We start from the raw sequence: 57,671 nt of genomic DNA on the forward strand, positions 1-57,671 counted from the left end.
ATTTTCCTATTTTTGGGGACCTTCCGTGCGGTGATCATTCCTGTAGTGACGATTCCGTTATCACTGTTAGGTACTGCAGCCTTGATGCTGGCATTTGGTTTCTCTTTAAACCTATTGACCCTGCTGGCCATGGTATTAGCCATCGGGTTGGTGGTGGACGATGCCATCGTGGTGGTGGAAAACATTCACCGTCATATTGAAGAAGGCTTAGAACCAATCAAAGCCGCCTTAGTCGGTGCTCGTGAGATCATAGGTCCTGTTATCTCCATGACCATCACCCTTGCAGCGGTATATGCGCCAATCGGTTTAATGGGAGGTTTAACCGGTGCCCTATTCCGTGAGTTTGCTTTTACTCTAGCGGGCTCAGTGATTGTTTCTGGTGTGATCGCTTTAACACTTTCGCCGATGATGAGTGGCAAACTATTAAGCTCCAAGCAGTCTGAGTCAAAAATGGCAAAAACGGTTGAGCACTACATGGAAGGCCTGACCAATGCCTACAGCCGTTTGCTGGATAAAACCTTGCGTGCTCGCGGTGCGGTATTGTTCGCCGGTGCCGCCATTTTGGCAGGTATTGTGATGCTGTTCTTAGGCTCTGAGAAAGAGCTCGCGCCACCAGAAGACATGGGCTATGTGTTTGCGCAAACCAAAGCACCACAATACGCCAACGTGGATTACACCCGTCGCTACAGTGCCGAGGTGGATCAGATCTTCGCAGAAATCCCAGAGTTTACCGGTAGCTTCTTTGCCATTGGTGGGGAAAACGCCAATATCGGTTTTGGCGGTATTATCTTAGAAGAATGGTCTCAACGTGAACGTACAGCGGATCAAATCCAAGGTGAATTGGCTGGTCGTACAGGTGCAGTAACAGGCGTGTACACTTCCTTATTCCAAGACAGCCCGCTACCAGCTGGTAGTGGCGGTTTACCGGTACAAATGGTGATTCGCTCTACGGATGATTTCACCAGTTTGTACGGTACGCTAATGGGCTTAGTGGGCGCCTCTTGGGGCAGTGGCTTGTTTGCCTTTGTCGACTTTGACTTGGCGTTTGATAGCGCCGAAGCACACATTTCGATTGATCGTGCCAAAGCCGGTGATATGGGGGTTTCCATGTCTGAGATTGCCAATACCTTGGCGATCTTAGTGGGTGAAAATTACATTAACCGCTTTAACTGGTTTGACCGTTCTTACGATGTGATCACACAAACTCCGCAAGATCAGCGTTTAACGCCAGATAATCTAGGCGAGTTCTATGTGCGCACCTCGGCAGGCAAACTGATCCCGCTATCTACGGTCGTAAACGTAGAAGTAAAGCCACAGCCAAACATGTTGCCACAGTTTAACCAAATGAACTCGGCGACCCTGTCTGCGGTCTTAATGCCGGGTGTGACCATGGGTCAAGCGGTCGACTTCTTGAAGTCGCAGCCGCTGCCTGATGGCACCACCGTAGATTGGTTATCCAACAGTCGTCAATTCGTACAAGAAGGCAATCAGCTAACCGTCTCGTTCGCCTTTGCCTTGATCGTGATTTTCCTAGTGCTCGCGGCGCAGTTTGAAAGCTTCCGTGATCCACTAGTGATCCTGATTACCGTACCTTTGGCAATTTGTGGTGCCTTAGCGCCAATCTACCTTGGTTACACCACGCTGAACATCTACACCCAGATCGGCTTGGTAACCTTGATTGGTTTGATCTCGAAACACGGTATCTTGATGGTGTCCTTTGCTAACGATATGCAAATTCATCAACAAATGTCGAAGCTCGAAGCAATCCGACACTCCGCTGCGGTGCGTATGAGACCGGTATTGATGACCACAGCGGCCATGGTGGCAGGTCTTGTACCGCTACTGTTTGCTGCCGGCGCGGGTGCATCCAGCCGCTTTGCGATTGGTATTGTAGTGGTGATGGGGATGCTGATCGGCACCTTGTTCACCCTATTTGTACTACCGACTTTCTACTGCTTGCTCGCCGGTGATCACCGACACCGCGGCAAAGTAGAGAACGAGGCCTAACCGGCCTCACCAAGGAAGGCGCCGTTAAGAGCGTCACCTCCAGTGCTTTGTCACATGGAACAAAAAAGCCCCTGCTGTCTCTCTCTTCAGCAGGGGCTTTTTAAATTTATTTAGAAAAAGCTTAACTACCGGACTAGACACTCTTTACACTTTCTTGATATTTTCCGCGCAAGGATTTTTATACATGTTCATGGATGAATAATGTGCTTGCGCAAAGCAGTAAGAATGATTCTCTGTGGACATAAGTTTATTTACAGGGAGTCAGGAAATTGATTACTCAAGAGCAACGTGATGAGTTATTAACGCTTATCGTCGGCACCTTCGGAGCCGCCCCCACCGCAGATATTATGCAGCAGCTTGAAAATGGATTAGATCAAGGTGCGACAATTGAGCAATACGCCCAATCCTTTATCAACTCAGAAGAATTTGCCAGCCTTTATGATTCCCCTGAAGCATTTGCTCGCCAGCTTTTAGGCAATTCCATTTCTGAAGAGGCCTTAGCTGAAGCAAGTAACTTTATCACTAGCTCTATCTCTAATGGCGTTAACCTTGGTGAACTACTACTAACATCAATCAACACCGTCAAGAACTTTAGCGAGGAAGACCCAGTTTGGTCGGGTGCAACGAAGCAATTAGCCAACAAAAAAGCAGTTGCGGAAATTTTTATTGAGCAAACAGCTAGCACAACGACTGATGATGCATTAGCTGAAAACCCCAGCGATGCTTCTCAAAATCAAGAGGCATTACCTGTAATGGATCTGAACGCTATGAGATCAGTGCTTCGTTCTGTCACAGAGGATGAAACAACCGTTGCGATTGTTCGTGAAGTCATTAAGTCAGGAAGCCAGCAACTCTTTAACCCTAATATAGAAGTGATGGACATTGTTGAAGAGTTAGAGCTGGAAGTACCAGAACTTGCTAGCATCGAAGATGCAGTTGAGTCTGAAGAAGAACCTGTGACAGTCACTCCCCCAGTCGTATCTACACCAATAACATCTGCTCCGAGTATACAGCCACAGCCTGAACCCGAGCCAACCGAACCAACGATCCATGATTTCATTGCTGATTTTGCTAACTTCTCAGCCAATCGTAAATTGGCAATAATCTCCGAAGCCGCCGCCGCAGATTTTCAAAACAATTTGGATGGAGAGCAAGCTCTTGATCCAAACTCTGAAGCGTATGATTTAGCAATTGGCCAGTATAGTTTGGACGATTTTGATGCCGAAGTGGCTTTATCCCGTGAAATATATAATAGCTTTTCCGATTCTGAGAGCCACCTTTCAAGTAGCCGAGAGCTTGAACATTCACTCTACGTCCCGTCCGCTTTCACTTCAAATCGAATGTATTATTCAGGCAGTTCAGACAGTGCACTAAATAGACTTGTTTCATTCTCTGAAGAGAATATTAGAAACTCAGAAAAACTATATTTAATTGACGAACATTATTTTCTTTACTGGAACGGTTGGAACGGAGGTAGCAACTATAATGGTCTACTACCACAGCTACATACAGAAGACTATATTCCTGTTTATATCTTTAATGAAGAATATACTACTGATGAGACAAGCTCTCAAAATATAGGCTATATCCACAAGCCTACAACATTATCAAACACCTACTTAGGTGAAATAACCCTTTATAATCAGGTTAAATATTCGCCTGGAAGAGAAGACATAGATATATCATACACTGACAGCTGGAAATTTAAGCTTTCAACATCTCTCGAAGGTACGCTATCAATAAATGAGATCGATTTTAAATTATCGAAAGGTGCTATTTACGATGGCATAACGAATATTGAGTCTAATATTACTTCATTTGATCATGAAAAAATACCTGGTGTTTCAGGCTTTACTTATAATTTAAATACGCTTGAGTATAACATCACAGGAGATATAATAACTAAAGGAAATGATAACTATATAGAAGACCTATCAAATTTAAAAATAGTTTTCACCCCTTCCCTTATTGAAGACAACATAATAAATAAAAAAAAGGTAGCTACGCCAGAAGATATAAAAAACATCTATATCGAAAAAATAAATAATTTAGAGAAAGATACTGAAATAAATGGGACAAACAATTTTCTAATTGAAACCCTTCTTTCTTCAATGATAAATGAAGCTATACCTATCAGATTAGAAGGAATAGGGTTTTATCGAGGAGATGACAGCATTGAATATATAGAAACTCAGATATCCCTAGAGAACTCTCGCTATTACTTTAGCTCTGATTATGACTATTTCATCGATCCAAAATTTAACTCTTTGATAAGCGAACTAAGCAATATAGATTACAGTGAAAGTTCATCACTACCTGAAAGTTTAAAAACCACTTTATCTCTAATTGACAATAGGAATTCATTAATAAACTCAAGCAAATACTATGGCTCTTTATTAAACGCAACTGAAGAAGGTGATGTCTACCTCTGGGCCAACTATCTAATAGATCGAAGAAACCAGCTAATCGAAAATTACGAAGAATCGAAGTTAGCCTATTTTTCTGAGCAAGAGCATATCGACAAATTATTAGCTTGGAACCAAGAGTTTATTGATGCCACATCGAACTTAAAATCCGACTACAAAGATATTATTTATCTAAATTTGGATACAGAGGTTAACTTAGAAGCGAACGATGAGTTTCTATTCAGAGTGCCTGCTGACTTATTGGTCTATAGCTCAGATCAAAGCCTATCAACAGTGAACAATTTCGGTATTAAAGACGATTTATATGTGGGCATCAATACTGCTTTCCACGTCTTATCTAGTGAGGATTATGAGCCCACAATCACTGAAAACATCAATTTATCAACAGAGGATGCTGTATTGAACTGGATCCAAAGCAATGCGGACTCCTTTAGTACTTCTGAAGTAGATGTATTTGCCTTTAATGATGATGGTGTCACCTCCATTTTTCTTGAAAAAGAACCGGATTCAGCCACCTCTAGTGAACTAGGCCCTGATAACTTTAATATTATTAAACTAACGGGCGTTAATGCTGAGTCATTGTTGATGTCAGATGGCTTTATTCAGCTAGAGTATGTGGATTAGGGCGATTTCCCGGAAGCATACTGAAAACTGATACTTAGCAATAAGTAACAAGTAGCCTCGTTATCGAAACCTTACTTTCGATAACGAGGCCTGCCTTACCAATAGCAATTAAGCATCTTTCATATCGATCACGTAGCGGTAACGAACCTCTTTGTTCATCACCCCGCTGTAGACTTTTTTGATTTGCTCAGGCTTAATCATCTCTACATCGGCAAGGATGTTACGCGCGGCGCAGTAATCCACCACTTCTTGTGTTTCGGCAATACCGCCGATCATAGAACCGGCGAAGCTCTTACGACCAAAACCAATAAACATGCCGTTTAAACCAGAAATATCATTCAATGCACCCACATTGACCATGGTGGCATCCAATTTCAGTAGGTTCATAAACTGCTGGAAGTTGTAGCTTTCTGGCACCGTCGTGATGGCAAGATCGAAGTAGTTCATCAGCTTCGCTTGAGCGTCGCTGTCACTCCAAAGGATCGCTTGTTTCGCGCCCATCTTCATAGCATCGTGAATTTTGCTTGGCGTGGTAGTGAACACTGTCACTTCTGCACCACGGGCAACAGCTAATTTCACCGCCATATGGCCAAGGCCACCCATACCAATGATCGCCACTTTTTGGTCTCGTTTAAGATTCCAGTGCTGCATTGGAGAGAATGTCGTGATACCCGCACAAAGAAGTGGCGCTGCACGAGACAGGTCCATACCAGGTGGAATACGAATCGCGAAGTGCTCTGTGACAACGATATCTTTTGAGTAGCCACCGTAGGTCACGCCACCCGACACTTTATCTGCTGAATCATAAGTGAAGGTGGCACCTTTCAAACAGTTTTGCTCACGGTCATCTTCACAGTTCACACATTCGCCACAAGAATCGACCATACAGCCAACACCAGCAAAGTCACCCACTTTGAACTTGGTAACTTTATCGCCCACCGCCACAACTTTACCGACCATTTCATGGCCAGGTACTACTGGGTAGTTTGGCTTACCCCAGTCACCTTTTACGGTGTGGATGTCTGAGTGACAGATACTGGCGTACATGATTTCGATGTGCACATCATTTGGCTCTAGAGCACGACGCGTCACTTCCAATGCCTTAAAGTTGAAGTCAGCGTCGGTTGCCGCCCAAGCTTTGGTTTTAAAGGCTTCTTTAGAAACCGCTTTTTCACCTTCTGCAGTCGTAGCAGACGCTGCCGCTGCTGAACCTGAGAAGCCAGCGGCCAGTGCTGTTGCGCCCGCCACACCGGCAGCACCCAATAACATACTGCGACGCTCTGGTGCTTCTAACTCACGAACGTGATTGTCATCCCCACACTTTTTACACATGCTCTATCTCCTTATGGATTCACTATTAATGAGAACTGCTACTCATTGTTTGTATGACTACAAATCTTTTCATGCCTTGAAAGGCTTGTTATGGCTGTGAACGCTCAATGATGACGTTCATTTCTGGTAAATTTTTCAGCATTTCAATATCGTTTGCGTCGATTTCACCCAGTTTCACCAGCCCTCTGGAATAACCAAAGTCCTTATAAAACAGCGCGATATTTCCCCAAGGGGCAAAGTAGGTAAAATCCCCTACGTCTGGGTCCATCGCCTTGGGCATACCCGAGGTTGAAAGGGCTTTTGGTAAATAAGAAATCTTTTCTGTCCGGTGATAATCACTAAGCTCTAACGACAATGGTAATTGCGCTAACAAGTCTTGTGTCGCAGCACTGTCTGCCAGCGTTGCATGTATCACCTGATCGCCTGCGACAATACGAATCTCAGTAGTTTGTGCGAAGACAGTCCCCGCGGCACAAAACAGTCCGACTAAGCTCAATCGAGCAGCGACCTTGAGCTTCTTCAGATTAAAAAGCGATTGAATCAGCGATGGCTTCATTAATTCGTCACCTAAAATTTGCGTTTATTAACGTAAAAAGGTGCCAGCCAAACCAAATTGACTGACACCCTTTGTACGTCGCTTGTAGACGATGCTACCTAGTAAAGTTAAGCCTAAGCTTAATAGCTTATTTGCCTAGGTATTGGGCATCCGTCACAGGTTCCATCCAATCTACAACAGAACCTTCTTCATTTTTTGCCTGAATGGCGTAGTGTGTCATGGCCGTTGTATCCGTCGCACCGTGCCAGTGTTTCACACCTGGTGGACACCAAACTACGTCGCCGGCATGAATCGTTTGACGCTCTTTACCTTCTTGTTGAGTCCAGCCCGTACCTTTGGTCACAACCAGTGTTTGACCTTCTGGATGGGTGTGCCAGTTAGAGCGTGCGCCTGGATGGAAAGTCACCTCACCCGCACTAAAATCACGGTGTTCATTCGGTGCGAACACAGGTGTGATGATCGAAGTACCCGTGAATACTTTTTCTGAACCAACGATGGTCTTTTGGGTTTCAGAACGGGTGATCTCAACATCGGCAGCCAACGCAGAGCCGGCCATTAGTGTTACTAGAGCCGTTGTAATAATCTTTTTCATGTCATGTCCTTAGCTATTCAAGTTAAAAAATGCTTTAAAAGTCGCCGATAAAATACGGGGTATTACTTACGACCATCGAAAACTTTTTGGAAAATAGGCATGGCTGTGAAGATATTTGGCCAGTTCACGTAGAACGCCATTTGCGTCAGTGCTTCAGACGCTTCCGCTTGGGTTAGACCATTGTCTAGGGCGCGGTTTAGATGGAAAGGCACCTGTTCAGCTTGGCCGTTAGCCACTAGAGAGCTGACCGTTACCAAGCTGCGATCACGTGGTGCTAGGTCTGGGCGCAACCACACTTCACGGAACAAAGGTTCACGGGTAAAGTCGGCCACCCCTTGAGAGGTCATGGCATAGTTGTCTTGTACTGACTTTTCACGCATCGCTTCGAATTTTTCATCCAATGGCAGAAGTTCAACATCTGCACCTGGTAGGTCTTTGGCGTCGATATCACGATCTTCGTATACATCGGCTAGCTCATCTGCCGCTGCCACGGCATTGTTCCAGCCGGCGTAGAATGCTAGATGCGTCACAATTTCAGACAGTTCAGCTGGTTTCACACCGTTATCCAAAGCACGTGCAAATTCTTGTGGCAGCATTTCTGTTTTGCCGGCCGCAACCAGAGTTGCTACCGCCACCACACTGCGATCACGTGGGGACAGACCATCACGTTTCCATAGGTCTTTTTCCAAAACATTTTCGTTGTAATGGGCTAATGCTGGCGCAGCACGTTTCAGGTTTTCCTGAATGGTATCCGCTTGGCCTGCAGACGCTGCTAGTGAAAACGCCAACCCGATTAATGTCTTCTTGTTCATAACGATCCTCCTAAGATTTAGTACAAGCTATCTGATCTGTTTACATTCTGAAACGAAAAGCATCCTGATAAGACTTATGAATCTTACTAATTAATCATTTGCAGATTTCTGCTGTCCAAAACGAGCTCTGCTCTAGCTCTTAATAATGAGATTTTTTTCAAAGTCTCGTGCGATGATTCAGATTGCACACTGGCTAGCGTCTCCTTGCTATGCTGCAGCAGTCTTCTTACATGAAGCGGTACAATTACTCTGTGATCACTTTGGACTGATTAGGATAGTAGCCAGCCTGGCTCTCAAAGCGTTAGCCTATTTATAGGCCTTTCTTGCCTAATCGTATTTAGAGCAAGGCTTTAGTTATTCAATAGGAGGGTAAAGCACTTTTTTTACACAAAACAAAAGCTATATAAGCAATTGTTTTAATTACATATAACCTAGAGAATAAGCAAATCACCTCGCTAAATTGGATAACTATTGCGCAAATTCATCATCCACAAGAAAACTTCACTATTGCCTAATAGAATTGAAATATAAAGACTACACAGAGTACTATTGCCATATTTGAACGCAGTTTTGAGAGGGTTATCTATGTCTCACACAAGCCAACCTATGCAGGACATGGCGTCTGGGCTGAGCTACCTTGCCGACAAGGCACTTCAGTTAGCAGGCGACGTTAACCAAATACAAACGCCAGTCAAAGGGCTGGTGGTCAACAAGTGGCCCCATGCCACAGACCCGACCAGCTATTCCATGAAACCCAGCATTTGCCTCATTGCCCAAGGGGTAAAACGGGTGATTTTGGGTGAAGAAACTTATGTTTACGACGCCAGTCAGTTTTTGATTTCATCGGTAGATTTACCGATCGTGGCGAATATTGTTGAGGCCAATGCGGACAAACCTTACATCGGCATAGTCTTAGAATTGGATCTAAAAGAGATTTCACAGCTCATCGTGGAAAGCGGTATGCGTTTTCATCAATCAAAGCAGTCACAACCTGGGATTGCTTTAGGAGAGTTGAACCTACCCATTTTAAATGCTTTCCAACGCTTACTGGATCTTTGCGACGATGAAGAAAGCATCGCGATTCTAGCCCCTAGCATTAAGCGCGAAATTTTTTATCGCTTATTGAAAACGCACCAAGGACAGCTGCTGTATCAAATCGCGACCGCAGGCAGTCACAGCAACCAGATTTCTAGAGCCATTGATTGGCTATACGCCAATTATTCCGAGCCTTTGAGCATTGGTGAGTTGGCGGATTACTCTGGCATGAGTAAGTCGGCGTTTCATAACCATTTCCGTGCGATTACTTCGATGACGCCACTACAGTTTCAGAAAAAACTCCGTCTCAACGAAGCACGTCGCCTAATGCTAACTGAGAATCTCGATGCGTCTGCCACCACCTATAAAGTAGGCTACGAAAGTCCATCCCAGTTCTCACGAGAATACGCCCGTTACTTTGGCTTGCCACCGCGAAAAGACATTGAGTCGCTACGCAATCAACAGCTAGCCTCTTAATCCCATATTCCAAAAACCAAAAGCCAAAAACCAAAAGCCAAAAACCAAAAAGGCGATCCGTAGATCGCCTTTTTAAGTTAATTAGGTTAGGCCTTTTGCATGACCACACCCTTGTTTCGGCTCATGGCAAGCATTGCCATCACTCCCGACAGCAATAATAGAACACCACTGATCGCGAACGCACTCTGATAACCCCAAAGGTCAAACAACACACCGCCAACGGTGGAACCCAAACCAATGGCCAGCTGTACGATCGCCACCATCAGGCCACCACCGACTTCGGCATCATCTGGCATGGTTTGCGCCACCCAGGTCCACCAGCCCACTGGCGCAGACGTTGCAATCAAGCCCCAGACAAACAGCACTGGCATCACCACCCGATCATTGGCGCCAAATTCAATCAGCAACAAAGCACACACGGCCAGAATCACAGGCATGGTCATTAGGGTATAAAACAGTGACTTACCTAGAAAGCGACTGATCAATGACGTACCAATAAAACCAGCAATCCCTATCATTAATAGCACCAAGGTCAAGGCGCTTTCCGACACTTGCGTTTCGCTTTCCAAGAACGGACGAATATAGGTGTATAGGGTAAACTGCCCCATAAACAATAAGGCGGTTGCCAAGAATCCCACCGCCACTTCCGAGCGTTTCAAAGGACGGAAAATATGATGCAGCTTACGTTTATCGCCTTCTGCCGCCATATTTGGCAAACTTAGGTATTGCCAAATAAAGGCCACTAACGCCACTGGCACTAGGAAGAAAAACGCACCGCGCCAACTCACCAAGGCCCCCAACAAACTGCCAAGCGGCGCAGCCACCACCATGGCTAAGGCATTACCACCATTAAAAATCGCTAATGCCTTAGGCACTTTATGGGCCGGCACCAAGCGCATGGCCGCAGCCGCTGACATAGACCAAAAGCCCCCTAGCGCGACACCGACTAGTGCTCGCCCCGCCATGTACATGACATAGTTGTTAGCAAATGCCACCAATAAGCCCGACACTAACATCACTGCGGTCAGCGCCAACAATACGATTTTACGATCTGTTTTACCTACGACCGAAGACACACTTAAAGCAACGATCAACGCAAAAATTCCGGAAATGGCAATACCTTGACCAATAGCCCCTTCCGTGACTGAAAGCTCAAGCGCCATTGGTGTGAGCAAACTCACTGGCATAAATTCTGCCGCCACCATCAAAAAGGCGCACAGAGTCATGGCAAAAACACCACTCCAGTTCGCCTCAGGCTGAGCGGTTTCGTGTGTTAATGAGCTATCCTTCTCATTCATGTATCAGTTCTCTCGTTTATAAGTTTTTTATGAAAATCACCCCAAGCAAACACTTAGGTGACTTGTCAGGGCGTTATTAAAACAAACATCGTTCCCTAAGCTTTATCAAATTACTCTTTGAGCCTTGCCTATTTATCGCTGTTTTATGGTCACTCAAAAAGTAGAAAAGCCCCTTAGACTACTGCCTAAGGGGCTTTACAGTTCGCCAAGATATGCGTCAAAACTTAACGAACTGTATAACCACCATCAACCGCTAGGGCATGACCCATTACGAAGGTAGACCCTGGGCCACATAGCCAAAGTACAGGATCTGCCACTTCTTCAGCCGTACCTAGACGACGAGCTGGCACCTGTTCCATAAGAATGTCCATAGCTGCTTTTTCCATGTTCTTCATGCCTGCTACCATCGGCGTATCGATGATGCCAGGGCAAACCGCATTAATACGAATGCCTTGCTCAGCGTATTCAAGCGCAGCGGTTTTGGTTAAACCTAACACGCCGTGTTTCGCCGCATGGTAAGCACCGCGACCAGGTACACCAACGAAACCACCCAACGACGAACAGTTTACGATGGCACCGCTGCCTTGCTTACGCATCTGAATCAGCTCGTACTTCATGCATAACCATAAACCTTTTAGGTTGATGTCGACCACTCGATCAAACTCACCCATTTCAAGATCAGCCGTTTCCGTTGCTATAGATTGCACGCCAGCGTTGTTAAAGGCAGCATCAAGACGGCCAAAGGCTTCCACAGTTTGCTCCACCATCGCTTTTACCGACGCTTCATCTGTGACATCACATTGAATCGCAAGCGCTTTGTAACCTTGACTATTAAGCTCATCCGCTACTTTTTGAGCGCCATCACCATTGATATCTGCCACCGTAACGGCCGCACCCGCTTTGGCAAACGCCGTCACAGTCGCTAAGCCCATGCCGGATGCAGCGCCCGTCACTAAAGCTACTTTATTGGTAAAATCGTGAGACATTGCTCTCTCCTATTCGTTAATCGTTTTTCAAGGCGTAAGGCTCCCTACGCGAAACGCGCACCGTTAAAATTTGGAAGCCGAAAAATTATTTTGTTTGCAGGTTAAGGCTGATAAGACTTCATGCGGCCATAGGTAAAGACAAAATCATTACCGGATTGAGACTGATGACAGCTCATGCAACGGGTTTCATCTTCACTGCTATTGATGGCCTTATTCGTATGAAAAGACGTGAATTTCCAATCTCCCGCACGCTCAGAGGCAGAAAATTGACTTACCAAAGCAGGATCTTTTTCCATGGTGATATAGCGAAACAGCTGATCATTGCGATAATCCTCCATCACGATGATGGTACCTTGCGGTAATGGTTGACCTTGCTTTGCAGCATCGATGGCCGCTTGCGAAGTAAACAACTCTTCTCGCACATTCCCTCGCGTGACAGTGGCGTAATGGGGCCAGTCCTGATATCCATCAGGCAACTCTGAAGCCACAGCCATACCGCTACCCGCCAGAACCGTTGTTGCCAACACGGCATTAATCCACTTCATTCACTCTCTCCTGTAAACGCTGCTATGGACGTTCAATCGCTTAATACCTGATACAAATCCGATGTTTTCAAGGTGATTTGCAATGCCAGTAGTTGTAACACAGGGTTTTCAAGCTGATAACCTGCGCAAAATTCCTTAATTAACCACTTCATGCAAATACTGCTCAAACGAGTTTATTCCCGTGCTTCACGGGATAAAGTTAACCAATTGAAAAATATAGTATTTATTAGAATTTCAGCACCTACCAGAAAAGAACCATTTTTATTAATGAATAACGCTCATCAGAGCTATGGCTTTTTATGACATTGCCTATTGCTCGCGCCCACATAAAATTAACAGCAGTCAAAAACTCATCGAATGACGCACACCAACTTTGCTTCAAAGGCATAAGAAAAGACATGTAACGCCATCTGTCGACTTGCTTTGCTTGGTCACTACGTTTAACAAAGGACGCTCTTTTCATGAATTCGCCGAAACAAACCTATTCCTTTATTGGCAGCAGCTTATCGCTGATCGTGCTCTTTGTGGCCTCAGCTGCCCCCATTCCGCTATACGGCTTGTATCGCGCTGTAGACGGCTTAACTTACCAAGATCTCTCCCTAAGCTCGGTGGTGTACTTTATTGGCGCTTTGATTTCATTGTTGTTTTTAGGACGCTTGTCCAATCACCTGGGCCGCCGTTTAACAACCATCCTAGCCTTGTTACTGGGGATCGTTGGTTGTGCCTCAATGATGTTTATCCACGATGCCGGCCCATTACTACTGGGACGTTTCTTCCAAGGTCTATCTTGTGGTCTAGCGTCCTCCGCCATCGCCTCTTGGATCGTTGACACTTCTCACGGGATTCCGCGTTGGCTTGCCCCAGCCGTGGTCGGCTGCGGCCCTATGACTGGTTTGACGATTGGTGGAGTCGGCTCAGGCCTATTGGTGGATTTCGCGCCTGACCCACGCATTTTGCCATTTGTGACCATTATGGTGCTGCTGGCACTGGTGATCTTTATGGTTTGCTTTGGTAAGGAGACCGTGAGCCGTGTTCCTGGCTTAGTACACTCCTTAAAACCCAAAGTTGCCCTACCCGAGTCCGCACGCAAGGCCTTCCCGATCGCTACGGTGACCTTTGTTTGTACTTGGGCATTGGGTGGTTTTTTCCAAGCCTTTGGCCCTGCCATGGCGCATGAGCAATTACATTCTGACAGCGCGGTAGCAGCCGCACTGGTGTTTGCCTCCGTGATGGCACCAAGCTTTATCGGTGCGTCTATTGCCGGACGCTTCCAACCGCGTCAAGTCCAAGTCTTTGGCATGTTGGCGTTTACCCTCAGCTTAGCGGGACTACTGTTTTCGCTACAGATTGGCACGCTAGCGGGCTTCTTAGTAGCCAGCGTGTTGGCGGGGACCGCACAGGGTGCCATTTTGACCGGCAGTATTCGCTCTATGGTCGCTGAGCTAACCACCGAAGAACGTGCTGGGACCTTCTCCGTGATTTACTTCACTTCCTATGTAGGCGCAGCGGTACCGACCTTATTAGCAGGACAATTCTCAAGCAGCTACTCACTACTTCAAGTCGCTTGTGCTTATGGTGTATTGGCAGCGGTTGGCTGTGTGATTGTCATTTTAGGTACGCGCCACCAAGCCCGTAAACAAGCCTATTCCAACGCTTAACGACTATAGTTAACACTTAGATCCTTTTCGGAGAAGATATGAAAATTCTGATTGATGTAGCAGGTACCACCATTGGCGCCACCCTAAAAGGCGATAGCGCTGCGGCCAAAGACTTCTACAATCTACTGCCTCTTGAACTGACTTTGACTGACTATGCTTCCATTGAAAAAGTCAGTGACCTACCTAAAAGCCTCTCAACCAAGGGCGAGCCATCTGGCACATCAGCCAAAGCCGGCGACCTAACTTACTACGCGCCATGGGGTAACTTGGCGTACTTTATCAAAGACTTTAAACACGCCGGTGGTCTGGTAAAACTCGGTGCATTAGATGAAGGCCAAGAATTGCTACGCAAATCCGGCCCGATTCCGGTTACGATTCGCCAAGCTTAAGCGTTATTTTTATTTAGGAGGATCGGCAGTATGTGGAATCCTGAAGAGTTACAAGACATCCTGAAAGCGGACGATTTGCACATTGCGCCCTACAAGCCTGATGGCTGTTCTACCGGCACGCCTACTTGGATCTGGTGTGTAGACGTGGCGGGCGAACTGTATGTACGGGCTTACAGTGGCAAACGCTCACGTTGGTATCAAGCGGCCATTGCACAAGAGATTGGGCGTATTTTTGCGGCAGGCAAAGCATTTGAAGTCCGCTATCAGGCCATCGCGGATGAAGTGACACTTGCGGCCGTTGATCATGCTTACAGCAACCGCTACAACAGTAGTTCTTATCTAGGCTCCATGATCAGTGAGCGAGCTCGTGTTACTACTATCAAGGTGACACCGCGGGCTTATTAAGAATGATAAAAAGGGGGGGGTACCTAATAGGTACCCCCTTTTTAAGCTTAATGTCCCGTCCTAAATAAGGGGGAATCTAACTAAGCGCGCCCTTTAGTCGATTCAGCCCCTCGATTACATTTGCTCTTGGGGTCGCCAAATTCATCCGAATAAAGCCCTCACCAGCATTGCCATAGACAGTCCCTTCGCTGACCCATAGCTTATGCTGATCGTACAAATCTTTGGCCACTTCAGCACAGGGTTTACCAAGGGCACTGACATCAATCCAAGCCAAGTAAGTGGCCTGTTGTGGCGTGATACGCAACTGTGGCAAATGCTCCGCGATAAAGGTTTGCGCGTACTCATAATTGCCTTTTAGATAATCGCGTAAGGCATCCAACCACGCCTCCCCGTCATTGTAAGCCGCAATCAAAGCTTCCACAGCAAACGGACCAATTTCGCACACCTCATTGATATTGATTTGCTTATCGATCAAGCGGCGTTTTTCTGGATCCGCGGCCAAAATATTGGCCACATGCAGACCGGCTAAGTTAAACGCTTTACTCGGTGAGGTACAGGTCACCGAGTGCGCTAAAAATCGCTCATCGACAGAAGCAAATGGAATATGCTGAACGCCTGGTTGCACCAAATCACAATGGATTTCATCCGACAACACAGTCACATCATTGGCCAAGCAGATCTCACCGACGCGTTGCAGCTCATCACGCGTCCAAGCACGGCCTACTGGGTTATGTGGGTTACACAGTAGCAACATAGTGTTCTTAGTATCCGCTGCCTTACGCTCTAAATCCTCAAAGTCGATACTGTATTCACCGTCTTGATAGCGAAGCGGGCTGTCGATCTGGCGGCACTGACTGTTGCGAATCGAAGAGAAAAAGCAGTTGTACGCTGGGGTTTGCACAATCACGCCATCACCCGGCTGACATAAGGCTTGAATCACCGCCGACAACGCAGGCACTACACCGGTAGTGAAAATGATGCCCTCACGGGGCATGCTAAAGCCGTAGCGACGACTAAACCAATTCATCACCGCTTCAAAGTAGCGCTCAGGCACCTTGGTGTAACCAAACATGCCATGGGCCGCTCGGGTTTGTAACGCATCAATGACTGCGGGCGCGGTTTGGAAGTCCATATCTGCCACCCACATTGGCAGCATTTGCGGATCCACGGCACTGTCCCACTTATAGGAATCACTGCCGCGGCGTGAAACCACTTCATCAAAATTAAACATCATTACTCCTAACATCCCTGTGGCTTAGGCCGGTTGCTGCGCTTCAGTGATGATTTCACAGGCACCTGGATTGACACAGAATTCGTCAATAATGATCTCACCTATGCTTTTCGCTTTGATGCGACCACCGGATGGATTTTTAACATTGATCAGATCGCTGACGATGTCGGCATTCACTGTGCTGTATTCAAAGCCCAGATCCGCATCACTTTCCACTACGCAGTTTTCCATCACCAAGTTCGTGCAGTAACAAAGTGGCTGGGTACCCTTGATGACACAGTTCACCAAACGAAGATTTTTTGAATGCCAGCCAAGGTACTCACCGTCCAATACCGAGTCATACACGGTCACGTTTTCGGTATTCCAAAAGGCGTCTTTTGAATCAAAGTGTGAGTTACGAATCACCACGTTTTTGGCGTCTTGAAACGAGTAGTTCCCCTGCAGTGTTAAGTTATCGATCTCGATATCACGGCCATTCATAAAGATGTAGTCGCCTTTTTTCACGCGACTGTTGAACATACGAATATCAGCACAATTCCAAATAAATTCTTGGGCATCGTTGAACTCGGTATCTTCAATCAGCAGACCGTTCACGGAGCGGAACATCTTTGGCGCATCAATTTTACAGCGACGCATCACCACATTGTCACTGTACCAAATGGCCGCACGACCATAGGTTGGAAAGTAGGTTTCTTCGATCAAGACATCTTTGCTATGCCAGATCGGGTACTTACCCATAAATTCGCAGTGTTTAATGGTTAGGTTCTGGGCATGTTTTAACGCCGATTCACCAGGATAAAATTTCACATTATTAAGGTGATAATCTTTCGCGCCATAGAGCGGGCGTTCGCCTTCAAAGAAGGTATCTTGGACAGTGGTCATGGGGGATTTTCCTAAGTCGTTTTAAGTTACCGTCTAAGTTATCAGAAAGAATTATCCAGATAATGTCATGAATTCTTGATTCAGTTATTAAGCTAATTCATCAATAAACTGACACTTGCCACCCTCAAATAAGAGTCTTTTTTGTTCCTTGAAGCGTCATTGAATTCATTAATCAACATTGCTAAAACTAAAGTATTCATGTCAGGGATTCATTTATGTCTAGAGAAAACTACAACGAGCTGATTGCCTTTATCGAAGTGGCCAAAGCCAAAAGCTTTACCCGCGCTGCTGCACAGCTTGGCCTGACACAATCGGCCTTAAGCCATACCGTAAAAGGCTTAGAGAAGCGCCTAGGCATCCGTTTATTAACGCGTACAACGCGTAGCGTATCTCTGACCGATGCGGGCGAGCGCTTGCTGACCAAGATAGCGCCGCGCTTTGAAGAGATCGATGCGGAAATCACCTTTTTGAGTGAGCTACGCGATAAGCCTGCCGGCACCATTCGTATCTCTTCCAGCGACCATGCGATTGATACCCTGCTCTGGCCAAAGCTTGAGCCGATGATTCGCCAATACCCTGATGTCAAAATTGAACTCTGTGTGGACTACGGATTTACCGATATTGTCGAGCGCCGTTTCGATGCCGGTGTACGTTTTGGTGAGGCGATTGCCAACGATATGATCGCCATTCGCGTTGGCCCCGATTTGAGCATGGCGGCCGTCGCCTCGCCTGAGTATTTTGCCGAGCATGGCAAGCCGAAAGAGCCCCATGATTTATTGGAGCATGCCTGCATTAACCTACGTCTGCCGACCTATGGTGGTTTGTATGCGTGGGAATTTGAGAAAGGCGAACGCTCACTGAATGTGAACGTGGATGGCCAGCTGATTTTTAACAGTGTGCAGCAAATCCGTCGCGCGGCACTGGCGGGGTTTGGCATTGGTTATTTGCCAGAAGATATCTTTGCGGAGGATATTAAAGCGGGCAAGCTAGTACGCATCCTAGAAGATTGGTGCCCACCTTTTACCGGCTACCATTTGTATTTCCCAAACCGCATGCGCTCTTCCCCAGCCTTCGATATCGTGATTGATGCCCTAAGGCACCGAGATTAAATAAAAAGGCCTGCTGTACCTAGGTACTGCAGGCCTACAAAACTTAATCCTCTTTAATAATATGCAAATCCCGTTGTGGGAATGGAATGGTCAAACCGGCCGCTTCGATGCGTGGTTTCACTTGTTTTTGAATTGCCCAATGAGTATCCCAGAATTTATCTGGTGCCGTCCAGGCTCGTAGCTGAAGGTTAACCGAACTGTCCGCTAACATGTGTACGATGACCACCGGCGCAGGATCTTTCATGATCACATCGTATTCCGCTGCCAGATCCAACAATACCTTCATGCCCACATCAATCGAGTCTTTGTAAGAGATACCAACGGTCACTTCCAAACGACGCTTGCTGTTACGGCTAAAGTTTTTGATGGTCGCATTCCACACCACACTGTTGGGGCTGGAAATGTACAAACCATCCGCGGTTTCAAACACTGAGGTAAACAAACCGATGTCCATTACAGTGCCCATGTTGCCAGCGAATTCAACATACTCGCCTTTTTTAATCGGTTTTAGAAACAGAATCATAATGCCCGCAGCAATGTTACTGAGGGTGTCTTTTAGAGCCAGACCGATGGCCAAGCCCGCCGCACCCACTAGGGCGACCAAGCTAGCGGTGTTCACCCCGAACAAATCAAGAATGATCACCAAACCAATCAGGTAAACCGCATAAGAGGCTACTTTGGACAATAACTTGGAGATAATCTCATCGTTGTGACTAAGCTTGGATACACCCGCGAATACAGCTTTACGAACCAATTTTGAAATAAATGACGCGGCCATAATAATCAAACAAGCCAGTACGATGTTTTTTACAATGGAAAAAATTTGAGCTTCATACGTTGAATAAAACGTCATCAGCGTGTCCATAACCTTCTCCTGTCAGACACGTTAATAGAGTGCAAAAATGCCGTTGTAGTGTAATCAAACTCAGGTCATCTCACTACTTCTCAATGATCTTATTTGGCCATGATGCGATGGCTCATGCCGTCAGGGTTTGAATCGTATTTTCCACCCAGACTTCCAGCTCCACGGGATTCAAAGGTTTTGAGAACAAATACCCCTGCGCCACATGGTAGCCTTGCTGACGCAGTATCTGTAACTGTGCTTGTTCTTCGACCCCTTCGGCGACCACGTCTAGCTCTAAACTTTGTCCGATCTGCATCACCGCGCGACTCAGAGCGCGGCTTTTACTGTCAAACTCCAGCTCAGTCACAAAGCTGCGATCCAGCTTAAGCTCCTTAATCGGAATCTTGCGCAAATAGCTCAAACTCGAATAGCCAGTCCCAAAATCATCGATGGAGAAACGCACACCTCGGGCATGAATGTCATGCAATACCTTCATGGTGGTGGGGTTGGTATCCATCAACACGTTTTCGGTTAACTCTAGAGTAATATCAATGGGCAGTAGATCGTATCGACTCAGGGTGTCCATGATCTGATCGCATAAACCAAGGTTATGGAAATTATTAGGTGACAGATTTACCGACACTGTTGGAATCGGCACGCCTTTACGCCGCCAAATCGCCATTTGTTCGCAGGCGCTGGACAAGGACCACTGGCTCAACTCACCAATCAAACCACACTCTTCTGCAAGAGGGATAAACTGCGCTGGCGATACGGCACCAAACTTAGGGTGGTTCCAACGGGATAACGCTTCAACACCATACAAAGAGCCGTCTTTGATACGAATTTGAGGTTGATACACCAATTCCAAACGTTTTTCGCGAATGGCTTTTTGCAACTCGGCTTCGAGTTCCTGTTTTTCTTGTGCCAGTTGGTTCAACTCATGGCTAAAGAAGGCAAAGCGGCCCTTACCGGCCGATTTAGCCTGATACATAGCCATATCAGCACGATGAATGAGGGTTCCCACATCGTGACCATCGTCCGGGAACACACTCACACCAATACTGGCACTTGGATGGATGACTTCATCGTTGTATATGAATGGCTTGGTAATGGCGCTTTTAATATCTTCGATAAAACTGTTTAGCGCCCTACCTGCCATATTAGGGGCCACCACCACAAATTCATCACCAGCCAAACGCCCATACACTTCACCGTTTTGACAGGCATTCTGAAGGTTTTGCGCCACATGCTTTAACAGGCGATCCCCAGCTGGGTGCCCCATGGAATCATTCACCTGTTTGAATCGATCGAGATCGATAAAGAGTACGGCTAAAGACTTGTTCGCAACCGTCATCTCATGCAATGCCCGCTCAGCCTTAGCATGCAATAGACTGCGATTTGGCAACTTGGTCAGACTATCGTAATAAGCCAGCTGACGAATATTTTGCTGTTGCTCTTCCCGTTCGATGGCCAATGCACATACCGGTGACAAGATATCAAATAAGACACCATCTAACTCTTCCGAAGACTCCTCTTCCTTACGGGAGAAAGCGATGACACCGATTACATTCTGGTGAGCGTCTTTAATCGGTGTGGACCAACAGCTACGAAAATTATCCGATAGCAGCATATGTTTGTGATTGGCCCATAAGGGATCGGTTTTGATATCAGAGACCCGCACCGCTTCGCCACGAAACGCAGCGGTTCCTGAAGAGGCGACGCCCTCGCCTACGGCGACATCGTTCAGCGTTTTCTTATAAGAATACGGCAATTTCGGCGCCGCAAGCAGCTGTAAGCGTCTATTGGCATCGACCTTGAAAATGGCTGGATAGAGACCGTTATCTATGGCACTGGCCTCGTTACAAGCCGCTTCCATAATGACTTCCAACGGATCATCGTTAGCAATTGAAGCCAATATCTTGGAATGAATCACCTGATGCAACTTTGAAGCGGTGATCTCCGACAAAATAGTCACCATGTGGGAGAATTCACCTTGCTCATCAAACACTGGGTTTGAAGTCACCGAACACCAAATTTTTCGCCCAGACTTACTTCTGAGCAGTTCTTCAATTTTGATAGCCTGACCTGAGCGAATAATGGCGCGACTAGCCTGTAAACGCTCTTCATCAAAATATGGCGCAATCACTGAAGTGGGCGAGCGACCGATAAATTCATGCTCATCGTAACCAAGAATCGCTTTAAAGGCTCGATTGACATACACCACTTGCCAGTCAGCGTCGGTAATAAAAATTGCGTTGTCGGTTTTATCGGTCACTAACGACAGCATTTCCAAGTACTTTCTATCTTGTACTTGCTTAGTGACATCTTTAACAAAGGCTGTGTAGAGAATTTGATCGTCGACGCTGACTTTGGAAATAGAGAAGTTACACCAGCGCTGTGAGCCATCCTTGCGAAAGATTTCAATATCACGGCTAGAACCAACGATTTTGTTGACTCCCGTTTCGCGATTGGCGTTAACAAAGCGGTCATGATTGGGTTTGATATGGTCTGGTACTAGAATCTTGACGTTCTGTCCTAGCACCTCTTCTTTAGAATATCCCCAGAGCTGTTCCGCAGCGGAATTAAATAAAATAACGTTATTTTGTGCGTTAATCACTACGACGCCATCAATTGCCTGCTGAAGCGTCTGCACAAAAATATCTGATAAGCTCTCTTGACCCTGCATAAATTCCTTTTAAAACCTTACGCATCCTGTGTATTTAAAAATATTAGCACTTATAGTGGGCTAAGCTCTATGCCAATGTTTTTACCAATTATTCAAAAATTCGTGATAATTCCACACAAGAGGTCAAAATAATTAGGCCATTCTGATGTATTCGGCCTATGATGTGTAGAGATAAGGATATTGCGTCGCTAATCAAATCAGCTAACAATCGAGCTCTTTTTAGCCAAATTTGCTATCCCGCTTTTTTGTTACCAATGAGATCTCAAACTAATTAAATGAACGAATTATCGAACCTTATTAAGTCCCTTGCTTACAGCTTGACGATTGTTCCTACCTCTTCAAAATGCATCGCGAATCTGGCGAAACATCATGAGTTGCGCCCAGAGTTGGAGAAGTTATTGAAAGGTCTAAAGCGTCATAAATCCTCAGGTTATGACTTGGAATCCAAGAATGTCCCCATTGAAAATACGATCCTAGTTTTGCTTGATCGCATCCAAGTTCAGCAGCTTAAAATCACCGATCTTCAAAAGCACTGTAGTTTGCTAACTAGCCTTGAACGATCTGCATTACTAGAGCTGATCGAGAGTACATTATCCGCTATGGAAGCACGCTCGAGTGAAGCGCAAAAGATTCTTGCCGCCATGGCTCAGAAAGGCCTTAGCATCGAAGATCTAAAATAATCTTTTGAGCCGTCACTTTGAGTATAGTGAGGAAAGATCTTAAGGCTTGCGTGGTTTTTTAAAATCCGCAAAGGACACCACATTTTTATCGGTAACCGCCGGTGACTCAACTTGATGAGTTCGGTGACTGGTGGCGCGTTGATAACAATTGGACGCTTCGTCTAATAGTCTAAGCATTAACTTTTTCGGCCACACCACTTCTTTCTGCGCCTGCAGATTAAATGGCATCTCGGCTAATAAAAAGCTGGCTTTAGCAAAAGGTAGCTTGTCAAACGGCGTATTCTCGTCCCATAGCATCTGTTCGATACAAGCCTTGGCCTGATTCAAGCAAACTTGCATGACATCCTTACAATCGCCGTCAATCACCAAAGGTTGAAGTAAGTTGCTTGCTGTAGCTAATTGCTCATCTGTTGCTTGGCAAGCCTTCAATGCTTGCAATAAGGCCTCAGCAAAGAGGTCATCTAGCTTGGCAAAATCCGCCTTATTAATACAGGGAATGTAAATCACAAAACGTGTACTTTCATGTACACAGATGGCACAGTTACGCCCCTTGATAAGGAACAGACTGCCATGCCAGCCACTCAGAGGATTTAACGCTTCTAGGCCTTGGATCACCTGCGTACTTGAGCTCGGTAATCGACCTTGAGCATTGGTCGGTAGCTTCGGGCGTAATTTATTGCTGCAATGTAATCGAATCATAATACATACTAATTCCACTGAATGACGCTAGCGATGGTAACAGTGAACAGCAGTAATTGATATTAACCGTTAAGCCCAGCCAACATGGCCATCGCCCAACCTCGGCTGGCTAGGTAGTAGCTATTAAGCTTATCCACGGTTTTGTGGCTAGCAGAGTGAAGCTCGGCTTTTTCAAAAGTAATCACCAGCGTCAAAATATTACCCAGCTTACCGGTACGATCGACCAGCGCATGATAGGTTTCTTCATTGAGAGGTAACTGCTCACAAATTTGCTTAAGACTTTGCCCCAGCATTACGTCTGCCAACGACAGCATGCCCACCATAAAGGCTTCTTCAGGGTCCGCTTTAAACTCATTTACCGCTAAGGCTTGACACATAGACGCTCGCGTCAACACTTTTGGCAGCAACAGCATTTTACTCGGGTTATCATTAGCCAAGACCAGCGTACTGACCAAAGTACGCAGCTTGTTGATCCCCAAGATTCTGAGCGCCTGATGTAAATGACTCACCGTATTCGCCCGTTTGTAATACGGCGAATTAATCATCTTCAACAGTCGAACCACTAACTGAGGTTCTAACGCCACCATCTGCTCAACTTTTGAGAGATCCACATCGTCTTGATATAGGGCTTGAAGGATTTTTAACAGGTTATTGGTATTGTTACTTCTTTCAACCGATGTAGCGCTTTTGATCTCGGGTTTGGCATAGAAATAGCCTTGAAACAGGCTAAAGCCCATAGCTTTGCAACGCTCAAACACAGCAAAATCCTCGACCTTTTCCGCCAGTAACTGAATACCCTTCTCTAGATATAGTTCAATGGTTTCTGGCTTTTGCTTGGTCAACATATCCAGCTTGATAATGTCCGCAACCTCGAGCAATGGCTTAGTGGCGTCAGTCAGCTCAAAATCGTCTAACGCGATCTGGTAGCCCAAAGACTTCACATGCTGCAAGGCGCTGATAATTTCAGGATCCCCTTCCACGCTCTCCAGCACTTCCACCACCACTTGCTCAGGGTATGGTGGTAATAGCTCTGGCTTTAATAGCCACTCGCGCGGAGCGTTAAAAAAGAGTTTGCCTGCGCCACACAAATTTTCCAATCCGGTTTCATAAAACGCTGCATTAATAGCGCGTGCCGTCGCCATCAACTGATCATCAATGACAGCACTCGACATAGACGATGTTGAACGATACAAAAGCTCGTCCGCAACATGAACCATTTCGGCATTACAAATGGGTTGTAACGCGACACAATAAGACTGGGGGTGAGACATATCTGACATCCGTGGGTGATCCATCCTTGAGCGTTGAACCATTATAATAACGGCAGCATGTCACTACCGAAACCTATACGATATCGTTGTAGAACAAGAGTGATGCAATTTACCAATTAATTCCATCAAGAGCATTATAGATGACTAAACAAGGTAAAGAGAAAATCGTTGTATTCACGGGGGCAGGTATCAGTGTCGAAAGCGGTATAGAAACCTACCGTAGTGATACGGGTCTGTGGCATAAGCATGATATTCGAGAAGTCTGTCATCCCGATGGCTGGCAACGAGATCCACAAAAAGTGTTGGACTTTTATAACCAGCGTCGCCAAGAAGTGGGCAAGGCTCAGCCGAATAGCGCGCACCTTGCTATCGCTGAATTAGAGTCACGTTACGAGGTCACTGTCATCACCCAAAACGTAGACGATTTACACGAACGTGCTGGCTCCAGCAAGGTGCTACATTTACATGGCGAAGTGACCAAGGTGCGCAGCGATTTACCTAGCGATTACCATCTTTATGATATTGGTTATGACGAGGTGAACTTAGGGGCTAAATGTGAGAGCGGCTTTCAACTTCGCCCGCATATTGTCTGGTTTGCCGAAGAGCCATTTTTTATGGAAGAGTCTATCGAACTGTTTGCTGAAGCGAACAAAGTCCTCGTGGTCGGCACGTCGCTGCAAGTTCAACCTGCCGCCAGCCTAGTGCTATTCGCCCATAGCGCCACAGATCGTTATATTGTTGATCCAAGCAACATGGCCCCGCCGAAGAAATTCGATCATTTAAGAGGCAGCGCCAGCGACATGGTTCCGAGGTTAGTGAGGAGTTGGCTAATCTAGTCACAGCAAAAAATATCGGATATCCACTTACGTACTTTTTATGGAAACTCGACCTTATTCAATAAAAACCATTCAACTCAACCAAATATCCTTAAAAAAGGATCAAAATACTTGCATATGATATAAAAACGAAATAAAGCTATCTTTTCCATCAGATCAGCGTATAGTGCCCATAGCTCTTAAACATGAGCTATTTTTGAAAATTTAGATCAAGTCTCTCCTCAGTTTTATTTCGATTCTTTCGTCAAACTACTCTAGCAGTAACTTAAAATTTATATTCCCAAATAGCCTCGTTTACGATCATAAAAATATATCGAGGTAATTATGTCTACTAAAAAAACTGGTTTTGTAAAATGGTTCAACGACACTAAAGGGTTTGGTTTTATCACTCCTGATAACGGTGGTCCGGATCTATTTGTACACTTTAAATCGATCGCTTCTGAAGGCTTTCGCAGCTTAGCAGAAGGCCAAAAAGTCTCCTTTAACATTGAGACTAGCGCCAAAGGCAACAACGCTATCGATGTTCAATCGATTTAAGCCAAATATTATTTTAGTTTCGTTTTTTTAATAAAGCGAAACTAGATACTCCCTACAAAAACACAAGGAAATAGAAATGAGAAAATCCAATCAGCGCATGAAAGATAAAGCCTGGAAAACCATTAATGAGAAGAAATATCAAACTATGGTCAACCAGTATCAAGAAGAAAAAAGTAAACTAATAGAGCTAAAACAAGACTCTTCTGAATATGTAGCTCAAAATAAGCTATGTGAAACATTATTTAACAACGCCAAGGCTTTCTTTAATCAAAATCAGTAGTCACTCAAGGCTACTATTATTAATAGAAAATTGGCGTTTGAGAATTAAACCATTCTCCAATGCGTTCGACCCAGAGCTCATTTACCTAAGCCATCCTCTACTCCATTGTTTTTTGTTCGTATTTTTGCAACATAATCACACTTGCGGTTGTTGCAAGTACGATCTTATTTAAACGCCTAACACACTGCGGCATATAATTTTGGCTTTGCTAGCATTCATGTCTTCGACAATCTGAGCTGACACGCCACCAACTTCCTATCAGCCATGTAGCATCCTCCATTACGTAGATACTCCCATTACGCATAGCCTTAAGTGAAGTGCGATAGCGTACAGCTTGCCCATCAAGAAAGCATTTCCGCCATAGAAAAAGCTGCGACCTGAGTCGAAGGCGTTTTTGTCAGCAATATAGGTGACGCCAACAAGCAGGACGAGCGAGACCTTTTTTGCCATACTTATGCTATCTAACGTTGATAAAGAGATAGACAAGATTATGAGTAATACCGATTCTTCAAAGCACGAGATGCAGGAAAAACTAAATCAACTGACCAATGACTACATTGAGAGCGAAGATCTTGGTGACGGTCATACCTTGTTAGTCGCCGCATGCCTTGATAATGACATAGAGGCTCTGAAGATATTTCACCAGAAAGGCGTAGATTTCACCGTGCGTAACCATATTGGCGCCAGCACATTAGACGCTTGTGCTATGAATAACTCTATTGAGTGCCTTTCTTACATCTTGGAAAACCACATCGCCGACGACATGATCAACGACACCGATCCGATGTCAGGCTTCTACCCAGCGTTTTATGCAGCGTCACAGAATTTTGAGGACTGCTATAACCTTCTTAAACAGCATGGGGCTGATGTGAGTCTAGAAGGACCATTTGAAAAGACTGCTGAAGAAGTGCTTGAATTGATCAAAGCGCAAGGTTAGTGAACCGCGGCTCATGGCCAGCCATTTAATAAGTGAGTTCATATCATAAAGGGAAAGCTTAAACCGAAAAACGGTTTACTTTCCCCCTGTCACAAGATATCAATAGACGATACTTTTTCTGGGACGAACTATGAACTACACGGAATTAAAAGCGCGCCATCGTGCTGAACGTGATCACTACCTCTCACAGTCTTTATCTCTTCGATTACATCGCTCATTAAGCTGGCTAAACAAAGCGGAACTCAGTGAGGACGATGACTCACGCTTTATCTTCTTATGGATTGCCTTTAATGCGGCTTACGCTCAAGAGTCTGCTGAAAAGTATTACAACACTGAGAAAGATAAATACTTAGCCTTTATTGATCGACTGGTAGGACTTGATACCGATAATAAGCTCTACAATCTCGTGTGGAGCCATTACTCGACGACTATTCGCTCGATTTTGAATAATGAATTTATCCTAGCCGACTACTGGCGCTTCCAATCCGGCGACATCCAAGAATCCGACTGGATCAATGCCAAAACGCTGGCTACAAAAGCCGCACACACAGCCCTAGCAAATAACGACACAACCACTGTGCTGTCCATCATACTGTCGCGCTTATACGTGCTCAGAAACCAAATCATGCATGGCGGTGCCACATACGGCAGTAAAGCGAACCGTAAGCAGCTCGCAGATTGCACAGCACTCATGTTTCAAATCGTGCCTTTGATAATTGAACTCATGATGGCAGGACAGGACCGAGTCTGGGGCGATGCGGCGTTTCCTTTGATTGAGCAGTAACGCAATAGCGCCACTCTAGAATGGTTTAGCCTTTTGAAACAGTTAAGCCATTCTAGAATAAAACGTTCGGATAAGTTCTAAATGCTCTTCTAACCCATCAAAGCGGTGACAACCACCATCAAACAAATGCGTTTCGTAATGCTCTTTTAACAGCTGATAACTGGCTTGTGAATCCAGTACTTCATCCTCTCGTTGCAGCAACACTAACCCCTTACCTGACAATTCGATATCTGGATAAGAAGCCACTACTTCTGCGCTCATATGAAACGGCTTACCATCAAAGGTTTCCCCATCACCAATATAACGAGCCAAAGTCTGCCCAGGCTGGGTGGAAGGATTTAGCAGAACAAATGGGGTCTCTAACTTGGTACCCACTTGAGCAGAAAGCCACCCACCCAATGAGCAGCCAACGATCAAGTCTACCTGTTCCTGTTCGGCAAACTGCATGGCTAGCTTGGTGACATACTCAGCACCTTGGCTGTAGTCCAAATCCAACCCAACGACCGGCGCAAGCTGAGTCAGTGCCTGCACTTTATCTGAGTTTGGTTTATAGAAGCTGGCAAAGCCGTGTAGATATAAGATTTTTGTCATAGTTGCTTTCCTCCTAAGCCACTCTAGTTAGATGGTTGTTCAAGCTGCTGCATAGATTGGGCGATATCAAGTAACAGCCCACTTCCCAACGCAGAACTTAGTGCCCCTTCACAAAAGCGGTCATTTCGAATCAATGCCACAAACAGCTGTAAATGCTCGTATCGCGTCAATTTTGAAAAGTCTCGGCTAGTGATGGCTTCCCTTCCTTCATCCCAACGTACCCAGTCGAATGGCACAACCTCATTGGTAATATCAAACAATGCTTTATGCAATTCACTTGAAATATATAAGCTCTGAGCGTCGCTCGACATTTCTTTTTTGAGTAACACAATTAACTGATCAACAGTCATATCGCCTCCATTATTCTTGCAAGAAAATAGTGACTTTATCTTCCAACAATTCAACTCGTGTGGTGTGTCCACAATAAGGGCAAATGCAGTCCACTTCGCCTTTTAAAGACAGCATTGAAACTGAAAACTCAAACTTAGACTCTGAGCATTTACCGCATTTTAAATAGACATATTCGTATCCAACATCATTCATATTTGCACTCTCGCAATAGGATTGGTTGGTTAACATAATAAACATGATACCGACAAAATATGTCGCTATACTCGGCCTCATTGCAAACGGATAAACAGTACATTTCAGGTACTGTCAGAAATGGATATATCGAAAATGAATACAAACTTTCTCGAGCTGCTTGATATTTTACCTAACTCTCCTGCCAGCCTGACGACCAAACAAGTCCACGAGAGATGGGGTGGCAAAAGGGACAAACGCACCATCCAAAGAAGTCTGAACGAGATGAAAGACCAAGGCATGGTCACCTATAGAAGTGAAGGCAGAACACGCCATTGGTCACGACTAAATGACGCAAAATCTGTTGGCTCAGGCATGTCCCGCCAGAATGCTTTTGCTATCAAAACTTCGGAGCCATTCTTACAAGAAATCATCCCCAATAGCCTAAAACAACAGTTTACCCAGCTGTTTGATCAAGCTGCCAACGTATTAAGCAGTGATCATGATAAGACCCCGTGGCAAAAGAAATTCATTTTAGAAGCCCCCACCTTCCCGCCGTCTCATGAGGCGATTGATTCAGCTGTAAAAGAAGAGATTCTAAAAGCCGTGCTGGAAGAGGAAAGCATCCAAATTCTCTATCAACGTCCTGATCGAACGCCCAACTGGCGTGTTGTATTTCCCTATGGCGTAATCCTATCGAAAAACACCCAATACTTGATCGGTGCGGGACTGACACCTTTTGAAGACGGCGGTGCTTATTGGGGTAATGAAACCGCCAACAGCGATAATATTCGCGCCTATGCTATTCATCGGATTACTGAAGTAAAGCCCAGCACTAAAGAGTTCCAGAAGGTAAAAGAGTTCGACCTACGCGCTTTTGCAGAGTCTGGCGTGACTAACTATAAGATCGACTTTCAGGATATCCGCGTCCATCTGATCGCCAAAGATGCCACGGCCAAGATTCTTAGAAATGCTCAGCTAGAAGATTTAGACATCAACGAGCTGGGCAACGATCAAACCGAATTCACCTTCACTACGCCTTTTACCTATCAGTTTATTCGTTGGTGTATCGCCCACGGCCATCAGCTACATATCAAAGGCCCAGATATTTTATTAGAGAAAATCGGGCAACAGATTCGAGATCCTCGTCTGCCGTTCTAAACCGACATTTTCTGACGCTTAGTCTCATATGATCCTCCAGTCATTGTTAAATGCCTTTGGAGGATTTATGAGCCAAACCAGTTTGAATAGCGCCCCCTCAAACACTGTCGCACCTGACAGCCATTTTGATCAGCAAGTGATTGAATGGGTATTTAGAATTCTCATTGAAGGTAAGGAATACCGTTCGCTATTTCGAAATGGACGTTTAACACATGAAGAAGTACTTATTTCACTGAAAGTGCCCTATGAGGAAGAAACTCAGCCACGCCCAAAGGATATTCTTTTGGCGTTACAAGAGTGTCGCGCTGCACTGCAACAGCAACCTGTGCCTCAAGCAAATGCAGCACTGTTACTGGTCAATATTGCCGATGTGGCTGAGGAATTGGGGTTAACTGATGATCAACAGCAGATTTTGGCCTTCTTAGTGGCAGTCAAAATAGACGATCGCCTTGAGCTGCTGATCGAATCGTTTGGCTGCGCCTTTTCGGGCAATTACAGCCGAGTTCTGGCGCTTCTTGAAGTCGCATTAGAGATCCCAAGAAACCGAGTCAATGCGGCTTTCCAAGGCGCAAATGGCCTATGGCAAAGCGGCCTACTCGACACCCAACAGAAAGATTATCAGATTAAACTGCTGGATGGTCTGGTCGATATTTTACGTTATGAAGAAAACGCGCCAGCTGCTTTGATCCGTCATTTCTCAATCACTTCAAACTCACCTGAGCTAGCTGGAGATTGCTTTCGACATATTAGCACCACGCAAAAGGCGCTTACCGAGCTAATTACCAGTGACAAGAACACCAAAGGCTTAAACATCCTGATTTACGGCCAACCTGGCACGGGGAAAACTCAATTTGTAAAACATATCTGCCAGCTAGTTGGGCAACCTTTACGTGAAGTCATGTCAGCAGATGACAAAAGCAATCCTCTTAGTGGTGATATGCGTTTTGTCAGTTATGTCCTGCTCAAAAACTTACTCGGTAGCAACCGTACAAACTGCGTATTGTTTGATGAAGTCGAAGACATTTTCAATGTGAACGTCAGTAGCAAGTACAAAGCTTGGATTAATCGCACGTTAGAAGAGGCAACCTTGACCTCTTTCTGGCTCACCAACAGCATTGACTCGATCGATCCCGCTTACATTCGTCGTTTCGATTATATCTTTGAGATGCCAAGCATCCCTGACGAGCAAAAAGCGGCTCTATTACAACCTTATTTTAGCGATAGTACACAGGATCAAGCGCTGATCACTCAGATTGTTCAACAACCTGGGATTGAAATTGCGCACATACAAAGTGCCATCCGCACCTTCCAAAAAATAACCGAATCAGGCACTTCGTTGTTAGATGTATTGAATGGCTATATCAAAGCACATGGACACAAACCGATTGAAATAACTGAGGCTAAAACCGACGATGATGAAGCGTACGATCTTTCTTTAATCAACACGGATATAAGCCTAGAAAAGGTCGTCACAGGCCTTGCCAAACATCACGGCAAGGTCTGCCTATACGGCCCGCCAGGTACGGGAAAAACGGCCTTTTTACAACATCTATCAACTACCCTTGGCCTTCCGCTCCACACTCATCATGCCTCCACACTGCTTGGCTCTTTGATCGGTGAAACCGAGCAGTTCATTGCTAAGGCCTTCAAAATCGCCGCTCAAGAAAAGGCTATTTTATTCATAGATGAAGCGGACTCGTTTCTGAGGTCTAGAGAACATGCCGTCCGTAGTTGGGAAGTCTCTCAGGTCAATGAGCTGTTGGTTCAGATTGAACGATTTGATGGCATCTTGGTATTGGCCACCAACTTATTTGAAGAGCTTGATGAAGCGACTTTACGCCGGCTGGATTTGAAAATTCGCTTCGATTTTCTCAGCCCTGAGCAAGTTAAACGCATGTTTGAAGCGGTATGCATTGATGACGTTGAAAAAGTGGGCTCTCTTGCAGAGTTGAAGTACCTCACACCGGGAGATTTTCGTTCTATCACCAAAAGATTCCGGCTGTTAGATCAAGAGTTATCAGCAACCAACTTGATGTCGGCTCTTAGAGATGAGCAAAACAAAAAGAACATTGCTAAGCAGCGATCGATTGGCTTTATGAGCTAACAGTCACACAGAAAAGGGCCATAAGAGAGTTTCTCTTATGGCCCTTTTTTCAACTTGATCACTAGCCAAGCTGATTTACAAATAACACGACTTTAAAGCTCGGCTGGTCCCAAACACTGAAGCCGCTGGCCAAATCCATGGTGCCACCGATTTGCTTATGTAAATCCTCGCTAATGCCCGCATAATCCCCCAGCGTAAAGCTCTCTGGTGCCCAGATATGCAAGATTACCTGTGCGTTACTTGCAGATTTAGCGTTAGACGCCAATAACGGAAAGTTGGTCAGCTGCTGCAAAATCTCGGGATAATCCTGCCCCTCGATCACTGCACCATAACCAAAACCATGGCCTGATAAAACATCGAGAAAATGCGCAAAGTCGATGCGCGCCACCGCCTCACTGTCAATCATGGCCAACAGACCAGAAATCAGTTCATTGATATAGTGGTTGGCCGCATCAAGCGCATCGTTCAGCTTGGCGTTATTACCTAATGCTTGCTGTAATTTGGCGTTTTCCAGCACAAAGGTCGTCCCCGCCATTTTATGGCAGCGCTCGATCAAGGTATCGGCGAGCAACAAGCGTCGACGGCCTTCAAAGGCAAACGGGCGTACCACAAAAGCCAAGCTTGGAATGCTCAAGCGCTCGCACAATTCCAGCACCACAGGCGTTGCCCCCGTGCCTGTACCCCCGCCACCGCCACTGACGGTGATCACCAAGTCGTAGCCTTGGATTAAATCCAGCAGCGCTTGTTCGGATTCTCTGGCAGATTGCTCCCCCACATGGGGCATAGAGCCCGCCCCTAAACCTTGGGTGAGTTCGACACCAATCGGAACTTGCACAGAGGCTTGCGTCAGTTTTAGCTCACGTTGATCGGTATTTACGGCGGCCAATGTCACCTTGGTCTGTAACGGCGTTTGCACCATGACCTCCACGGCACTGCAACCACAACCACCAATACCAACTAGCAGTATTCGCGGCTCTGACTCCGCCGCCAATCGAAAAGGTGCTTTGATAATCTCTGCTGTCATTGCCCCACTCCTATTCAAACATCGACCAATCGAACGCGGCACCACTCATGGCCAGCATCTCGTCCAGATCACGGGCATCCTGCTGACGGCGAGTGCCGTCTCGACGCACAATATTCATCACTTCCCAATGTCCGTCGCTTTGTCGTTCAAATTCCACCACACGCTCAGCATCCGGATCATCGATAAAATAGACATAGCGCTCCCCCGCATGGATTTGTGCGGGCGTGCTCATAATATGACCATTCATAAAACGCTGGTCTTGCACAAAGGTCTGCTCGGTTTCGATTGCCCTAAAAGGTGGCTGCGTCACGATCGGCGGTAACGGAAAAAACACATCATTCGGGCGCGCCATCAAAGCTCGACGGCGAGTTAAATAGGCATGCTGTGAATACTCATACTGGTCAAACCAAGCTCGAATCGCAGACATCGTTTCTGGTGTCGCCTCTGCGTTGTTTTGGCCTTTCACTTGCGCAATGCCCCAAACACCGTCCGTACAACGCAGCTCCACCGTGGCACGTTGTTCTCCAGCGTAACGATAGATATAGCTTTTGCCTGCCATCACCTCTTCTCGGTAACTGGCCACACAATGCTGCATCAGCTTGCCTTCATGGTGTAAGTCATAGACCGTACGGATCGGTTCAATTCGCTCATTACCCTTTAGCGGTGGCTTCGGGAAAACACCTTGTGCGTCGTTTTGCACTGGCACCACCTTATTTAAGCGCTTCATCCACTTCTCATGGCGCTTCAATAACCCTTGGTAAGAGTTCACCCCTAGAAAGTGTCCCGTGGCGTGAATGCCCAAGGCATTTCCCAAGCGCTGGATGTCTTCCGACAATGCTTTGATGTCACCAAGACGCTGCCTTCTGTGCAGAGGTGACATGTTATAAAGCTCAGCGAGATCGTTTTTCCAAGAACGAATATCTATGACCATGTCTTTTAAAATCATGGCTTGCAAGAACGCCACATTGGCCCCTTTAAAACCCGATAGATAGACAGCCTGCTGCAAGTCTGACGCCCAGCTTTTAAGGCGTTGCCACTCGTGTACGTCGCCCACGCTCAGCTGCACATTGCGTAGCCACTTGAGCACCCACTTTTCCCGATGCCCAGTGACCCATTCCAATAAGTCCACCCGTGAGTGGGTTAGCCACTGCTCGATTTGCTCTTTGCTAAGTTGTGCCTGGTCAGCACAACCAAGAAACAGCCAAGTCAGATTAAAATCTGATTCGCACAGCTGATTAAAGGCAGGGATGGTCATACAACGGTTAAGCATAGAGATCTGCAGATACCGTACAGAGCTTGCCATCCTGGACACCTCTTCCGGTAAAAAACGAACCACCTCGGCTAAGATTGGGCACGTTTGTGCCCAACTTAACAAAGGTAAACCTGCGTCTTGCTCCAGTTCTTTCCATTTGCGCTCATCCGCATGCCAGCGCTTCATCATGATGCCAGGGAAAGACAGCATATAAGGGACGATTGTCAGCTTTTCTTGAATCGGACTTTGGAGCTCCCAAACTAATGCTGGGCCCTCCATATACATAGACTCATCCTGACCGCGCTCGGCCACCAAAGCTTCTAAACGCTTTTCACGCGCTAATAACGCTTCACGTAAAATAGCCATGAATCAGTCCTGATATTTTGGTTTTCGTGGCGTACGACCACGATTAATTTTCTCTGGCACCCAATCCTTTGACTCGACTGGCACGGCTTTCATTAGCTTATTTTTATCCCCATAAGAGGGATGAACCTTAAACTCCACGGATGTCATAGAGACCTTGCCTAAGTACTCATCACCTAGGCACCGAGCAATGAGTTTTTCAATCAAGTAACTCAGCTCTGCTTGGGCATGCAGGTCCTCGCCAAACGGGATCATGTCGCGACCGCCGGTGTATTCAAATTCTTCACGAGAAATCTTCATACTTCCGTCCCAATCACTCTCATCATCCGGCAATGATAGGCCCAACTGGTTATCCCACATGTACCACTCGTTGTGCGGAACCGGAAACCAAAAATGGCAATTTTCTACATGCAACCACGGGCGAACACGTTTAGTTGCCTCGCGCCATGAGCGAACATCGACCTCCTGCAGGAAGCCACCCTCTTCCTGAATCCCCTCTAAATCGAAACGCTCTTCTAAAGCGCAAGCGGTGTCGTCAAAAGAAAACCAATCCGCCAGATCTTCCGTCGAAGCAATATAAATAGGATCTGTTGCGATGGAGTTTGCAACGCGCGTCGTTGACACCCAGAAGGTTGCGGAAAAATCAGCATTTTTCAGCACATAAAGCTCTAAGCCCTTAATTAACTCTTTACGTACTTTTCGGATCGCAGAATGATTGATGTAATTTGGGCGATCATTACGGCCATCAAAGGTGTATAAGTCCAGCTCGTAGACATATTTCACTTCGGGAATATAGAACTCAGGATCGAAAGAAACAAAAGGGATGCGGTTGGGAAAACGGCGTAGGTTATCAGTATGAATAAGCATAGGAGCTGTCCTTGTGTTTAGTTTAACAAGGACAATCATAGGCGACGGTCGCGACATAACTTGTCGCTAACTAAATGATTTTAAAAGAAAAAACTTAAACTATTTTCGGAACCAATCTTACGAGCTAACTCAATAAACATCAACTAAAAACGTAACCAAAACCCAATAACACTGTCGCATCAGGCGTTATGATGGCTCAAAACCACCAAAAGGAGAGCTTAATCATGAAATGTCTCTCTTTTGAGATAGTAAAGGTGACTACTACATCGGCTGGGGATTTATTGAAGATGAATGCATCGACCCAAACGTCACCTTCGAATGCCCGAAGTGCGAGATCAAGCTAAGGTACTATATAGACGAAGGCACCTATCAAGGTGCCAGCGTTACGGTGATTGAGATTGTGGATCACTAAAAGCAAACTTTCATGATTTAACAGTTGAATAACTGGCTAAAATTATTTACAAACGCTTTACACATCAACAACATATAGAAGGGATTCTCAATGAGAAATGCCATTATTGTTTTAGAAAACCCATGGGAGCTTGACCCTACAGACGCTCACCGCTCTTCTGTACTTCCGTTTATGGAGGGTATTGCTAAATTTCACGAAGATACACGTGTTTACTACGCCAATTTCTACGACAAGAAATCTTTTCAAACTGCACTAGATATCCTATGCAAAGATAACTTCGATAACATTATTGTCTACGTAGCAGCCCACGGATTTAAAGATAAGCTGGCTGGCACTTTAAAACTTTCTGACGCACTCTTTCTAATTGGTCAGAAATCTAAGAAATTCAATATTAGTGGGGTGTTACTTGGCTCATGTTTTGTTGGCCAAAACGCTCCTTTGATAGAGGTTTTCACAGAGTCAACAAGACTACGCTGGTGTGCTGGCTACGCTACGACCACTTGGTGGATGGAAGGCACATTGATTGACTGCTCTATCCTAAATCGTATGCTATTTATGAGTGCTGAAGAAGATTTCAATTCTCATGACGAAATCGTCAAAGAGTTTGCTCGAGGTATAGAAATGTTTAATTTCGAGAACCCAGTAGGCACTGACGAGTATGAGAACCCTGTATCGTTCAGAGAATCTATCAGGCTTTACACACAGCCTAAAGGCCGTGGCCAGCGTGCCAGAAACAGTACCGATGCAGTCTGGGAATTCCTTGATGATTTGTACTGTGATGATGAGGAGTGGGATGAATCAGCATAATATGATTTCTTCATAACCAACTAATACAACATCGTATGGTGTTTAGTTTTGGGCTAGAGCGCAATCGCTCTAGCCCAGTTGCATAACAGTTGATGATCCCTTTTTGTACTTACTTTATTAGGATTGTTAAAACTTCCTTAACCTCATAAATTAACGACACATAAGTTTTGCGTTGAAAGTGAGCAATAGCCGATACAATAAACTCATTATTTAACCGTTACTTGACCGTTCATCAGCATCGGGAGTAGCCAGTCGCGTAGCTTTACCAGCTGTTCATTTTCCACAGACCTAAATTTTATCTGTTGAAATAATGGATGTACCTTTTCGTGATATAACTGCAACACTTGGCTCGATGGCTTCATAATACCAATTGAACTAAAGTCACCTTTGTTCATATTTGCAAAGGTGTTGCCGGTCTTGGCTTTTGCTCCATCAAAGTAGGTCTTAATTGAAAAATACAAATAGTACTTATTGACCTCGTTGCTGCATACAACAGTGTTAATTTGCTGATTAGTTTGAGCTGGAGTAGTTACAAAACCCACTAGACCTGGGCTGGCGATACAAGTTACACAAATACTATCTTCTGGCAAAAATTTGCTTTTCTGAGTTGAAGCACCTTGTTCACTAAGCGTTTCCTCGGTAGACACGACATACGTATTCCCTCGAATATCACCGATTGTGATAAACGGTACATTTCCACCAAAATACTCAGGATTGTCTGTTGAGGGGGTTTTTCCTGTAACAATATTGGGTTCGATAGCTCCTATCGATGAATCCTCCCACCCCTCCGGTATTTCGCGCTTTAGGGTCGGGTTGTAGACCATTTTACCGCCGGAGGTTTTGTAGGGTTTGCCGTTAGCATCGGGGAAGTCGAACTGTACAAACCAATAGTCGTACAGGGTTTTGGCCATCGCTTCCAGTTCGGTGTTAATGCGGTTGTTGAGTTCAATTTTTTGGTCTAACACCTTTAAAACGTTCGCAATCTTCTTTTGACTATCTAGATTTTCCGGCAAGCGAATTGGATAGTTTTTTATGTCGCTCGAATTTAAGTTTTTGCGAACACCTGACGAAAGATTTCGGAGTTCGTCATATTGAGTTTTTAAGAAATAGTAAACGTATTCAAAGTCCGCTTTATTAGGATCTATAACAACATTGCAACAAGCCTGATTGGTAGCCATTGCCTTTTTCAGGATAGAAAGGTTTCCCCGAGTCTTTCCCTCGCCATACATAGCGATTGAAAGCGAATTTTCAGGAAACAGCTTAATGCTTGTCTTTTCTAATGCAGCTTCGGATATATGTTCATTTGTCTCATAAATATATTTTTCACCGAGCTGTTCAGTTTTGAGCCAAGGAATTGTCCCGTTTTCCCAGAATTCAGCATTGCTTCTCAGTGGTGTTAAACCACTCGAAATGTTTTTTGATATTTCGGATAGTAGCTTAGTGGTCATAATTCACCCCCGCCAACTGCTTTTTAATCTCAGCTTCCAAATCACGAGACTGGCTAAATAAGCTATCTAAATTATTGGTAAAGCCCTGCATTTTTTCCGAAAACTGCTCTGGAGTAATATCGACATATTCGATTTTGACATCAAAGTATTGGCCTGCACTTAATGAATAGTTTTTGGCTTCGATGTCGGCGTAGCTGACCGCGACGGAAAAATCGTCTTCCGCTTCTTTGGCGTTAAACACATCAATAATTTGTTGCTCTTCTTCAGGCGTTAATACGGTTTTTTGGTTTTTGCCGTCTTTGACCTTTTCACCCAGATTAGACGCATCGACCAGTACCACATCACCATCGTTGCTGACGTCGATAAACAGAATAGATACGTTAGTACCGGTGGTGGCGAAGATGTTGGATGGCATAGAAACAACGCCCGCCAGCATTTTGTTTTTCACCAAATGTTCGCGAATGCCTTTGTCAATGCCCGATTGTGCGGTAATAAAACCTGTAGGCACTACGACTGCGGCTTTGCCGCCCGGTTTGAGTGAGGCAATGATGTGCTGCAAGAACAATTGGTAGATTTCCATCTTGTCCTTGGCTTTGGCTTTAATCTTTGGAATACCGGCAAAGAAACGCTCTTTATTTTCTTTGCTATCGAGGTCATCCCTAAAATCACTGAAATCGAGCTTAAACGGCGGGTTGGAGACGATGTAGTCAAAGCGTTTTAGCTCTTTACCGTCTTTATGGTAGGGATGCAGTACCGTATTACCCTGAATGACATTCGGGATTGAGTGCACCAAGTTGTTTAAGATCAGGTTTAAACGCAGCAGGTTGGAGGATTTTTGTGAAATATCCTGAGTGTAAATGCTACAGCGGTTTTCACCAATGGCGTGCGCCACGTTCATTAACAAAGTGCCAGAACCTGCCGATGGGTCGTAACAACTAACATTACGCACAGTGCCGCGTTGATCTTCTGGCACTAGGATTTCCGCCATAATGCGCGCTACCGCATGTGGAGTAAAATACTCGGCGTATTTACCGCCAGAATTACTGTTGTAGTCTTTGATCAAGTATTCAAAGATGGTGGCATAGAAGTCGAATTTTTGCGTGAAAATACGCTCAAAACTGAACTCCACTAATTTATTGATAATGGCTCGGCAGAAGGCATCGCGTTTGGAATCGTCAGCAATGTATTGGCTTATGCGGTCGAACAGTACCACTTTTGCGCCGCCATCGGTTTTTACCGCGAAGACATCGTTATTGCTAATGGCAATGTCAATTAAGGTGTCATCAAACAGTTTGGCAAAGTCGGGCGCGTTTTGTTGGCTAAACAGATAACTAATAAAATGCTGCGTTTTTAGCCGCGCAGTATCGCCGCCCATTTGCAGTTGCAGCATGTCGAGGTCATCTTCTGACATGGCTGCTAGGGCTTCTTCCCACTTATCGGCTTTGGCGATGTTATCGTCGAGCTTTTTCGCTTCAAAGGCGAACTTGTCGTTTAAAAACTTGTACAAAAACGTTTGGGTAATGATTTTGAACTCGTTACCGTCGTTACCTAAACCATAGTTGGCACAGATGCTTTTTAAGCTATCAATCAGGGTTTTGGTTTTTTGCTGAAATTCTAATTCAACCATTTGGTGTTTACTTCCTAATCAGTGTTACCCGCATTACCACGCTTGGCTGCCGGTATTAAATTCTTTTAAATATTCCGCGACGACTAGGTGGTTAATGTAACGTGAGGCGTCGGCGTTGAGTTTGATGTTTTGTTCTTTCATAAAGCGGCCAATCACCAGCGGCATCATTTGGCGCTCAAAGTAGCTTTCGTTATCCAAGACTTGGCTGTTGTTAAGCACTTGTTCGTCGGCATCTTGCTTCACGCCGGCCAATGCAGCGAAGATTTTACGCTCCGACTCACTGATATCAGTTTGGCTTTGCTGACGTTCTTGCAAGCGCTTGTGAATACGGGTGTATTTGGCATCGCCAAGGTACTTTTGCCTCAGCTGGTTGTTTTGGCGGTTAAGCTCTTGTACACAGTCGTGAATTTTATTCAGCGATTCTATATTGGCAACCATTTCATCTTGAGTCACTTCGCTTAAGTTTTTCTTCTTAAACAGCCGCTCTAGCTCTTCTTTTAAATTAATAAACTGCGGGTCTTGCTGGTCAAAGTTGCTGGCCAGTGCTTCACGGGTTTGACGTAGCGTATTCTTTAGCTTGTCTGCCAGTATCAATTCTTCTTCACCGATTTTTACAAACTTAAAAATCACGTCTTCTAAGGCGCGGTTGAGCAGATTACTGGTATCTTGTCCGTTTTCTAAGTCATTTTTAAGGTTGAGTAAGTCCAAGTGGTTGCTGGTTTCACGATACAGTACATTAAGCTTGGTAAAATCCAGTTCATCCAAAAAGTCATATTCACCTTGTAAGCGAATCAAATTATACAAGCTGCGAGCATCGGCTAAAGCTTTCTTTAGCGCTAGCACGGCATCTCGGTCTTGCATTTGGCTAATCTGGTTACAGAACTCTTCCATGTTGTCTGTTTCGAAACGAAACAGTACATCTTTTACATGTTCAATTTCTTGCTTGATCTCTTCCTGAGATTTAAACAGATGTGAGTAGTGCTCCATTTCATCGCCTAGCTCCGACTGTAATTCGTCGAAATAAGCTTTATTAGTAGCATCAAACTCTTTACGAATATCGGCAAAATCTACTACATAGCCATAGCGGAAATCTTTGTAAGTACGATTCACACGTGTAAGCGCTTGCAGCAAATTGTGTTTGCGGATCACCCGACCAAGATAGAGCTTTTTCAGACGCTTGGCGTCAAAGCCAGTAAGTAGCATATTATAGACAAACAAAAAATCGATTTTACCGGCTTTGAAGTCTTCTACCCAGTCATTACGCTCTTCTTTGGTTCCTATGTCGTGCAGAATCAAGGCAGCAGATTTTACTTTTTGCACTTTTTTAACAGATTCAGCATAAGAGGTTGGCAAAGACTCAGCGACTTCGAGAACCTGACTATTTGAGCCAATTGCTTTCGGTAGAATAGGCGTATCAGCATAAACGCCATTGAAAATTTCAAACATTTTCTTGGCTTGTTTAGCACTGTCGCAAATGACCATACCACCGATACTTGCATCGTTTAGGGCACCACGACTTTTTTCAAAATCATTGATTACGTAAGTCAGCATGGGCTCAACAAAACTATCATGGGCGTAGATTTCCGTGCGATCGACATCGCCCATTTTGACTTCGGCTTCTTCAAGAGCTTTTTGCAATTCGATTTTGTATTGGGTGCTGATTTCCTCACGAATCAGCCGCAAGGTGTAACCGTCAGCAATTGATGCGTTGTAGTAGTACTTGTGAATATAGTCACCAAATAAGACGCGTGAGTTGTAATCATCCCCCAATAGTGGCGTGCCAGTTAGACCAACTTTGATGGCGTTGCAGTCTGACTGACTCAAGTTGGCTAAAAAACTGCCTTTGGGGTTATAACTGCGGTGTACTTCGTCTAAAAAGTACACGCGTTGTATCGCGATATTGTAGTCTTTAGTGCTGACTACATCTGGGTCATCTTTAAACTTCTGAATGTTCACCACAGTGATTTCCGGCTTGCCAGAATGGTTGTGAATCACCTGTGTGGCTTTGATGTCACGGGTAAAGGCATCTCGTGAATTGATGGTATGAACAGTTAAACCGCGGGCGGTAAACTCGCGCTGCGCCTGTTTCAGTAAGTCTAAGCGATCAACGATAAAGTAAAACTTAGGAATGACTTGCTGTTTTTGAAAGTAGTCGGTTAAAAAGCGTACGTTGTAAAACGTCAGTGCAGTTTTACCACTGCCTTGTGTGTGCCAAATTATACCTTTTTTCACGCCCTCGCTTAACTTGCTCTCAATGGCTTTGGTGGCAAATAACTGCGGGTAACGCATAATGTGTTTTTGTAGCCCGTCTGACTCGGACACATAAACCAAGGCGTAACGCAAAATAAAGGCTAAGCGCTCACGACTGAGTAAAGAGGTACAAATGCGGTTGGTTGGACGATCTGGCTGCTTGTTGGTCTGGAACTCTGGGTTACTGCGTATCACTTCCAGATTATTGTCTTTTAAGACATTTAGCTCGTCATCATCCGATACCTGCTTCAGCAAGGCGGTTAAGTTTAAGATTTCCTCTTCACGAAAATAGTTAAATATCGGATTGTTGTAAGAGCTACTGGCGTAGAAGGCACCTTGTACGGGCTCTGGGTCGCTAGAGTCGTATTCCATGTTATTGGAGAAAATCATAAACTGGGTGATGTTGGCAAAACGCTTGAATTTAGGGTTTTGAAAGCGTTTGTTGATGCGGTCTCGCTCGGCCAAAATACCATCGCGGTTATTGGGCTTTTTCACCTCAATAAATATCAGAGGCATGCCATTGATTAGAAGTGTGATATCAGGGCGAAACTCTTCATCGCCATTCTGGCACGTCAGTTCGGTAACAACATGGAAGGTATTGTTATTAAAGTTTTCAAAGTCGATCAGCTTGGTATTTGAACGCTCCGATAGGCGTTCAAAGAAGGCTTTACCTAAGTCTTCGTTATCGAGCAATAATTTGACATCTTCTAGCAAGCGCCCCGCTTCTATAGCTTCAATACCAGGGTTAATTTTAACAATTGCGGTTTTGAATAAATCAGGGAAGATATTGGTATCAAGATCCCAGCTTTGCTCTTTGAGTGATAGATATTGATAGCCTAAACGCATTAAGTGAAGTATTGCAGGGATTTTGACACGTGAATCTTCGTTGAACATCTACCAGTCCTTGTTTATAAGTAATCAACTGAGCGCAGTATAACTCCTTAAGATTTCATAGTCTTGTAACTACTATCTTTACTTTGCACCCTTACTAGAAGCCAAATTGGCACTTAAGTTTCGCCCCTCACGCTAACCTAAACCCGCTCTTGCTCTGCCATAAATTCGAGGCACTGTTCCTCGCAATCTGATAGACCCAATCCGCCACAGGCATGGATGTATCGGTGTCACACTCCACGTAGCTGGCGAGTTGTTCGGAGATTAAGCTGGCGTGATTGGCAAGGTTGTTTAGATAGGTAAAAACGTTTAAGACGTGGCGTTCGATTAGGCGCTGTAGACGTTAGATTTTCTTCTGGCTATGTCAAATAAGCCGCTATTAGATGCGTTTCAGCGCTAAATGGTTTAGACGCGCATTCCCACTCCCCAAAACGTAAAAAAGCCAGAGTACATGCTCTAGCCTTCTATTCATCTGTGTTTCAGCGATTCGTTCCCGCTATATCCCATTTAAAATCATTTAATACCGCTTTAGTGGTCTATGACATAAGTTTCAGGACATCACAAGCGAACCGACGAGCTTCGGGTTATGACCGAACGATATAAACTTTGGATTTACTGCTAGGAAAGACTTTGGAGTGTAAGTCTTGAGTTGGTTGCGGGAGCCGGATTTGAACCGACGACCTTCGGGTTATGAGCCCGACGAGCTACCAGGCTGCTCCATCCCGCGCCTGAAAAAGTCGAAGAGTACGACTTCTATATTTGCAATTCTTTAAACTGGTTGCGGGAGCCGGATTTGAACCGACGACCTTCGGGTTATGAGCCCGACGAGCTACCAGGCTGCTCCATCCCGCGCCTGAAAGTCTAAAGAAATTGACTTACTATTTGTATCTTTGAACTGGTTGCGGGAGCCGGATTTGAACCGACGACCTTCGGGTTATGAGCCCGACGAGCTACCAGGCTGCTCCATCCCGCGCCTGACAGTCAAAGATAACTGATTGTGAATGCGAATCTTAGAATTGGTTGCGGGAGCCGGATTTGAACCGACGACCTTCGGGTTATGAGCCCGACGAGCTACCAGGCTGCTCCATCCCGCGTCATTCAGTCTAGTGACTGTTTAAGATTGTTATTCAAGTGATTATGGTAGCTATAAAAACTAAATGGTTGCGGGAGCCGGATTTGAACCGACGACCTTCGGGTTATGAGCCCGACGAGCTACCAGGCTGCTCCATCCCGCGCCTGATTTAGTTTTAACTAATCACTTTTGGATCACGAACATTGCTCGCTCACCGTCGTTGCGCTCAACTCTTTGCAGTGCCTTGCCTCAACGAGGTGCGCATAGTACGGATCTTTTTCTGATTGGTCAACCCCTTAGCTTAAAATCTTTTAATTCTAATCGTTCAGGATAGCCTAAAGAGGAACAGTAACAACGCAGACCAGATTGATCCGATTGAATATGGCGACAGTATCGAGAAATCATTTCGCGCGCATTTTGTGACATGCCCTGCCAGTTCATTAGATAGTTTGTGTAGTGAAGTTGCTGTGTCGAATTGACCACCCAGCCGTTTTCACCATCACGGATACCAAAGTTGCGATCGTCCGGCGAAATCAATAACACCGGAATGCCATAGCCGTTGGCCACTTCAATGATATTGCATTTCATGACCAGATCCGCAGACACCACCAACAAACCACTTTCCTCTAACATCACTTTAGAAGGTGGTAAGAAATCATTCAGTGGCAAACTTTGACAAACGATGCCATTCACACTGGCATGCTCAGTAATCTGTTTAGCTTGGGAATCTTCATTAATGCACACCACTTGGCCCGAGGCCTTTGAATTGGAGTGCGGATAAAAGTAATCACTTAGCTCCTTACCACTGCCCCACACATCTTCTTTATGAATGTAGCTCGCGATTCTTGCGATCGCAGAAGGCACCAAGCCGCTTTCCAGCCATTCAGGAAGACGGTTAGTATGCAACTTACAACGCAATGTCGGACTGATTAACGCCGCCAGCGAGTTGGGCTTTGAGCCAAAGGTAATCAGGTGCAACGGAGATTCTTGATGAACCAAGTCCATTAAGGCGCGCATGCTTGGCTTAATCTGATCTTGAGCACTGTCCGTAGTGTATGACAGGGACACAATTCGAGACGTGAGCGAAAAGCGCCCAAGCTCAAACGCGAATTCATCAATGAAGGCTTTTAGGGCTTCATTTTCCTCGCGAGCGTCCCAAATGATTAATGCATCGGCCATAAATGCGGCATCCTTAAAATAGATAAATCAAGTTTATGCTAGGCTACCTTTAAAACCATCTTTACATAGTAGATTTTTGCATCTAAGCGTAACCATATGTAAAAACTGTTTATTATATAACCAGATTAAATATCACATATTCAGGGCTATTTTTATGTTTGAATTAACAGATAAGTTATTGAAAAAATGTACAATTCCATCAAAAGAAGAGGCACTAAAAGGTCGTAGTGAACCAATATTCATAGAAGAAACCCATTTAGTTACAAAAGAAAACATAAAACGCCATTCAGAAATGCATGAAAAGGAGATTTACCTTGCTCTAGGTTGCTTTTGGGGCGCTGAACGCAAGTTCTGGAACACTCCCGGCATCAAGGTTACGGCAGTGGGTTATGCGGGCGGATATACCCTTAACCCAACCTATGAAGAAGTCTGTACCGGCCAAACCGGCCATACTGAAGTGGTGAAAGTCATCTTTAATATAGATGAGATTTCGCTCGATGAAGTGCTAAAAGTGTTTTGGGAAAACCATGATCCAACCCAAGGCATGCGCCAGGGCAACGACATTGGCAACCAATACCGTTCGGCTATTTACACCGTGAATGACGAAGACCTTGAAATCGCCTTGGCTAGCAAGGCTCGCTACCAACAACGCTTATTGCAATCAGGTTTTGGCATGATCACCACAGAAATTGAACCACTAGAGGTGTTCTACTTTGCTGAGACTTACCATCAGCAGTATTTGTTTAAGAACCCAAATGGCTACTGTGGTCTAGCAGGTACTGGCGTCGGCTGCCCAATTGGGCTTGACCTATAAGACACAAAAAAAGGGCGATGTTTTTCATCGCCCTTTCTGCTGCATAAATTAACCGATATACAAGCTTAAGCCGCTGCTACGCTCAACCTTACGGTTCATGGCTTCTTCTAATACTGGCTGACTGCCCGAGATTAGGGTGAAGTATTGCTTAGAGCGAGTAATGCCCGTATAGATCAGCTCTTTGGTCAGAATCGGCGAGCTTTGGCTCGGTAATAACATGGCCGTATGGGTGAACTCAGAGCCTTGGGATTTATGCACCGTCATGGCAAACACCGTCTCGACACTTTGTAAGCGACTTGGTAGCACCCAACGCACGCCCCCTTTACCATCACTGAAAATCACCCGCTGCTTTAATTCACCATTAATGGGGTAAAGCAAACTGATGCCGATATCACCGTTCATCAGATCAACACTGTAATCGTTTTGCGTCACCATCACTGGTCGTCCGAGATACCACAAACTGGCGACCGATCTGAGCTTACCGGCTTTGAGTAGCAACTGCTCAATACGATGATTCATGCCCTCTAAGCCCCATTCACCACGGCGCATGGCCACCAACAATTGGAAGCTCACATGCTTCTCAAGCACCTGCTTACCCCAAGCATCAAACGCTTCCGAGCCTGCTGATATCGACGGTATGGCGTTGACCAGATCTAAGTACTCGCCATAGCCAGATACCAATAGCTGACGCACCTCTTGAGTCAAGTCAGTGTGAGCCGATTGATCCTGAACCAGATGTCGAAGTGCTGGCGCACTTGGCGACTCAAGTTCGCTTTGGGCAAAGATTTGCTGCAGTTTGGGCAGCTTTTTCTCTGACATCTCGCTATTGACCAAACTTGCTAACTGATGAATCACGCCCCCTTCAACAAAGCGATAACTATGACGCAGCATACACACCGCTTGGTTAAGCGTAGTGCCATCATCGTCAATATAGGTGTCAGGGATGGTTTGATGACAAACCTCCTCAACCCACGCGGCGGTATGGCTGGTGTAGTTACCATCAGTCGCCCCACGACACAGATCGCCGAGCACATAACCAGCTTCTACCGAGGCGAGCTGATCTTTATCACCCAGCAAAATCACCCGAGTATCCGGCTCAATGCCGTCAAACAAGCTGGCCATCATTTCAATATCAATCATGGAGGCTTCGTCCACCACCACGATATCCGCCACCAAAGGATTGGCTTTGTTATGGCTAAATTGACGCGAATTTGGCTTTGGTTTCAATAAGCGGTGCAAGGTGGTCACTTGCGTCGGAATAATTTGCTTTAGATCCGAGGGCTGTATGCCACCCAGCTCCGGCAATTCTAAACGCGCCAAGTTCGCGGCAATGGATTCATTCAAGCGAGCGGCCGCCTTACCAGTTGGTGCCGCCAAACGGATCGCCAACGGTGGTAATTGGTGCTTTAACCGTTGCCCTTGAAGCAGCGCCAAAAGCTTTAATACGGTGGTGGTTTTACCGGTACCTGGGCCACCGGTAATAATGGAAAAATGGTTACTGGCAGCAATACCACAGGCGATTTTCTGCCAATCGGTGCTGTGCTCAGAGGCATCCTGAAACAAGGCACCTAACAGCTCACGGATATCGTCCTCAGACACGCTGGTAGCTCGATTAAGACGCTGATTAATCCCAGAGACGATGGTTTGCTCAGCCTGCCAGTAACGGCGTAAATAAAGCAAACAAGCGCCGTTATGCTGTACCAATACAAACGGCGTGTTTTGCTTAGTTGAATCACCAACATCCGAAGCAATCGCTTTACTGTTCAGCAAAGCTTGCAGCAAGTCCTTAAGCGGCATTTCTGCGGCCCAATCACGCAAACTCTGATGCAATGCTTGAGCCTGCTCATCTTCACTTTCAAACGCCCCCAAGTAGCTTTCTGGGGCTTTTAACCATTGCCCGATATCGATACACACCTGGCCTAAGGAAGCACTGTAACTGGCGGTCATCAACACTGGCAGGATCGCATCGGCTAGCTCTGGCTCTTCTTCCTTCATCCATTTCACCAGGGCGTAATCCACATAACGCACCAGCTTGGCATCGACCCAGTGTTTTAAGTTTTCCATATCAAACATATTCAAGCTCCTGCTGCACCGCATCGACGCTGTTTTCACCGGCAAACATGGCATCCAGTTTTTCAATCAAAGCTTTTGCTGGCTTATCCATAATTAAGCCTTGGGTATCGGTGTTTTCAAAACCACGTAAAAAGAAGTACACCGCCCCACCCACATGCTTATCGTAATCATAATGTGGAATGCGATCTTTTAGGTGTCGATGTAAGGCCACCAAATACAACACATATTGCAAGTCATAACGCTTTTTCAGCAACGCAGCTTTTAAGCTGTCTGCGTCATAGCTAGCATCCTGTTCACCAAGATAATTGCTCTTCCAATCGATCACATAATATTGCCCATCAATATGCGCGACCAAGTCGATAAAGCCTTTAAACATACCTTCTAATTGCTGGTAGTTCGCCGCGGGACGCTCCAAACCGCCCCAAGTGTATTGACGCACCAAGGCATCCAAACACTGGGAGTGCACGGCATTGGCCGCAAACATAAACTCCAACTCCACTGCGACATCTTTGGGTGGCAAGTCAATCAATCTAAAGCGGTAGCACTTGCTCGATGGCAGCTGATCCAATTGCCAACGAGTCCCGAGAAAAGCCTCCAACCAACTCGAAAGCTCAGGCACAAAGGTTTCCAATTGACGCTTGCGACAACGGGCTTCGAGCATTTCTAAACGCGCAGATTCATCCGCATGTGCCGCGGCAAAACCTTGTAAGCGTTGCCCGTCTGATGTTTGAAAACGTTGCTCTGCCGCCCACTCTAAAATTCCATGTAAAAAGGTACCGATATGGCTGCCGCGAGGCAGACGATGCATCAGTTTTTCACCTGTTTTAGGCAATGCATCGCCTTCGATCACAAGATCTTCATCGTCAGCGAGTTGCTCATCCACTGGTTGCTCTGAGGTGGTGCTGGTAGGAAATTCCAATCCTTCCTTACCGCCATAAGTAAACGAGGAATAACTGGCAATCCACCAAGGCTCAATACCCAAGTTCTGCACCTGGCGAGCGGCACGAAATTCTAATGTATCGTTACCTTGATAGGCGTCGATCTCTTCTTTGACTGACACAACAGTAAAGGTGCTTGGCATATCATTGGCGATATCCACCACCGAACGCTCGTCAACCCCCAACAGCACATGAGCAGCGGAAGTTATTTCGCCGACCTCCCCATCCTTATTACGCTTTGGATCGCCAATCGCAATCCACTGAGCACAGATAGCACGGGTCATGGCCACGTAAATTTTACGCACGTCTTCGGCGAGACGCTCCCCGTCGGCCAGCTCTACTTCGTCACTTGAGGCTTGGAAGGTCAGTGCGAGATTTTCCATCTCATCGTGGTATTCAATCGGAAAATCGCCGGATTTCACGGGTCGTGCATAATCCAAGAACGGCAACATCACGATGGGGTATTGAAGGCCTTTGGATTTATGCACGGTCACCACTTGCACCAAGTCGGCATCACTCTCAAGACGCTGTTGCGTGCTTTCTTCACCAGATTTTTCCGTGGTGATGCGTTGCTCCAAATGGTGAATCAAAGCCTGCTGGCCTTGAATGGTCTCCGAGGCCTGCTGCAGCAATTCAGAGATATGGAACAAATCGGTAATGGAACGTTCGCCATTAGGCTCAGATAAATAGCGTCCGGTGACATTTTGCTCGGTGAAGAAGCGATGCAATACCGCCATCACACCAAACTCATACCAATGCTTATGATAGCCGCGGAACAGCTCGATAAAGCCTTCCCAAAACAGCTCATCATGATTAAGTCGGTCCAAATCAATGAGTGACAAGCCCATTAAGCGCGAGCCAAGCGCGACACGTAAATGGAAGCTATTAAAGGGTTCTGCCATGGCTCGTAACAAACGCAATACATCGTCGGCTTCTTCTGTTTCAAACACATCGCTGGCATCGGACAAATAGACACTGGCGATATTGAGCTCAAATAAGGCACGACGAATCTGTTTCGCTTCATTGCCGCTATTGACCAAGATAGCAAAGTCTTTTGGCTGCAGCGCACGAGCGCCCTCACCTAGATTGATCGTAGCCTTACCGGCTTGGGATAAATTCAGCAAAGACGCCACTTCATTGGCCGTCACTTTGGCACGATCCGGGCTTTTCGCTTCTTTCTCATCTTCGCTTTCTTTAGGCGTCAAATCCCAAAGATTTTGTACCGCACAACGCTTACCATGAATCAGCAACTCAATTTCATCTTTTTTACCAGCCCCGACCGGCTGAAACGGGATGGGATTCTGCTTAGCGTCTTTAAAAAGAAACGCGCCTTTTGGATGATGAGCTTCGCCATGTTCGAAAAAGTGGTTTACGCTCGCCACCAACTCGTGAGCAGAACGATAGTTATGCGTCAGTGTGTATTGACGTTCACCCGTGTCACGCTTGGCCGATAGGTAGGTAAAAATATCCGCCCCACGAAAGCGATAAATGGCCTGCTTTGGGTCACCGATCATAAAGAAGCCGGTATCTGGGTGCGGCTCAGACACATTGTAGATGGTATTAAAAATGCGATATTGCACTGGGTCGGTGTCTTGGAATTCATCCACCAGAGCAATTGGGAATTGTTTGCGAATCACCTCTGCCAGACGCGAACCGCCTTCGCTTTGCAATGCTTTATCCAGCTTAGACAGCAGATCGTTTTGACTGAGCACACCGCGCTGTACTTTTTCTTGCTCAACACGCTCGGCAACCCAATGACTGCTATGGCTAATTAAGAATTCATCTGGCGTTGCTAATTGCTCAACGGCCTCGGGCAATTGAGCCAAAGCGGCCGCCGCTTTAAGGTCAATGGTAATTTGACTGGGATCTTTCCAATGCCCCGTTTCTAGCAGTGCAATTTTGGCAAAGCTTTTACCGTCAAATAACTTATGCAGGATCGACAGGCTATCTGTTTGGCTGCTAGACCAAGTTTGTAATGCATCAAAGGTATCCTCTAGATGCTTTTTATTAAGCGAACGACCGTTGATCAACTTGTTCTTAGTGGCTGCTTCATGACCTTGGATCAACGCTGGCAAAGCGTCTTTCACTTGCTGTTTCAGGCTGGTGATTTCTTCCGCACGATCCTTTTCAATGGCCTGAAGCTTATCCGACAGTTCCATCTCTGGTTTTGTAAAAGCATCTGTTTTATAAATCAGTGCATTGACCTTTTTGTAGAGCGCATTGGGCGACTTGAAGACGCTTAACACTTGGCGTAGCTCAGGCTCATCTAGGGTAAATACCTTCTCTCGCCAATAGTCTTCACAGGCTTGGATAATCAGTGGCTTTTCATTTTCGATCAGGGTTTGCTGGAAGTTCAAACCGCTGTAAAACGCATGTTCGGACAACACTCGGCTACACCAAGAGTGAATGGTGGACACGGCTGCTTCGTCCATCCACTCCGCCGCCACATCTAGGCGACGGGCAGCACTGTTCAGATCTTGCTCCTTAGCAATCTCTTGTTTTAAGGCCTTTAGTAATGGATCTGGCTTCTCTGGTTCGTCTTGTAAACGAAAATAGTTCGCCGCCTCGACCAAGCGAGCACGAATACGATCACGCAATTCACGGGTCGCCGCCTTGGTAAAGGTCACCACTAGAATATTGGGCGGCAAGAGATAATCACTAAAGCTGTTATCACCACCGTGTTTCAGCACTAAGCGCAGGTACAACAAGGCCAAAGTATAGGTTTTACCGGTACCAGCACTGGCTTCAATTAAAGCAGAGCCCGTCAGAGGAAACGTTAATGGGTCAAGTTGATTGGTCACGTCGCTCATGCGTTTTCCTCCTTCTTCAAACTGCGCAAAATCGGCTCGCAAAGTAGCTTGGCGTAATGCTCTAGGGTTTTCACTTGCGCATCGCTTAACGGCTCTTGAATATGCAAACGAGCATAGTGATTGCGGGCTTTATCCAAGTCCTGATTTAGATAATTTTCAATCATGCGCTCTTGCTCAGATTTCTGAGCACGTTGGCTAGACACCAACAAGCCCATGCCGCCATTGATACCAAAACAAAGCGGTTCATGCATGGCCTTTAACCAAGCAGCCGCCAGTGACTCAAACTCTTTCTTAGCCATTTTGGTTTCCATACCATAAAAACGCATATCACCATTAGGCGTCATTAACTGAGTATCCACTGGTCGTTGATGGACCACATTAGCGACCAAGTGACGTACCCAAGCGTTGACTAAATTGCGCCAAGTGGTCGCTGTTCCCACCTTATTATCCGTCACTTCCCGTTCAATGCTGGCTTCTTCAGCAATCTGGCTGTCTTTGTAGGCATTGGAGGTTTGCATAATAAACTGCACTAATTGGCCATTTGCATCGGGGCGGTAGAGTCGATCTAAGTCGTCTTCATAGCTAACCGTTTGCTCGCCGATTTTTACGCTAAATTCTGCTTGTCGAAGCGTATCGACTGTCGGGATATGACCCGATACAGCCTTCTTCCAGCCGAAATACAGTTGCTTCACCTTGGTCGGAAACAGCTTTTCACGACGGATTTGCGAAAAGGCACCGCCATGCAACTCCCCTGCGGCGATCAACCGCTCCAGCTCATTTTCTACTCGATCATCCCACTGGGATTCGGTGACCTCATGACGCTTAGCGTATTGCAGCATGTGCTCATGCACTTGCCACTCTTCTAAACCATCGGATTCGAAGTTTTCCACCACCTTGGTTTCTTGGATCTCACTTGGCTTACGGATGTCCAAGCGCTCGCTGTACAAGGCATCCACTGGAGAGCGATAAAAGGCCGTCAGTTTGCGAGCATTGAGCGGCGCATCGGGCTGCCAAGTTGGTAACTTGGCCTGTTTCTCTTCCATAGTAGGCGCGCTGTCATAGGCCGTTTGCCATTCATGTTGATAGGTAAAGACTGGCGCATCGCCTTGAAAATAACGACGACTGAAGGATTGCATCGGATAGTCGCGCGTAAGCTTTTCAGACAGCTTGTCATCACTCCAGGCTTTATTGAGGTAATCTCGTAACTGCCCCACCAACACTGAAGGCGGTTGCTCGCTGTTGTCTTTAGCGCTGCGTCCTTGCCAGCTAATGACCAGCTTATCGCGGGCTGATAGCACGGCTTCTAGAAAGAGGTAACGGGCATCTTCACGGCGGGAACGGTCACCCGGACGGTAGTCCCCCACCATCAAGTCGAAATCCATCGGCGTACTGACTTGCGGGTAATCGCCGTCGTTCATACCGATCAAGTAAACCTGTTTAAACGGGATGGCACGCATCGGCATCAAGGTAGCAAAGTTCACTGAGCCAGATAAAAAGCGCTGACTTAAGGCTGGTTCATCAAGCTGGCCCATAAAGGTTTCTTGCACCACATCAACAGCGACTAGCTCTTCATCGACACCTGCGGCTTTGACTTGCTCTTCAAGCTGTTCGATCTGCTCAGCAATACGGGTGATCACACGGCGCTCATGATCATTGCTTGGATTAAAGAAGGTATCCAGCAGCCCTTGTAACGCCACACTCCAATCAACCAAGGTCTTGGGCTCAACAAAGGACTGCCAGACGTTTTGCACATCATCAATCAGGCGGTGCATTTGCCCTAGAATCTGTGCTTCTAGCCCGCCAATTTCGCCGTAGGGCAATACGCCTTGCCAGATTTCCCCATCACCGACGCTGTAACCGAGCAACATACGTTTTAAGCCAAACAACCAGGTATTTTGTTCATTGGCACTGTTTAAGCCCAGCGACTGACGCTGAGACTGTGACAAGCCCCAACGAATATTGGCACTTTCAATCCAGTGCTTTAAACGAGCTACATCGGCTTCATTAATTCCATAACGAGCACGCAGGGCCGGAATATCGAGCAAAGATAGTAAATCGGTCGCTTCAAAGCGTGAGCGTGTGATCGACAATAAAGATTCAAAAGCTGCCACAATCGGATGCTGCTGACGAGCGCTTTGATCGGCCACATGGTATGGCAAGAAGCGCTCATCCGCATGCTCACCATATTTCGAAAAACGCCCAAACACCGCTTCGATATGTGGCACATAGACATTGATATCCGGAGCCATTATCAGAATATCTCGCGGCTCTAGGGACTCGCCTTTTTGCTGCGCTTGTTCAAATTCATTTAGTAGCAAGTCATGCAGCACTTCGATTTCACGCTGACGACTGTGAGTTTCCACAAAGCGAATGCTTTCATCGTTTGACTCAACTGGACGCTCAAGCGCTTGGCAGTCTTCTAAACTGCGTAGCTGAAAGATATCGTCTTGCAGCTGCTGCAATAAGCAATCTACTCCAGGAGCTTCAAACAAATCGATTTTGCTGTCGACAAAGAAGCGTTGATAGCTGTCCGGCTGATCTTTTTCATCCAGAGAGTGAAGGTAATCACGGCCCAGCTTGCCCCAAGAAGCCAACAACGGATTGCCGTATAAATGGGCTTCATCCAAGGAGATCTCTTTGCCTTGAGGACGCCCTTCCCGCATAGGTCGGCGGGACTTGGCTTGACGAAGTAGCTGTCGTCCTTCGATCAAATCGCCCCAGAAATATTCACTGGGGTTCATGGTAAATAATAACACCTGAGTGAAAGGCGCGATGGCTTGCAGTACTTCAAGGGTTTGATTCGGTAGCGACGAGATACCAAAGATGATCACGCGACGCGGCAAGCCTTCCAACGACTCGGCATTACGACAGTATTCAATAAAGTCTTTATGGATTTCAGAGCGGTTTACGATTTTTCGAGCATCGCCAGCAAATTCTGGATCTTGCTGGACATCTTGCACCAGATAACGCCATAGCATCGGCTGCCAAATCTGGTCTTCAGGAACTGCTTTGGATTGGCTGTTAGCCACTTCATCGCGGGTGGATAAAACGTCTAAATTCGCTTCCCAGGCTTGTAACCAGTCAGCACGGTAGACTTGGTATTGGTCATACAGTTTGGCAATACGCTCAGCCAACAGAAAACGGCGATGTTCATGGCTTTTGCCGGTGGCCATAAAGTTGAGCAAGGCGTCGTAATGACCGTCTTGATTAATATCTTCTAGGGTATTTAACAGGCGAAATAAACGCCAAGTCATAGGTTTTAAGTCAAAGGGTGACTGAGTCTCCAGCTCCCAAAACGCCGCACGATAAGCTTCCCAAATAAAACGCCCTGGCAAGGCTACATCAATGGATGCCGCAATACCGCAACCACCTTCGGAGGCATCTTGGGCAATGGCTTGCTGTAACCACTGTGCAATACCGTTACTCTGCACCAAGAACTTGTCTGTTTCGAGGGGCTCCAGCGGATAGCGCTTGACCCACTCTACCAGCACATCTTTTAAGGATTCAAGACGATTGCCTTGAATGACCATCAATCCCGTCGGCCAATTACTCACGTGACACTCCTAACCCAAATAACGATTAGCGCTATGGTACACCAAACTGACGACAGATTATGACGCTAGCAAACGCTTGTTTTAAAAATAAAAAAAGCCAGCTCGTGTTACCGAGCTGGCTTTACTCTTACTGCCATAAGAGGGAGATTAACAATTAACCATCTTGGTTAATAATGTACTCCTGATCATTAAACACCACTTTCAAGGTATCCTCAGAAGTCACAACGCCATTACCATCGGAGTCAAAGTTACTGTCAGGACCAAAGTTGGCGATGTCTTGGCCGCCAATTTTCACACGTCCCACACCACTTTCATCTTTAGCGACGGACACATTGGCGTCTAGGAACGCTTGCACCGCCGCCAAATCATTGGCATCAGTACCATCAGGAAGCTCCAATAGATCAGAGATATCCAAACGGTCTTCCTCGGCTTTGAAGTCCTGAATCGTATCCACCGATTCAGCGTTCAAGACAAAGGTATCAGCCCCATCGCCACCAGTCATGGTGTCAGATTCGATATCATTGCCACCGAACAAGACGTCATCGCCGGCACTGCCGATCAAGATATCCTCACCTTGGCTACCTACTAGGTAATCACCTTGAGCAGCGCTAGCATCATCAGCAACCAGCACCGAACTCATAATTGAGCCTTGGTATTGTAGAAGACCTTCAGGTTCAGAATCTCCAGAAGAGACCACTAGATCTGCAGAGCCGGTACTGCCGTCGATGTCCTCAAAGTTATAGGTGAAGGTTTCATCGACTACTTTAGTGATCGACTCTACCTCACGAATCCTGAAGTTATCGTTCTGTTCCGCAGCACTTGTGAAAGCAAATGCAACGTAAACGATAGAAGACGCATCTGCTGCGATCGACAATGAGGTCAAGTTATTACCTGGACCAGCCTGAGTGACTGAGATAGCCACTTCATTACCCGCCGCATCAAAGGCTGTGACTTTTACCTTATCATCACCGCTACCAGTTTTTAGGCCAGTACCATTTTGAACACCAAACTTGATCGCTGTGGCAGCCGTATCAAGCTTAATTAGGAGGGTCTCAGAAATAAAGCTATCCCCTGAGGCCTCCACATCGATTGGGTTGTTATTACCCTCACCAACGCCTAAACCGGCTCCGGTAACACTGACAAGATCTGGATCACCTGCATCCCAATCCACTTTTCCATCACCGTCCACAAACGGCACACCATGGTCAAAACCTCGAGCGTCCAATCCATCACCGTATTTTGGTGAACTAGTATCCACTTCAAAGGTATAAGTACCATCTTTATTAATGGTCAAGGTGCCTGTATCGGTTTCAATTTCAAGCTCATCTTTACCTTGAGCAAAGGTGTACTCAACACCCTCATGGGTAACAGAAGTAACACCACTAAGATCATCCGTATGCTCATCGTTATCCAATACATTGCCAGAGAAGCCGCTATCATCAACACCAACAACACCATCATCAGTGACATTAATGGTCATCAGAGTCCAGTCAGCATCGTAAGAGCCGAAGGAGGCCTGATAGTAGAATGACTCTAAGTAGCCAGTTGGGTAACTCGTATGATTAATGCTATCTGGTGCAGTATAAGTAAAAGAGCCATCTGCTTTGATGGTCAATGTACCACCTGCATCCGTCTCAACCACGAAGTCACCATCACCGTTGGCAATAATCGGATTCGATCCATCTGAGTTCAACGAAATCGCTGTGACGGTCAAGCCCGTTTCTGGCTCATCATTACCCAATACACCTAAGTCATCGGCAACGATCAAACTATCATCTTCCGACACCTCATAGGAATCAGGGTCAATATCAACATCTACAAACGTAGGAGTATCTTGATCATCTTCGGCTAAACCGCCTGAATCGGTTGCTGTCAAATCTACTGCAGGAAGCGTTTCACCATCATTCAAGGCATCCACACCCGCCTGAGTCAGAACAACATTTTCACCATTGAATGTGTAGTAGCCGTCTAAATTAGAATTTTCGGTAAAGTCA

Annotated in this window: 43 protein-coding genes and 5 tRNA genes (2 of these 48 cut by a window edge); 17 read left to right on the forward strand and 31 right to left on the reverse strand. The window is 45.9% G+C overall.

Features of this window, described 5'->3' with window-relative positions:
• Both ACOSVP_RS08400 and ACOSVP_RS08405 read left to right on the forward strand, forming a co-directional pair.
• On the forward strand, positions 1-2,007 hold the 3' portion of the coding sequence (locus ACOSVP_RS08400) for an efflux RND transporter permease subunit (RefSeq protein ID WP_487347049.1). Its footprint begins 1,041 nt before the window's first position; 2,007 of the gene's 3,048 nt are visible here — the last part of the coding sequence; its start codon lies off the left edge, out of view; the stop codon is at positions 2,005-2,007.
• A gap of 269 nt (positions 2,008-2,276) precedes the next feature.
• Complete coding sequence (locus tag ACOSVP_RS08405; protein WP_487347050.1) at positions 2,277-5,057, forward strand: hypothetical protein; 2,781 nt, start codon at positions 2,277-2,279, stop codon at positions 5,055-5,057.
• A 108-nt stretch (positions 5,058-5,165) separates the two neighbouring features.
• Here the strand turns inward: ACOSVP_RS08405 and ACOSVP_RS08410 are convergent, their stop codons facing one another.
• From ACOSVP_RS08410 to ACOSVP_RS08425, 4 genes are all read right to left on the reverse strand, one after another.
• The gene (locus tag ACOSVP_RS08410; RefSeq protein WP_487347051.1) at positions 5,166-6,389 is read right to left on the reverse strand and encodes an NAD(P)-dependent alcohol dehydrogenase; all 1,224 of its coding nucleotides are present in this window, start codon (positions 6,387-6,389) and stop codon (positions 5,166-5,168) included.
• Between the two features lie 88 nt (positions 6,390-6,477).
• Positions 6,478-6,945 (reverse strand): cyclophilin-like fold protein, encoded by a 468-nt coding sequence (locus ACOSVP_RS08415; RefSeq protein ID WP_487347052.1) that lies wholly within the window; start codon positions 6,943-6,945, stop codon positions 6,478-6,480.
• A 127-nt stretch (positions 6,946-7,072) separates the two neighbouring features.
• The gene (locus ACOSVP_RS08420) at positions 7,073-7,537 is read right to left on the reverse strand and encodes a (R)-mandelonitrile lyase (RefSeq protein ID WP_487347053.1); all 465 of its coding nucleotides are present in this window, start codon (positions 7,535-7,537) and stop codon (positions 7,073-7,075) included.
• Positions 7,538-7,599: 62 nt separating this feature from the next.
• Entirely contained in the window at positions 7,600-8,349 is a 750-nt protein-coding gene (locus tag ACOSVP_RS08425) for a carboxymuconolactone decarboxylase family protein (RefSeq protein ID WP_487347054.1), read from the reverse strand.
• A gap of 585 nt (positions 8,350-8,934) precedes the next feature.
• Between ACOSVP_RS08425 and ACOSVP_RS08430 the strand changes: the two genes are divergently transcribed.
• On the forward strand, positions 8,935-9,861 hold the full coding sequence (locus ACOSVP_RS08430) for an AraC family transcriptional regulator (protein ID WP_487347055.1): 927 nt from the start codon (positions 8,935-8,937) through the stop codon (positions 9,859-9,861).
• Positions 9,862-9,947: 86 nt separating this feature from the next.
• Here the strand turns inward: ACOSVP_RS08430 and ACOSVP_RS08435 are convergent, their stop codons facing one another.
• The 3 genes from ACOSVP_RS08435 to ACOSVP_RS08445 all read right to left on the reverse strand — a co-directional run bounded on the left by ACOSVP_RS08435 (position 9,948) and on the right by ACOSVP_RS08445 (position 12,690).
• Complete coding sequence (locus ACOSVP_RS08435; protein ID WP_487347056.1) at positions 9,948-11,159, reverse strand: MFS transporter; 1,212 nt, start codon at positions 11,157-11,159, stop codon at positions 9,948-9,950.
• 224 nt (positions 11,160-11,383) lie between these two features.
• Positions 11,384-12,145 (reverse strand): SDR family NAD(P)-dependent oxidoreductase, encoded by a 762-nt coding sequence (locus ACOSVP_RS08440; RefSeq protein WP_487347057.1) that lies wholly within the window; start codon positions 12,143-12,145, stop codon positions 11,384-11,386.
• Positions 12,146-12,246: 101 nt separating this feature from the next.
• The gene (locus tag ACOSVP_RS08445) at positions 12,247-12,690 is read right to left on the reverse strand and encodes a cytochrome P460 family protein (protein WP_487347058.1); all 444 of its coding nucleotides are present in this window, start codon (positions 12,688-12,690) and stop codon (positions 12,247-12,249) included.
• A gap of 461 nt (positions 12,691-13,151) precedes the next feature.
• Between ACOSVP_RS08445 and ACOSVP_RS08450 the strand changes: the two genes are divergently transcribed.
• The 3 genes from ACOSVP_RS08450 to ACOSVP_RS08460 are packed head-to-tail and all read left to right on the forward strand — an operon-like array spanning position 13,152 to position 15,142.
• The gene (locus ACOSVP_RS08450; protein WP_487347059.1) at positions 13,152-14,348 is read left to right on the forward strand and encodes an MFS transporter; all 1,197 of its coding nucleotides are present in this window, start codon (positions 13,152-13,154) and stop codon (positions 14,346-14,348) included.
• A gap of 38 nt (positions 14,349-14,386) precedes the next feature.
• A complete protein-coding gene (locus ACOSVP_RS08455; RefSeq protein WP_487347060.1) occupies positions 14,387-14,737 on the forward strand; it encodes a cyclophilin-like fold protein in 351 nt (116 codons plus the stop codon).
• A gap of 30 nt (positions 14,738-14,767) precedes the next feature.
• The gene (locus ACOSVP_RS08460; RefSeq protein ID WP_487347061.1) at positions 14,768-15,142 is read left to right on the forward strand and encodes a DUF2255 family protein; all 375 of its coding nucleotides are present in this window, start codon (positions 14,768-14,770) and stop codon (positions 15,140-15,142) included.
• Between the two features lie 76 nt (positions 15,143-15,218).
• Here the strand turns inward: ACOSVP_RS08460 and ACOSVP_RS08465 are convergent, their stop codons facing one another.
• Both ACOSVP_RS08465 and ACOSVP_RS08470 read right to left on the reverse strand, forming a co-directional pair.
• A complete protein-coding gene (locus ACOSVP_RS08465) occupies positions 15,219-16,376 on the reverse strand; it encodes a MalY/PatB family protein (RefSeq protein WP_487347062.1) in 1,158 nt (385 codons plus the stop codon).
• 21 nt (positions 16,377-16,397) lie between these two features.
• Entirely contained in the window at positions 16,398-17,255 is an 858-nt protein-coding gene (locus tag ACOSVP_RS08470) for a DUF3737 family protein (RefSeq protein ID WP_487347063.1), read from the reverse strand.
• Between the two features lie 215 nt (positions 17,256-17,470).
• On the opposite strand from ACOSVP_RS08470, the gene ACOSVP_RS08475 reads away from it, so the two are divergent.
• Positions 17,471-18,364: a LysR family transcriptional regulator gene (locus ACOSVP_RS08475; protein ID WP_487347064.1), complete on the forward strand. Its 894-nt coding sequence runs from the start codon at positions 17,471-17,473 to the stop codon at positions 18,362-18,364.
• Positions 18,365-18,407: 43 nt separating this feature from the next.
• On the opposite strand, the gene ACOSVP_RS08480 is transcribed toward ACOSVP_RS08475, so the two are convergent.
• On the reverse strand, positions 18,408-19,229 hold the full coding sequence (locus tag ACOSVP_RS08480) for a mechanosensitive ion channel family protein (protein WP_487347065.1): 822 nt from the start codon (positions 19,227-19,229) through the stop codon (positions 18,408-18,410).
• Between the two features lie 112 nt (positions 19,230-19,341).
• Positions 19,342-21,894: an EAL domain-containing protein gene (locus ACOSVP_RS08485; RefSeq protein ID WP_487347066.1), complete on the reverse strand. Its 2,553-nt coding sequence runs from the start codon at positions 21,892-21,894 to the stop codon at positions 19,342-19,344.
• A gap of 275 nt (positions 21,895-22,169) precedes the next feature.
• Here ACOSVP_RS08485 and ACOSVP_RS08490 point away from each other — a divergent pair, with 275 nt between their 5' ends.
• Positions 22,170-22,574, forward strand: coding sequence for a hypothetical protein (locus ACOSVP_RS08490; RefSeq protein ID WP_487347067.1), 405 nt, complete (start codon positions 22,170-22,172; stop codon positions 22,572-22,574).
• 39 nt (positions 22,575-22,613) lie between these two features.
• Here ACOSVP_RS08490 and ACOSVP_RS08495 read toward each other — a convergent pair whose 3' ends face one another.
• Positions 22,614-23,273: a DUF6933 domain-containing protein gene (locus tag ACOSVP_RS08495; RefSeq protein WP_487347068.1), complete on the reverse strand. Its 660-nt coding sequence runs from the start codon at positions 23,271-23,273 to the stop codon at positions 22,614-22,616.
• A 62-nt stretch (positions 23,274-23,335) separates the two neighbouring features.
• Positions 23,336-24,544: an EAL and HDOD domain-containing protein gene (locus ACOSVP_RS08500; RefSeq protein WP_487347069.1), complete on the reverse strand. Its 1,209-nt coding sequence runs from the start codon at positions 24,542-24,544 to the stop codon at positions 23,336-23,338.
• Positions 24,545-24,684: 140 nt separating this feature from the next.
• Here ACOSVP_RS08500 and ACOSVP_RS08505 point away from each other — a divergent pair, with 140 nt between their 5' ends.
• The 5 genes from ACOSVP_RS08505 to ACOSVP_RS08525 all read left to right on the forward strand — a co-directional run bounded on the left by ACOSVP_RS08505 (position 24,685) and on the right by ACOSVP_RS08525 (position 27,918).
• Positions 24,685-25,380: an SIR2 family NAD-dependent protein deacylase gene (locus ACOSVP_RS08505; protein ID WP_487347070.1), complete on the forward strand. Its 696-nt coding sequence runs from the start codon at positions 24,685-24,687 to the stop codon at positions 25,378-25,380.
• A gap of 324 nt (positions 25,381-25,704) precedes the next feature.
• Positions 25,705-25,917: a cold-shock protein gene (locus ACOSVP_RS08510; RefSeq protein ID WP_487347071.1), complete on the forward strand. Its 213-nt coding sequence runs from the start codon at positions 25,705-25,707 to the stop codon at positions 25,915-25,917.
• A 76-nt stretch (positions 25,918-25,993) separates the two neighbouring features.
• Positions 25,994-26,197, forward strand: a complete 204-nt coding sequence (locus ACOSVP_RS08515) for a hypothetical protein (protein ID WP_487347072.1) — start codon at positions 25,994-25,996, stop codon at positions 26,195-26,197.
• A gap of 490 nt (positions 26,198-26,687) precedes the next feature.
• Positions 26,688-27,134 carry an ankyrin repeat domain-containing protein gene (locus ACOSVP_RS08520; protein WP_487347073.1) on the forward strand — a complete coding sequence of 149 codons (447 nt, stop codon included), beginning with the start codon at positions 26,688-26,690 and terminating at the stop codon, positions 27,132-27,134.
• 130 nt (positions 27,135-27,264) lie between these two features.
• Entirely contained in the window at positions 27,265-27,918 is a 654-nt protein-coding gene (locus ACOSVP_RS08525) for a hypothetical protein (protein ID WP_487347074.1), read from the forward strand.
• A gap of 42 nt (positions 27,919-27,960) precedes the next feature.
• Here the strand turns inward: ACOSVP_RS08525 and ACOSVP_RS08530 are convergent, their stop codons facing one another.
• On the reverse strand, positions 27,961-28,509 hold the full coding sequence (locus tag ACOSVP_RS08530; protein WP_487347075.1) for a YqiA/YcfP family alpha/beta fold hydrolase: 549 nt from the start codon (positions 28,507-28,509) through the stop codon (positions 27,961-27,963).
• A 23-nt stretch (positions 28,510-28,532) separates the two neighbouring features.
• A complete protein-coding gene (locus ACOSVP_RS08535) occupies positions 28,533-28,859 on the reverse strand; it encodes a DUF6508 domain-containing protein (protein ID WP_487347076.1) in 327 nt (108 codons plus the stop codon).
• Positions 28,860-29,187: 328 nt separating this feature from the next.
• On the opposite strand from ACOSVP_RS08535, the gene ACOSVP_RS08540 reads away from it, so the two are divergent.
• Both ACOSVP_RS08540 and ACOSVP_RS08545 read left to right on the forward strand, forming a co-directional pair.
• Positions 29,188-30,192, forward strand: a complete 1,005-nt coding sequence (locus tag ACOSVP_RS08540; protein WP_487347077.1) for a helix-turn-helix transcriptional regulator — start codon at positions 29,188-29,190, stop codon at positions 30,190-30,192.
• Between the two features lie 67 nt (positions 30,193-30,259).
• Positions 30,260-32,296: an AAA family ATPase gene (locus ACOSVP_RS08545; protein ID WP_487347078.1), complete on the forward strand. Its 2,037-nt coding sequence runs from the start codon at positions 30,260-30,262 to the stop codon at positions 32,294-32,296.
• 61 nt (positions 32,297-32,357) lie between these two features.
• Here the strand turns inward: ACOSVP_RS08545 and ACOSVP_RS08550 are convergent, their stop codons facing one another.
• The 3 genes from ACOSVP_RS08550 to ACOSVP_RS08560 are packed head-to-tail and all read right to left on the reverse strand — an operon-like array spanning position 32,358 to position 35,802.
• On the reverse strand, positions 32,358-33,320 hold the full coding sequence (locus ACOSVP_RS08550) for an FtsZ/tubulin family protein (protein WP_487347079.1): 963 nt from the start codon (positions 33,318-33,320) through the stop codon (positions 32,358-32,360).
• A gap of 10 nt (positions 33,321-33,330) precedes the next feature.
• The gene (locus tag ACOSVP_RS08555) at positions 33,331-34,938 is read right to left on the reverse strand and encodes a PcfJ domain-containing protein (protein WP_487347080.1); all 1,608 of its coding nucleotides are present in this window, start codon (positions 34,936-34,938) and stop codon (positions 33,331-33,333) included.
• Between the two features lie 3 nt (positions 34,939-34,941).
• Positions 34,942-35,802 carry a hypothetical protein gene (locus ACOSVP_RS08560; protein WP_487347081.1) on the reverse strand — a complete coding sequence of 287 codons (861 nt, stop codon included), beginning with the start codon at positions 35,800-35,802 and terminating at the stop codon, positions 34,942-34,944.
• Positions 35,803-36,304: 502 nt separating this feature from the next.
• Between ACOSVP_RS08560 and ACOSVP_RS08565 the strand changes: the two genes are divergently transcribed.
• Positions 36,305-37,021, forward strand: a complete 717-nt coding sequence (locus ACOSVP_RS08565) for a hypothetical protein (protein WP_487347082.1) — start codon at positions 36,305-36,307, stop codon at positions 37,019-37,021.
• A gap of 206 nt (positions 37,022-37,227) precedes the next feature.
• Here the strand turns inward: ACOSVP_RS08565 and ACOSVP_RS08570 are convergent, their stop codons facing one another.
• The 9 genes from ACOSVP_RS08570 to ACOSVP_RS08610 all read right to left on the reverse strand — a co-directional run bounded on the left by ACOSVP_RS08570 (position 37,228) and on the right by ACOSVP_RS08610 (position 45,488).
• Positions 37,228-38,469, reverse strand: coding sequence for a restriction endonuclease subunit S (locus tag ACOSVP_RS08570; protein WP_487347083.1), 1,242 nt, complete (start codon positions 38,467-38,469; stop codon positions 37,228-37,230).
• Positions 38,459-40,096, reverse strand: a complete 1,638-nt coding sequence (locus ACOSVP_RS08575) for an HsdM family class I SAM-dependent methyltransferase (protein ID WP_487347084.1) — start codon at positions 40,094-40,096, stop codon at positions 38,459-38,461. The genes ACOSVP_RS08570 and ACOSVP_RS08575 overlap by 11 nt, the downstream gene beginning before the upstream one ends.
• Before the next feature lie 33 nt (positions 40,097-40,129).
• On the reverse strand, positions 40,130-43,240 hold the full coding sequence (locus tag ACOSVP_RS08580; protein WP_487347085.1) for a type I restriction endonuclease subunit R: 3,111 nt from the start codon (positions 43,238-43,240) through the stop codon (positions 40,130-40,132).
• 647 nt (positions 43,241-43,887) lie between these two features.
• Positions 43,888-43,964, reverse strand: a tRNA-Met gene (locus tag ACOSVP_RS08585).
• A 48-nt stretch (positions 43,965-44,012) separates the two neighbouring features.
• A tRNA-Met gene (locus ACOSVP_RS08590) sits at positions 44,013-44,089 on the reverse strand.
• A 44-nt stretch (positions 44,090-44,133) separates the two neighbouring features.
• Positions 44,134-44,210 (reverse strand) — tRNA-Met (locus tag ACOSVP_RS08595).
• 44 nt (positions 44,211-44,254) lie between these two features.
• Positions 44,255-44,331: transfer RNA gene (locus ACOSVP_RS08600), tRNA-Met, on the reverse strand.
• 64 nt (positions 44,332-44,395) lie between these two features.
• A tRNA-Met gene (locus ACOSVP_RS08605) sits at positions 44,396-44,472 on the reverse strand.
• 125 nt (positions 44,473-44,597) lie between these two features.
• Entirely contained in the window at positions 44,598-45,488 is an 891-nt protein-coding gene (locus ACOSVP_RS08610; protein ID WP_487347086.1) for a hypothetical protein, read from the reverse strand.
• A 154-nt stretch (positions 45,489-45,642) separates the two neighbouring features.
• On the opposite strand from ACOSVP_RS08610, the gene msrA reads away from it, so the two are divergent.
• Positions 45,643-46,302 (forward strand): peptide-methionine (S)-S-oxide reductase MsrA, encoded by a 660-nt coding sequence (msrA, locus tag ACOSVP_RS08615; protein WP_487347087.1) that lies wholly within the window; start codon positions 45,643-45,645, stop codon positions 46,300-46,302.
• A gap of 48 nt (positions 46,303-46,350) precedes the next feature.
• Here msrA and recD read toward each other — a convergent pair whose 3' ends face one another.
• The 4 genes from recD to ACOSVP_RS08635 form a co-directional block, all read right to left on the reverse strand.
• Positions 46,351-48,375, reverse strand: a complete 2,025-nt coding sequence (gene recD / locus ACOSVP_RS08620; protein ID WP_487347088.1) for an exodeoxyribonuclease V subunit alpha — start codon at positions 48,373-48,375, stop codon at positions 46,351-46,353.
• On the reverse strand, positions 48,368-52,123 hold the full coding sequence (gene recB / locus ACOSVP_RS08625; protein ID WP_487347089.1) for an exodeoxyribonuclease V subunit beta: 3,756 nt from the start codon (positions 52,121-52,123) through the stop codon (positions 48,368-48,370). The genes recD and recB overlap by 8 nt, the downstream gene beginning before the upstream one ends.
• Positions 52,120-55,677, reverse strand: a complete 3,558-nt coding sequence (recC, locus tag ACOSVP_RS08630) for an exodeoxyribonuclease V subunit gamma (RefSeq protein WP_487347090.1) — start codon at positions 55,675-55,677, stop codon at positions 52,120-52,122. The genes recB and recC overlap by 4 nt, the downstream gene beginning before the upstream one ends.
• 154 nt (positions 55,678-55,831) lie before the next feature.
• Positions 55,832-57,671 carry the 3' portion of a retention module-containing protein gene (locus tag ACOSVP_RS08635; protein ID WP_487347091.1) on the reverse strand. The gene runs 1,457 nt beyond the window's last position, so only the last 1,840 of its 3,297 coding nucleotides appear in the window; the start codon falls outside the window, past its right edge; the stop codon is at positions 55,832-55,834.

The organism is Marinomonas sp. HM11-D, assembly GCF_057626615.1.

Coding starts and splice junctions, on each gene's coding strand:
- ACOSVP_RS08410 (WP_487347051.1), bottom strand. CDS start 6,389: ATGTGTAAAAAGTGTGGGGATGACAATCACGTTCGTGAGTTAGAAGCA.
- ACOSVP_RS08415 (WP_487347052.1), bottom strand. CDS start 6,945: ATGAAGCCATCGCTGATTCAATCGCTTTTTAATCTGAAGAAGCTCAAG.
- ACOSVP_RS08420 (WP_487347053.1), bottom strand. CDS start 7,537: ATGAAAAAGATTATTACAACGGCTCTAGTAACACTAATGGCCGGCTCT.
- ACOSVP_RS08425 (WP_487347054.1), bottom strand. CDS start 8,349: ATGAACAAGAAGACATTAATCGGGTTGGCGTTTTCACTAGCAGCGTCT.
- ACOSVP_RS08430 (WP_487347055.1), top strand. CDS start 8,935: ATGTCTCACACAAGCCAACCTATGCAGGACATGGCGTCTGGGCTGAGC.
- ACOSVP_RS08435 (WP_487347056.1), bottom strand. CDS start 11,159: ATGAATGAGAAGGATAGCTCATTAACACACGAAACCGCTCAGCCTGAG.
- ACOSVP_RS08440 (WP_487347057.1), bottom strand. CDS start 12,145: ATGTCTCACGATTTTACCAATAAAGTAGCTTTAGTGACGGGCGCTGCA.
- ACOSVP_RS08445 (WP_487347058.1), bottom strand. CDS start 12,690: ATGAAGTGGATTAATGCCGTGTTGGCAACAACGGTTCTGGCGGGTAGC.
- ACOSVP_RS08450 (WP_487347059.1), top strand. CDS start 13,152: ATGAATTCGCCGAAACAAACCTATTCCTTTATTGGCAGCAGCTTATCG.
- ACOSVP_RS08455 (WP_487347060.1), top strand. CDS start 14,387: ATGAAAATTCTGATTGATGTAGCAGGTACCACCATTGGCGCCACCCTA.
- ACOSVP_RS08460 (WP_487347061.1), top strand. CDS start 14,768: ATGTGGAATCCTGAAGAGTTACAAGACATCCTGAAAGCGGACGATTTG.
- ACOSVP_RS08465 (WP_487347062.1), bottom strand. CDS start 16,376: ATGATGTTTAATTTTGATGAAGTGGTTTCACGCCGCGGCAGTGATTCC.
- ACOSVP_RS08470 (WP_487347063.1), bottom strand. CDS start 17,255: ATGACCACTGTCCAAGATACCTTCTTTGAAGGCGAACGCCCGCTCTAT.
- ACOSVP_RS08475 (WP_487347064.1), top strand. CDS start 17,471: ATGTCTAGAGAAAACTACAACGAGCTGATTGCCTTTATCGAAGTGGCC.
- ACOSVP_RS08480 (WP_487347065.1), bottom strand. CDS start 19,229: ATGGACACGCTGATGACGTTTTATTCAACGTATGAAGCTCAAATTTTT.
- ACOSVP_RS08485 (WP_487347066.1), bottom strand. CDS start 21,894: ATGCAGGGTCAAGAGAGCTTATCAGATATTTTTGTGCAGACGCTTCAG.
- ACOSVP_RS08490 (WP_487347067.1), top strand. CDS start 22,170: ATGAACGAATTATCGAACCTTATTAAGTCCCTTGCTTACAGCTTGACG.
- ACOSVP_RS08495 (WP_487347068.1), bottom strand. CDS start 23,273: ATGATTCGATTACATTGCAGCAATAAATTACGCCCGAAGCTACCGACC.
- ACOSVP_RS08500 (WP_487347069.1), bottom strand. CDS start 24,544: ATGTCTCACCCCCAGTCTTATTGTGTCGCGTTACAACCCATTTGTAAT.
- ACOSVP_RS08505 (WP_487347070.1), top strand. CDS start 24,685: ATGACTAAACAAGGTAAAGAGAAAATCGTTGTATTCACGGGGGCAGGT.
- ACOSVP_RS08510 (WP_487347071.1), top strand. CDS start 25,705: ATGTCTACTAAAAAAACTGGTTTTGTAAAATGGTTCAACGACACTAAA.
- ACOSVP_RS08515 (WP_487347072.1), top strand. CDS start 25,994: ATGAGAAAATCCAATCAGCGCATGAAAGATAAAGCCTGGAAAACCATT.
- ACOSVP_RS08520 (WP_487347073.1), top strand. CDS start 26,688: ATGAGTAATACCGATTCTTCAAAGCACGAGATGCAGGAAAAACTAAAT.
- ACOSVP_RS08525 (WP_487347074.1), top strand. CDS start 27,265: ATGAACTACACGGAATTAAAAGCGCGCCATCGTGCTGAACGTGATCAC.
- ACOSVP_RS08530 (WP_487347075.1), bottom strand. CDS start 28,509: ATGACAAAAATCTTATATCTACACGGCTTTGCCAGCTTCTATAAACCA.
- ACOSVP_RS08535 (WP_487347076.1), bottom strand. CDS start 28,859: ATGACTGTTGATCAGTTAATTGTGTTACTCAAAAAAGAAATGTCGAGC.
- ACOSVP_RS08540 (WP_487347077.1), top strand. CDS start 29,188: ATGAATACAAACTTTCTCGAGCTGCTTGATATTTTACCTAACTCTCCT.
- ACOSVP_RS08545 (WP_487347078.1), top strand. CDS start 30,260: ATGAGCCAAACCAGTTTGAATAGCGCCCCCTCAAACACTGTCGCACCT.
- ACOSVP_RS08550 (WP_487347079.1), bottom strand. CDS start 33,320: ATGACAGCAGAGATTATCAAAGCACCTTTTCGATTGGCGGCGGAGTCA.
- ACOSVP_RS08555 (WP_487347080.1), bottom strand. CDS start 34,938: ATGGCTATTTTACGTGAAGCGTTATTAGCGCGTGAAAAGCGTTTAGAA.
- ACOSVP_RS08560 (WP_487347081.1), bottom strand. CDS start 35,802: ATGCTTATTCATACTGATAACCTACGCCGTTTTCCCAACCGCATCCCT.
- ACOSVP_RS08565 (WP_487347082.1), top strand. CDS start 36,305: ATGAGAAATGCCATTATTGTTTTAGAAAACCCATGGGAGCTTGACCCT.
- ACOSVP_RS08570 (WP_487347083.1), bottom strand. CDS start 38,469: ATGACCACTAAGCTACTATCCGAAATATCAAAAAACATTTCGAGTGGT.
- ACOSVP_RS08575 (WP_487347084.1), bottom strand. CDS start 40,096: ATGGTTGAATTAGAATTTCAGCAAAAAACCAAAACCCTGATTGATAGC.
- ACOSVP_RS08580 (WP_487347085.1), bottom strand. CDS start 43,240: ATGTTCAACGAAGATTCACGTGTCAAAATCCCTGCAATACTTCACTTA.
- ACOSVP_RS08610 (WP_487347086.1), bottom strand. CDS start 45,488: ATGGCCGATGCATTAATCATTTGGGACGCTCGCGAGGAAAATGAAGCC.
- msrA (WP_487347087.1), top strand. CDS start 45,643: ATGTTTGAATTAACAGATAAGTTATTGAAAAAATGTACAATTCCATCA.
- recD (WP_487347088.1), bottom strand. CDS start 48,375: ATGTTTGATATGGAAAACTTAAAACACTGGGTCGATGCCAAGCTGGTG.
- recB (WP_487347089.1), bottom strand. CDS start 52,123: ATGAGCGACGTGACCAATCAACTTGACCCATTAACGTTTCCTCTGACG.